The following is a 42825-nucleotide window of genomic DNA, read 5'->3' on the forward strand; positions in this document are numbered from 1 at the left end:
ATACAGACACAATTCAACTGACAAACTTGTTGAGCATAAATTTAACCGCTTGAGGGGCTTGATAAAGCAGCTTGCCGGGTTCCTCAACAAGGAATCCGGCTTCATCCTCCGCGATGACGAGTACTAACTCTCTGGGGATTCAGTATATGGCACTCGTCCTATTCCTGTACCCAATCCAGGACAAGCAATGGTGTTAATTTTTTGTCTAGCATGTTGGTTATGGTGTCGAACTGCTAACAGCATCGCCCACATCGCAATATAAGGAATATCTGTCCCAGCAATAATCATGGGAACTCGCATGGTAGGAGTATGAGCCAAAAAAGGATGTTTGTGATGGCCTGTTTCCACAATCATTGATGTTCCCACAGGCTGTTCGCCCAAATAATCTTCAAGAATGCGCTGCTGGACTCTTGCCATTAAGGAACGACCGAAAAAACGGATAATTGCCGCATCTATGCCACCATCCATCATTCCGAAAGAGTTAGCAGGGCTGACCATACAATCAAAATCAGGCAACTACTCGAAATAGTTATTCACTATTTCTACATTGGGTAAGTAATTAAAATGCTGTTGAAAGGCTGCACACAACAAAGAGTCAGGAGCTACCAATATCAATTTCAAGCTTTCATTTCCTCCGCTTGAATACCTATTTTAAACGTCAGCTAGGGCAAATATCAACTGTTTGTCTGCATCTGGAAAGACCCACGAAAAACCTAACCCCCAACCCGTGGCGGGTGTGCAGTCCCAGTCCATTACCGTGGATCGGCAAATGAAGCGCTACCGTGTGCCGCGTTTGGCGTTCATCAACAAAATGGATCGGACGGGAGCAGACCCATTTCGTGTAGTACAGGGAATACGCGATCGCTTGCAACTAAATGCAGTATTACTCCAGTACCCTATCGGCAGTGAAGACCAATTCCAGGGAGTGATTGACCTGGTAGAAATGACTGCTGACTACTTTGAGGGTGAAAATGGGGAAAACTGCATACTTCTTTACTAGGTATCTTTGCAATAAAGGGATTTTTGCAATTGTATAGAAATTTGTACTTCGTTAAGTCCTCAGTAATTTATCATAATCTAAATAAGTATATCCAAGGGAATAAATAATCTTAGTGCATATTTTTATTAATTGATTTTTATCATAAATACTGTTAGCCTTATGATTTACAACTTCTAACAATTTTGTGCAAAGTAATTAGAAAATAATATAATTGTGAGGCAAAATTTATTTTTTTATAAAAAAATCTATGGTATTAGCCTTAATTTTTTAGGAAAAAATAATTAAAATGGTAAAATCAGAAATAGTTGCTCGTATAGTAAAAGAAAGAATTGAATGGATTGATTGTTGGAAAGGTCTTGCCATAATTACAGTTGTTGTAGGACATATAGTCAACCCGGTATCGAAATATATTTACTGGTTTCATATGCCGCTTTTTTTCTTTATCAGTGGATATCTTTATAAAGAAAAAACTGACTACTCTACTTTTTTTAAGAAAAAAATACTTCATCTTCTAGTACCCTACTTTTCGTTTCTTTTTTTATTTACTCTACTCCAGTATTTACCATTGATAATTGACAGTTTGCAGCAAAAAAAGTTATTGCCGATAGATCAAATTATCATATATACATTGATGATAATTTGGAAACAATTATATGGTGGAGCAAATCTGGTGCTTTGGTTTGGTGTATTTTGGTTTGTAACTTGTTTATTTCTTACGCAGCAGTTATATAACCCGATCTATATAAAGTTTGGCTCTAATAATTGGCTGATGATAAAAATTATTCTTGGCTGTTATTGTTTAGCAATGATTAATTATTACTTATTTAAAAATATTATTTTTCCTTGGAATATTAATGTGGTTGCAATGGCACTTCCGTTTTACTGGTTAGGACACATGGCAGCTAAATCATTATTAATTAATTCGAGGATATTGATATTAGTAATAATAATATTTTTGGCTGCCTTTTTACTAGATACTGGGTCTTTGCTGTATTTCAATTTTAATATGAAAAATGCCACTTATGGTGTATTAATGTTTAATGTAATCATAGCTTTGTCTGGTATTATTATTACACAGCAATTAGCGGTACTACTTCATAATAAATCTTACATAGGAAATGCCCTACGCGAACTTGGTAGTGCTTCTATGCTCATTATGTATTTGCATCAACCAATACAAATAACTATTAAAAGTTACCCAATCTTCGCATCTCCAGGAATTAGGGTAATAGGTGCATTATTGATTTCATATATTATCTACAAACTTATCATCAATTATTCAATTATGCGTAAGCTTTTCTTGGGTGATTTTTCAACTTATGCAGTAGTGGAAACTATCAAGAACTCAAAAGTATAAATTTGCACCCAATACTTTTCGGTTGTGGACACCGCCAGCACTGCGGTGTAAAGGCTACGCCAAAAGTGTGGTAGCAGGTTCATTGTTATAGCTGGGGACTGGGGACTGGGGACTGAGGACTGGGGACTGGGGACTGGCGACTGGGGACTGGGGACGGCTATAAATGCGCGATCGCTCTTAGTAAAACGTGCCATCCTGTTTACAGGTGATAATAACCAAGCAGCTCAAGCAGTTTATCGAGGAATTGGCTTTTTGCCTACTGGCGAGAAATATGGGTTAGTCTTATTTGAAGTAATGAGTAATGAGTAATGAGTAATACCCATTACTTATTACTTATTACTCATTACTCATTTATTTTTTCTGGATTTGCTGGAATTGATTTTGTAGTCTCTACTGAATTGATTGTAATACTTGAACTATGAGCCAGTATCGTTTCAAACAGTCATTTTCTGCCGATCCCAGCTTAAGCGATAAGCTTTTTGACTTGATGGAAGTCACATTTCCCGGACTCAGCAGTTTAGCAGAATGTGCAAGAAAACTAGGTGCATCCTGGGAAACAGCTTCAACTCCCTTTATTCGCTTTCATGATGATATAGCTATTACCCATGTGGGAGTGTTAGAAATTCCCATGCAAATTATGGGACAAAGGCTCACTGTCGGAGGAGTTCATGGAGTAGCTACCCGTGCAGAATTTCGCCGGAGAGGGTATTACCGGGAAGTGATGCAAGAAGTACTAGGGTATTGCGATCGCGATCGCTTTTATGAAACCCTGGTACTGACGACACCACAACCGGAGTTTTACTTACCTTTTGGCTTTCGTGTTGTCGAAGAACACATCTTCAAAATTAAATGTAACTCCACAGGTGGCACTGATAGCTTCAGAATACTGGATTTTACCAATACTAAAGATTACACCTTGCTACACAGACTTTTAGAAACACGCATTCCTGTCTCTAATATAGTTGGCGTAGTCAACGAAAAACCTGTGTTCTGTGTCAATGAAGGAAGTCGTCCCTTATACTATGCAGAAGATTTAGATTTAATCGCCTGTATGGAGATAGAAGATAACCGACTTCATCTTTTCGATTTAGTGACAACGCAGATATGTACTTTGAAGAATATTCTTAGTAAGATACCTCAACCCATTGAAGAAGTAGTGATTTACTTTAGTCCAGAACTTCTGGATGTTAAAGATGTGCAAGCATTCACCCATACATTTGATGAAACCGTGCTGATGGTTCGTGGTAAATTTGCAGCAGAAGGCGAGAAATTTATGCTGCCGCGTTCTGCAAGGTGTTGAGTTACTCAAAAACAATTAAATCATAATAGAACTGAGAGTTTCATCATCAGGATTGCTTTATGATGTATCAAACCGACCCGCCGCGATCGCCAAAAGATGTATTGCCAACCATGTACGATCTTCCTAGTGAAGACCCAGAGGAGCCTGGTTTGCCCGATCAGTTTCATTTATTGCAACCTCGTCTGTTAGACGAAACCTTTCGTCCCCCAAATTATCCAAGCGACGAGATATTTGTTGCTAGCGATCTGAATCTTTATTACGATCCGCGCCGTCCACTGTGGTATAAGCGACCAGATTGGTTTGCTGTTTTAGGTGTTTCCCGCCTCTATGAACAACGAGATTTACGCTTAAGTTATGTCCTTTGGCAAGAGGGAGTTCAGCCTTTTATTGTGGTTGAATTGCTGTCTCCAGGTAGTGAAAAGGAAGACTTAGGGCAAACATTGCGGGATATCAAGCAACCATCAGCAAAGTGGGAAGTATATGAGCAGATTTTGCGTGTGCCTTATTATATAGTATTCGATCGCTACAAATATGAGTTAAGGGTATTTAAGTTAGACGGTGGTCGTTATGCTGAGATAACACTGTCAGAGTCACGCTTCTGGATACCAGAACTAGAATTAGGCTTGGGTGTCTGGCAGGGACGCTATCAAGATGTAGAACAGCCCTGGTTACGGTGGTATGATTGGACAGGCTGCTGGCTACTGACTTCTACAGAACAAGAAACTCAACGAGCCCAACAGGAAAGTCAACGAGCTGAACAAGAAAGACAACGGGCTGAACGGTTGATAGCACAATTGCGATCGCTAGGTGTTGAACCCGATTTAGATTAGCTTTTTGCCTGTTTTATAGCCCTGCAAACCACTCATAGCCTCGATCTTCCCAATAGCCTTTAGTGGGTAATAAATTGCTGACGAATGTAATTTGAGTTACCCACTTGCTTTGCTTATAGCCCAGTTTAATTGGGGATGCTAGGCGCATGGGTGCACCATTATCTACTGATAAAGGTTGTCCATTCTTTTGATAAGCCATGAGAGTTTGGGGATGTATGGCAGAAGCAAGATCCCAGCTTTCATAGTAGCCATCCGCAGATTTGAAGTAGACATAACGGACGTTTGACTTCGGCTGTACCAGCGCTACTAAATCTCGTAATCGCACACCTCCCCATTGAACGATCGCAGCCCAGCCTTCAACACAGACATGGCGAATTACCATTGAAGTCAAAGGAAGTTTTTGAATATCTGCCATGCTCAATTGCATCGCATTATTAACTTCACCATCAATTATTAAACGGAACTGTGCCGGATCGATTTGCGGGGTAAAATCAAAGGTATTAACCAGCAATTTATCTGCTTCTATGGCACTGACAGGAAATTCAGGTATAGGTTTTTGAGTTAGCAGAAGTGCTTCAAGACTTTGGTTTAGTGGCTCAGAGATTTGCCGCAAATTATCTGAGAACAAATCTGTTCCACAGCCACCAAGAAGAAAACCTACCCCTGAAAGTCCAGATACTTGCAGTAACCGACGACGGGATAGAGTACGTTTGGGAAGAATCAGACTCATAAAACCTCTACAGAAACATAGATTTCACTAATTTGACTAATTCAAGGGTTAAAGCAAAGGTAAAAGTCAATATTTCGCATTTATCTGCCTTGCGATCGCCAACCTAAAGATTGTAAGTTAGTTACACACATAAAAATCCCCACGCATTTATTTTCTACTGATAACGGATATTTAATTTGTCTTAAGCGCTATTTTAAAAACATAAAAACCTTAATTAGCTACAACTTTCAAATATGTCAGACAACAAAGAATTTTCATCCGAAAAAAGCTTTTCTGTTAAAAATGTCTTGATTATAGGTGCAGCCGGGTATATTGGCGGAGCGCTGTGTCAAAAGTTTTCTCAGACACAAGATTTTGCCGTATTGGCACTTGTACGTCCGAGTAGTGATATTGAGGGTATAAAGCCTTTCTGCAAAGAAATAATCCGCTCTCAAGAGCCAGAAATTTCCAGCAATGATGTTGCACAAGCAATTCGCAAGCATGATATTACAACAGTAATTAATGTAGCGTGGCACATGCCTCCAGAATCAAACAAAGAAGCTCAATTCGCTCGAGACCGTATAGCATTAGAAGCCGCTTTATACGGTACTAGTGCAGTTTCACCAGATATTCATGTAATTACAACCAGTGGAAATTTCTCTTTGATTACCGCCGATGGAGGACGAATAACAGAAATACCTCCGCCAAAAGGATATACACTGCCCGAATATTTAGTATGTATTGACTTACTAGTAGGTGTAAATGTTTTGAAAGATGTGCTAGTAGCAGAATATATCAGCAATGGAGGTAACGCCTCGATTGTCTATCCTTCATCAGTGTATGGTTCAGCACCAACTCGTGGCAGTTTCTGGGATTTTGCAATTCAGCAGTTCATTACAGGGAAACCATACCAAGGCTATCAGCCATTTCCACCAGATTTTATGACGGCGTGGATTCATGTTGAAGATTTAGCAGACTGCTACATTGCGGTAGCGCGATTTGGCTCCAAAGGAGGACACTACCTTGCTGCGCCTGAAAATTTTAGTATTAGCCAGGTGTCAAAAATGTTTGCTCAGGCTGCTCAGGTAGAATTTATTTCCCCAGTCTTTGAAAACAAAGACAAAGTTATATTTGATGATTCTCATACTAGAGAAGTACTTCAACTTCAATGGAAGTATAAAGTGGCTGATGAGATGAAAGGTTGGGTAGAGAGAATAAAAGAGTTAGGAACTTATTTTTTAGAGTAAATCAGGGGTAAATAACTAGTCAATTGTTCGATGAGCTTGATTAAAGCATCCGTCAACGTCACCGACGAATGGCTGCTCGCTCTATTGACATCTTGATACCTGAACTTGATACCAATGACGAGACGCCTACTCCACAATATTGATTGGATAATTTATTTCTTGGAGTTCTTGAGCTAAATAAATGAATAATTAAGAGTTTAACTATTGTATAATCTGGCTTGTGAGTCAACCTTACTTTGCTCCTGAATGTAAGAATTGAAGGCGGTTGAACCATGCTGGAAATTCCTAAATATAAAATTTGGACAAAAATCCATGAAAGTGCTAATTCACGGATCTATCGGGGAATTCGGGAACGGGATCGTTTGCCTTTAATCTTCAAGATTTTGAAGAAAGACTACCCTACACCAGAGGAAATCACACGCTATAAGCTGGAATACGAAATTACCCGCAGCTTATCATTGAAAGGTGTTATCCAGGCTTACGACTTGCAGCAATATCAAAGCACTTTTGCGATCGTTCTAGAGGACTTTGGAGGCGAATCCTTAACAAAAATTATCGCGACAAGAAAATTTTCCTTAATCGAGTTTCTGAAGTTAGCTGTTCGGATTGCTGAGATTTTAAGTGAAATTCATAGTGCAAATATTATTCATAAGGATATTAATCCATCAAATATTGTTTTAAATTTAGAAACACAACAAATTAAATTTATTGACTTTGGAATTTCAACTGCCCGATCGCGAGAGACATTAACTCTCAAAAATCCAACCGTATTAGAGGGAACATTAGCTTACATCTCTCCAGAGCAAACAGGCAGGATGAACCGTTCTCTCGACTACCGAACTGATTTTTATTCATTAGGTGCTACCTTCTATCAACTATTGACCCATCGGCTGCCCTTTGAATCTAGTGATGCCCTGGAGTTGATTCACTACCATCTGGCTTTGGAACCTGTTCCACCAGATACGCTCGATCCAGCAATTCCGGCGATCGTTTCCGAAATTATCCTGAAACTATTAGCTAAAACAGCAGAGGATCGATATCAAAGTGCCTGGGGAATTAAAACTGATTTAGAACAGTGTCTAATTCAGCTAGAAAATACGGGACGAATCGAGCCATTTTTGTTAGCGCAACAGGATATTTCTGATAAATTTTATATCTCAGAAAAACTTTATGGTAGAGAAAGGGAGATTGAGAAATTATTAGCCGCGATCGCTAGAGTAGCAGGTAAGAAGGACGAACTGTCTTCTTCTCAAGTTGAACTGATGCTGATAGCAGGATACTCCGGTATTGGCAAGTCAGCATTGGTGCAGGAAATTTATAAACCGATTACGCAACAACGGGGCTACTTTATTTCAGGCAAATTTGACCAGTATCAGCGCAATATTCCTTACTTTGCGATCGCTCAAGCCTTTGAGTCTCCGATCAAACAATTACTTACTGAAGAGGATGTACAACTGTGTCAGTGGCGAGACAACCTCTTAACTGCCCTCGGCTCAAACAGTCGCGTCATTACCCAAGTAATTCCCACAGTGGAATTAATTGTCGGCAATCAACCAGACGTACCAGTTCTACCGCCAACAGAAGCCCAAAATCGCTTTAACCAAGTCTTCCAAAATTTCATTCGCGTTTTTACCCAGCCAGAACATCCACTCGTCATTTTTTTAGACGATCTCCAGTGGGCAGATAATGCCTCGCTGAAGCTGATTCAACTGCTAGCTACCTCTATCGAGAAACAATCATTGTTGTTAATGGGGGCATACCGAGATAACGAGGTAAATGCAGCTCATCCCCTGATCCAGATGGTAGAGGAAATTCGCCAAGCTGGAGCAGTAGTGAACCAACTTTCTCTGGCAGCATTAAGTTTACCTGATATCAATCAGCTGATTGCCGATACATTACACTGCCAACCAGAGAATTCCCTGCCCTTAGCGTCACTGGTGCAACAAAAAACTGGTGGCAATCCCTTTTTCATCAATGAATTTTTGAAATCTCTCTACACTGAAGGGCTAGTAGAATTCGATCGCCAAACAAAGAAATGGCGATGGTCGATAGAACTAATTCAGAATCGGGGAATTACCGATAACATTGTAGAGTTGATGGCAGGTAAGATTCAGAAGCTCAACGGAAAGACGCAGCAAGTGTTGCAGCTATCTGCTTGCATTGGCAACTCTTTTGATTTGGAAACCCTGGCATTTGCGGCTGAACTATCTCAACAAGAAGCCGCGCAAGCTTTGGGAGTAGCGATCGCTCAAGGGTTGATTTTGCCCATGAGCAATGCCCACAGATCTGTTGTCTTGGATGTGCCCCTTCCCGATCGCCCCCCAATAGAATACAAATTTGCTCACGATCGCATTCAGCAAGCAGCTTATTCTCTCCTTCCGAAAGCCCAGCAAAGCAATACTCATTGGCAAGTGGGGCAATGTTTGTTGCAAATGACTCCCTCCGAAAACTTAGCAGACAAGATTTTTGAGATCGCCAACCAGTTGAACTTGGGCAGAAAACTGATAAAAACTCAATCCGAGCAGGATAATTTGTCCCGGTTAAACCTGATGGCAGGGGAAAAAGCCAAGGCATCAGCCGCTTATGAAGCTGCCTGGCAATATTTGCAAACTGGTTTGGAGCTGCTGACAACAAATAGCTGGCAAACAAACTATGAACTGACCCTTACCCTGTATAGCGCCACAGCAGAAGCAGCCTATCTTAGCGGTAATATCGAGCAAGTAGAGCCACTGTTCCAACAGGTACTAGATCGTGCCAGAACCCTATTAGATAGCTTAAAAGTCTACGATGTCAAGATCCAAACTTGTGTTGCTCAAAGTAAATTGCTAGAGGCAATTCAAATTGCTTTACAGCTACTTCAGCAATTAGGGGTTCACCTTCCCCTCCAGCCAACCTCTGAGAATGTTCAACAAGCGCTCTCGGAAACTGCCTCAAAATTAGCAAACAGACGCATTGAAGATTTAGCTAACTTGCCAATGATGTCTGAGCCAGAGATGCTGGCGGCAATGCAGCTTTTGACAAGTATGTGTGCATCAGCTTATTTGGCAGTACCTCCCCTATTTGTGCTGATTGTACTTAAAATGGTGGATTTGCTGATTGAGTACGGAAATATGATGTTGGCTCCTTTTGCCTATGCCGCCTATGGGATTATTCTCTGTGGAATTGTATTTGAGATTGAGGCAGGGTATCAATTTGGTCAACTGGCGTTAATTCTGCTCGATCGCCTAGATGCTAAACCCATTCAAGCCAGAACCCTATTTCCGGTTAACAACCAGATTAATGTTTGGAAAACACATCTAAGAGAAAGCCTCAAGCCACTCCAGGAATGCTATCACATTGGTATTAAGCAGGGCGATTTAGAGTTTGCTGGCTACGCTGCCATGCATTTCTGTGGTTATTCATTTGTGGTAGGTCAACCTTTGGCTGAACTACAACTTCACCTAACCAGTTATGCCCAGCTATTGAAACAAATCAAGCATTCATCTGGCATTCATTTTATAGAGATTTGCGGGCAAACTGTTTTGAACTTAATTCAAGAGGTTCCCGATCCTGGTATTTTATCGGGTCAAGTTTATGATGAAGCAACCCGGCTACCTCAAATGCAACAAACTAATTTTCACGGAGGTTTGTTCTATTTTTACCTGAATAAATTATTTCTGTGTTACCTGTTTGACAATGCAAATCAGGCGATGTTTGCGACGGGCTACGCCTACGCAAATGCTGTCCTCGCACAAGAGTATTTGCCAGCTATGACCGGATCCGCATTGGTTGCCATCTTTGTGTTCTATGATTCTCTGTCCCGACTTGCGGTATATTCAGACACAGATGCCTTGAAACAGTCAGAGTTGCTTCAGCGGGTAGTAGAAAATCAGGCAAAAATGCAAAATTGGGCATACCATGCCCCGATGAACTATCTACACAAGTGGTACTTAGTAGAAGCAGAACGGTATCGGGTGTTGGATCGAGCGGTGGAAGCAATGGATGCCTATGATCGCGCCATTACCCTGGCCAGAGAAAATGAATACCTCCAAGAAGAGGCGCTAGCTAACGAACTAGCAGCAAAGTTTTATCTGGCAAACAATCGAATGACAATCGCCAAAGCCTATCTGCAAGAGGCAAGGTACGGCTACCTGCGCTGGGGGGCAACCGCTAAAGTCCAAGATTTAGAAAGACGCTATCCCCAACTGCTAGAACTGCGATCGCAAAAAACCGGAACACGTCAACTTGACACTACACAATCGACTTCAAGTAAGTTAGAAATACTGGATTTAGAAACGGTGTTGAAAGCCTCCCAAGCGATCGCCAGTGAAATTCTGTTAGATAAACTCCTGGCAAAACTGATGACCATCCTGATTGAGAATGCCGGAGCGCAAACGGGTTATCTGATTTTACCAACACAAGATGAATGGCGGGTTGAGGCGATGGGGTCGATTGGCAATGAGACAGTAGCCGTTTTGCAATCCATTCCCCTGGAATTGATATCAGCAGATAGCACTCCTTACTTGCCGACTGGACTGATTAATTACGTAATTCGCACGCAAGAAAGTGTTATCCTCAAGAATGCTGCTCAATTGGGCAACTTTCAATCTGAACCCTGGATTGTTCAGCACCAATCGAAGTCAATTCTTTGTGCTACTCTTTTAAACCAGGGAAAACTAACTGGAATTGTCCTTTTAGAAAATAATCTCACCACCAGCGCCTTTACCCCAGAGCGAATTGAAATCTTCAGTTTACTTTCTACACAGGCAGCTATTTCCATTGACAATGCCCGTTTGTTGAAGCAGCAGGCAGAACTAAATGAATCCTTACGGGCTGAAATTGCCGAACGCCAACGAGCCGAGAAAGACCGCGATCGCCTAATTACCATCCTAGAAGCATCCACCGATCATATTGGCATGGCCACTCCCCAAGGCAATGTTTTTTGGAATAACACTCAAGCCAGAAAATTGGCAGGCATACCACTGGATGCAGATATAACTACCATGACCATCCCCAACTACCATCCCCAGTGGGCATTAGAGATTATCCAAAATCAAGGCATTCCGGCAGCGATCCAAAATGGGATCTGGGTTGGTGAAACCGCTTTGTTGGAGAGTGATGGTAGAGAAATTCCGGTTTCCCAAATGATCGTTGCTCACAAAGCCACAGATGGCAGTCTGGAATATTTTTCTACAATCATGCGCGATATCAGGGCCCTGAAAGCGGTAGAGGCAGAAGTCCGTCAACTCAATGCTGAATTGGAAGAACGAGTGATCCAGCGAACTGCCGAATTACAAGCTGCTAACAAAGCGTTGAAAGCTTTTTCTTACTCTGTTTCTCATGATTTACGGGCACCGCTACGGGCGATCGTTGGCTTTGCGAGAATGATCCAAGAAGACTACGGCGATCAACTCGATGCGGAAGGCAATCGTTATCTAAAAGTTGTGCGGGATAATGCCAAACGCATGGGTGAGTTGATTGACGATTTGTTGAATCTATCCCGCCTAGATCGTAAGGAAATGACTCGGCAGCCCGTCTTGCCAAATGAGATAATTCAACAAGTGCTGAGTGATTTAGCCTCAGATTTAAAGGATCGTCAGATTGAATTTGCGATCGCCGATTTACCTATATGTCAGGCTGACCCTTCACTGCTCAAACAAGTCTGGATAAATCTGTTATCGAATGCAATTAAATACACCCGCTACAAATCCCGTGCTTACATTCAAGTGGGCTATGAGGTTATGGATGGGGAAGAAGTATATTTCATTAGAGATAATGGAGCAGGATTTAATATGCAGTATGCCAATAATTTGTTTGGAGTATTCCAACGTCTGCACCGCGAACAAGAGTTTACAGGTACGGGGATTGGACTAGCGATCGTGCAGCGCATTATTCAACGCCACGGTGGGCGCATCTGGGCAGAAGCAGCGATCGATCGAGGCGCAACCTTTTATTTCACCCTTCAAGGGTAAATATAACCCATGAGTGACCAACCCATTGATCGGCCCAATGGCCCATCTTTAGAGCAACCAATTTCTATTGTGTTAGTTGAAGATAATTCTACTGATGCCGAGCTAACTATCAGAGCATTGCGTCGCGGTAGAATTGGCAATAATATTCAACTACTTGAAGATGGAGCCGAAGCTTTAGATTTTCTCTTTTGTCGGGGAGAGTACGCCCACCGTAGCATGACAAATCAACCCAAAGTCATTTTGCTAGATTTGAAACTGCCAAGGATAAGTGGATTAGAAGTTTTACGGCAACTCAAGTCCGATCCACGTACACAAATGATTCCAGTTGTGGTGCTGACCTCTTCTGCTGAAGATCGGGATATGATCGAGAGTTACCAGCTTGGGGTGAATAGCTACATCGTCAAACCTGTCGATTTTGAACAATTTAACCAAGCAGTCCAGCAGCTTGGTTTTTATTGGATTTTGTTTAATCAATTACCAGTTTTGTAAAAGGGATTGGAGATTGGGAACTCCGTTCATCCACCTTTGAACTCCGTTCATTAGACCTCTTGCAAAAGTCTCTAACACCCCACCCCCAACCCCTCCCCGCAAGCAGGGAGGGGAGACAAAGCGTAGCTTTGGCGGGGTGGGGTTCTTTCTTATTTTTGATTTATGCAAGAGGTCTATTATGCCCCATACCCTACTGTCGCCAGCTAATATCCTTTAGTACTGCTACCAATTTTTCAATATGTACTGCTTCATGAGTTGCCATCACGGATATTCTGATTCGACTTGTGGGCACTGTGGGAGGACGAATTGCTGGGGCAAAAATGCCAGCATCTCTTAGCTGTTTTCCAGCTTTGAGCGCATCTGTAGCATTAGGCAATTGAAAACATAATATGGGTGATTCAGAAGGCAGCAATTTCAGGTTAGGTAACTGTTGCAGCAAAGTTTTCAAGTAATGTATATTCCTCCACAATGGGGCGCGGCGTTGCGGTTCTTGTTGCACTATTTTGATTGCTGCTAAGGCTGCGGCTGTATCAGCAGGTGAAAGTCCAGTGGTATAAATCCAACTGGGTGCGCGGTTCCGTAAGAAATCAATTAAGGCGCTACTTCCTGCTACATACCCGCCTAAACTACCTAAAGCTTTACTCAAAGTGCCAACTTGAATTAATGGCTTTCCCGTACATCCAAAATGTTCAACGCACCCAGCGCCAGTTTTTCCTAGTACCCCAGTGGCATGAGCTTCATCGACTAACAGCATACAGCTAAATTCATCAGCGATCGCCAACAGTGCAGGCAACGGACATAAATCGCCATCCATGCTGAAAACGCTATCAGTAAGAATCAAACAGCGTCGGTAGTTTTGTCGCTGTTGACTCAACTGAGTTTTCAATACTGCCGTATCACAGTGTGGATATTCTACAACTGCTGCACCGCTAAGAATCGCTCCATTTTTCAGACTGGAATGATTGTACTGGTCAGAAAATATGAGATCGCGTTTGCCCACAAGGGCGGTAATTGCACCCAAATTTGCTAGATACCCGGAACTAAATACCAAAGCATCTTCTGTTTGTTTGGTAGATGCGATCGCCTCTTCTAACTCCCTGTGTAACTCCCGATGCCCACTGAGTAATCTCGAACCAGTACTACCAGTTCCAAATTCAGCGATCGCAGCAGTTGCAGCTGTTATCAACCGCTCATCTCCAGCCAATCCCAAATAATCATTGCTGGCAAAATTAATTACCTCTTGCCCAGCTAAAACCACCGTTGCACCCGAACGACCATCAATCGGTTGTACTGAGCGATACCAGTCCGCCCGATGAATTGTTGCTAAGGACTTTTCTAGCCAGGTATAAGGATCGGTGGGTACTGGGGACTGGGGACTGGGGATTGGGGACTGGGGACTGGGGATTGGGGATTGGGCATTGGGCATTGGGCATTGGGCAAGGGGAGGAGGGGGGAGAATAACTAATAACTAAGGACTAATGACAAATGACTAATGACTAAGGACAAATGACAAATAACAAATGACAATTAAACTTGTTCGCTACTGAGATGAGCGATTGCTTGTTTAATCCAGTCTTCGACATAAGCATCTTTGGGTAGTCCGATGTCTTCGCTGACCACATGCAGGGCGTGACTGACCTCATGAGCAGTATATCCCAAGGCGAAGAGGGTCATTTGCACTTCTTCGAGAATTCCTGGGGCTGGCCCGCCTGTGGCGACGAAGAACCCGGCTGATTTGCGCCACTCGACTAATTTGCTTTTCAGTTCCAAACAGATGCGTTCGGCGATTTTTTTACCAACACCGGGAGCCTGAATGAGGATTTGTGTATTGCCAGCGATAATTGCTTGGACTAAATCTGGTAGTTCCAGAGTGTCCAAAAGGGCGATCGCTAAGGCCGCACCAATACCTGTGACAGTCAGCAAGTGGCGAAATAAATCGCGTTCGGCTGGGGAAGCAAAGCCATAAAGAAAGGGCACTTCTTCACGAATTTGCAAATGAGTAAAAATTTGCGTTACTCCTCCCGATTCTGGTAACTGGTTTGCTAGGCGTTGGGGAACTTGCAAATCATACCCCAAGCCATTCACTTCCAGAGTCAGAATCACGCGATTAGCGCCAATTGTTTGGATACCAGCGACTATACCTTTTAAATAACTAATCATTACAAGAGACCAAAATAATTTAAGCCTTCGATAATTCCACCTGCACAAAATCCTCTTGCCAGGTAGTGATAGTCTGCGGGATGCTCATTGTGCCATTGGAGTAACTCTTTTCGGGCATTCCCCACAATGATTCCCCGTTCGTTGCCTACAGTAAATAAAGCAATATCATTACCCGAATCACCACAGACAACTGTTTGTTCTACTGCAAATTTCCACTTCTGGCGCAAAAACTGCATTGCTTGACCTTTATCGCTGGTCAGGGGTACAATGTCAAGGTCTATTCCGCTACTGTAGATTAACTTTACATTTAATTTAGCTTTTTGCAACTCAGCTTCAAGTTGTGGTAGAACATTCGCAGATACTTCTTGTTCTAAAAAACAACTCACTTTGAAGGGACGCTGTTCGGAATCTGGTTGCCGAACTAACTCAGGATATTTTTTTGTAATAGATAATACAGTTTCCCGTTCCCATCCTGGAGAGAGGATTTCTGACCAATCTGAGTCTTGAGTATCAGTACCATTAAGGTAAATTTCTGTACCCACAGATAGGACAAGGGCATCGGGTTGCAAAAGATTTTTTTGAGCTTGGAGTTCTTTGTAAAGTACAGGCGATCGCCCGGTAGAATAAACGATTTTAGTACCGTATTCTTGGCGATGTCTCTCCAGCAGTTGATTTAGTTCTGGTAAAGCGCTGTCATCGCCAACTGTGCGATATACGAGGGTGTCATCTAAATCGGTTACAAACAGAAATGGTTTCATGATTAATACCTCTTGCAAAATCTCGTTATTCTACCGCGTGAAGGGGCTTTTGCAAGAGATTTCTTTGTTGAAAACAAAATATTGTATCAGACAGTAAATTAGAGGATTAATGCTTAATTAAAGTGTATTCTATGTAAAGCTCAGGATATGTATAACAACACTACATCACCACACTTAGCTGCTTCTTGAAAGAACTCTACCACGTAGATATAGTAATCAGTTATGTACTCTAGTGCTTCCTTTCCTTCTTGCCATATATGTGGATAAACGTCTGCTGTCAAAAGTGCTGAAGGATCGAAGCGGGCTTCCAGATCGGTCTTGGAAATCTTGCTTAATTCTTTTGCTACTTCTTGTACTTCTTGAGGTGAGAGGAAGCGGGCTGGGCCAAAATCAAAATCTGGGTTTTCTGGATCGCCTAGTGGAGTACCGCCCATGACAACATTTGTTAAAGGCGGATCGTTTGGGAATGCCGATCCAGTAAGTAAAAAATGCAGACCATGCCATGTCTTGTCAATATTGAGATAGCGCCCATCTGATTCAGATGCCTCGTCATCGGAGAATAAATAGGTAACAATAGACTCTGGATTATTTTGTAATTCAGTAAGTCGACTGGGTGTGATACGTCTATAGTGTCCTATCATTCCCATATTATTTCTTACAAGATTAAGCTACTGTTTTTGATCTCCCAAAATATAGCCTTTTGATTTCCGATTTGTCTCGTTCCCATGCAGAGCATAGGAATGGCTTATTAGAGGCTCCGCCTCCAGTCAAGATATTGAGTCTCAGGCTTTAAACCGATTTTTTCAGTGACAAATAGATTTATAAGTCCATTACAATGATTGTTGCAAAGACTTAAGCCTTTCTTATACATGGAAGAACATTAGCTGCAAAGTATTAAACCTTTCCAAGAAATAATTATACATTAGCTGCAAATGCTTAAACCTTTCTTATACATGGAAGAACAATTGTTGCAAAGTATTAAGCCTTTGCAAAAAATAATTATACATTAGCTGCAAAGACTTAAACCTTTCTTATACATGGAAGAACATTAGCTGCAAACGCTCAATTTTTGACAACTAATGTTTAAATTTGAGCGATGTCAAATGAGACTTAGCACCAAAAAACAATGTAGAGACTTAGTACTACGTCTCTTTGGCTTAATGCACTACGATACAATCCATTTAACCACCTCTACTGCCTGCGCTCGTGGTCAACACTTCTTCACAACATTCGACTCCAACTGATTCTCCCTCCGACATTCCGCCTCTTGAGAGTGGCGATCGCCTCATTCGTCCAGTTTAGAGACGCGAAATTGCATCTCGTGCTATTCGTCTAAAGTCTCATTCCTCAAATGAAGAATAAATCCTCTCAAAACTAGGTGAGCAAATTCTTTGGCTGCGTTAATGTTAAGACTGGCGGTATATGTGCTTTTGTTACCTATGCTGCTATGCTAGTGAAATTGTTACATTAATGCTTGAACAGAATATTATCGTCGTTGGAACATCAGCAGGTGGAGTTGAGGCGCTGACTTATCTAGTCAAGCATTTGCCGCCCGATCTCAATGCTGCTGTAATTATAGTCCTTCATGTATCCAGTCACAGCAAGAGTTTTCTGCCAGAAATATTAAGTCGTGCTGGCAACTTGCCAGTGTCTCACGCTCAGGACGGCGAAGCTATTGTTCGTGGTTCGATTTATGTCGCTTTGCCTGACTACCATTTACTGGTAGAAAAAGGATATTTGCGTTTGACACGGGGAGCAAAAGAAAACCGTTGTCGTCCTGCTATCGATCCATTGTTTCGCAGTGCAGCGCGAACTTATGGGCAGCAGGTAATTGCTGTGCTACTAACAGGTCTGCTTGACGACGGCACGGCAGGACTAATGGCTGTAAAAATGCGGCGCGGTGTGGCAATTGTCCAAAATCCTGACGATGCTTTGTATCCTGATATGCCACGTAATGCGATCGAGAATGTAGAGGATATTGACCATATTCTGCCACTTTCAGATATTCCTTCTACTTTAGTAGCTCTAGTTAATACGCCAATGGAAGTACAACCAGAAAACCCAGTACCTAGCGAGATGGAGTTTGAATCTAAAATAGTCCAATTGGATTTGGAAGCAGTAGAAGACGAAGGCAATCGACCTGGTAAACCATCAACCTTTGGTTGTCCTGATTGCGGCGGTATCCTCTGGGAACTCAATGAGGGAAATTTGTTGCGCTTCCGCTGCCGCACGGGTCATGCTTATTCAGCAGAAACTTTGCTGGCTACGCAGTCTGAGAAGGTGGAGGATGCACTATGGATCGCTTTGAGGGCATTGGAAGAGAAAGCTTCTTTATCACATCGTATGGCTTCAAGGATGGAGGTTCGCAATCAAGCCTTGGCGGCACGATTCAAAGAGGAGGCACACTCTGCCAAGGAGTCCTCTGCCATTATTCGAGAAGTACTTTTGAAGGTCAATCCAAACACAGATGTTGATTGAAGGTTAAATAAACCTAATCATTTTCAGGAATGGGATGGTTTAGTTTACCGCGTGCAAGAGCCACTACAGCTTGAACTAACTCTTCTGGATCGAGGGGCTTGGTAACGTGCCGTTGATAGCCACTGCTTATGGCTCGCTGGGAATCCTCAACTCTAGCATAAGCAGTCAAAGCGATCGCCGGAATCTTTCCCCCTTTATCGGGAGTTAAAGCGCGGATCTGTTTAATTAAAGAATAGCCATCGACTTCGTGCATCCCAATGTCACTGACTAAAACATCGGGTTGAAAAGACTCCAAGTTTGCCAATACTTCCGTCGCAGAGGCAACAGTCAGCACTTTTGCTCCGTATTCAGCCAGCAATACTGTTAATAGCTCACGAGCATCGGGATCGTCATCAACTGTGAGAACTCGAATCCCCGTGAGTTCGAGTGCTGGTTGTGGCAACTCATCTGTCTGCTTGATTTCCGGTTCCACATTCAGCAGTGGCAACTGGACTGTAAAGGTGGCTCCCAAGCCAATACCTGGACTATCAGCCGTGATGGTGCCACCGTGCGCCTCAACCAACTGCCGGACGATCGCTAACCCCAATCCCAACCCGCCATACTTACGAGTAATTGAGACATCTTCTTGACGGAATGATTCAAAAATATACGGGAGAAAATCTGGGTTAATACCTTTACCAGTGTCACTAACGATAATCTGTACCCAATCGTCAACTCGCTCTAATCTGGTTTCTACCCGTCCGCCTTTGGGAGTAAACTTGATCGCGTTGGAAAGTAAATTCCAAACGATCTGTTGAAGGCGGTTGGAATCTCCAGAGACTTGCCCAATATTCGGCAGTACTGAATGCAACACAATTGATTTGGAAAGCGCTGCTGTATTTACGGTGTCGAGCGCAGATTCAATTACAAATGCCAAATTTACAGGAGCTGCATCGATGCTGAGTTTGCCCCGGAGAATTTTGGCTACATCAAGCAAGTCATCAATCAGTTGAGTTTGTAGTTTGGCGTTGCGTTCGATGCTAGCTAAAGCTTCAGCCGTTTTCCTTTCACTAAATTTGCGAGTTTGCAGCAGTTTTGTCCAGCCGAGAATCGGGTTGAGAGGCGATCGCAATTCATGGGAGAGAATCGCCAAAAACTCATCTTTGATCCGATTGGCGCGTTCGGCTTCGGCTCTGGCTGCTTGTTCTAGTTGAAATAGGCGATCGCGTTCGATTTCAGCTTGTTTGCGAGCGGTGATATCCCGGACGTTGCCTACCATCCGGATTGCATTGCCCGCAAGATCGTAGAAAACCTGACCTCTAGCCGCTAACCAGCGAATGCCATCAGGATGTATAATCCGAAAATCATCTTCATAGTGTTCTTGCTGTTGCTGGATGGTGTGAGTCACCGTTTCATTGGCTGAGGTGCGATCGTCTGGGTGCAAGCGACTTAACCACAGTTCATAGGTGATTTCCTTTGTGCTTGGGTCAAGCCCAAACAGATGAATGTACTCTTCAGATACATGAGCTTTGTTGCAGATAATGTCCCAGTCCCATAATCCAGATTGTGTAGCTTTGTACGCCAATTTCAACCGAGCTTCGCTCTCCTGCAACAGCAGTTCTATCTTTTTGCGATCGGTAATGTCTCGTGAAATCAACAAGATTCGTTCCAGCTGCCCAGAGGCATCCAAGATCGGGCTAACGACCACTTCCCACCATTTCGGAGTACCTTTTGCAGTTGGGCAGTATCCACGAAAAATGCTGACTTTGCCTGTTTTTGTGGCAGCGAGTGCCTCCTCTGCCTGTTGCCGAGAACTACCTTCCCAGAAACAGAGCCATTCAGTATTCAGATAGGAATTTAAGTTATCAATTTCCATCAAACACAGTCCACCTGTATTCATGTACAGAAGCAGCCCATCAAGACTTAATACCTTGATGCAGTCAGTACTGCTTTCTAAAATGCGGTTCTTAAATTCTTCACTCTGGCGCAAAGCAAGCTCTGCCTGTTTGCGATCTGTGACATCATGATGGATGCCTGCCATTCGCAGGGGATTGCCCTGTCGATCGCGCAAAACCACTTTTCCGTGGTTGGCAATCCATTTCCACTCCCCGGACTTGGTTAACATCCGATATTCAAATTTGTAAGACACCGAATCGTCCTGAAGATGGGCATTCAACCGTTCCATCACCCAAACTTTATCGTCAGGATGAATTAGTCGCTCCCAACTGCTAAAGTCATCCGGTAACTCTCCTTTTTCATATCCCAGCATTTCCAGCCACCTGGAACTTAAATAATCTTCATTAGTAATAATGTTCCAATCCCATAGACCGCCACCAGAACCTTCCAGTGCCATTTGCAGGCGTTCTTCACTGTTTCGCAAAGCTTGCTCTGCCTGTTTGCGTTCGCGTAGCGCAGCTTGCTGTTCGCTGATGTCTTCGGCAATCCCGGCAAACCGATAAATCTCTCCTGTTTCATCTCGCAGGGGAAAGCAGCGATCGTGAACCCAGCGAATACTACCATTGGGTAAAATAATCCGATATTCCTCATCAAATTTACCTGCGGCAGCTTTTTCATGAAACGCTCTGTCTGTAGATTCTCGATCCTCTGGATGGATGCGATCAATCCATGTTTGTTGTCCTTGATACAATTCTTGCGGCTTCAATCCCCACAGTCGTTTATATGCAGGACTAACATAGCTGACTCGATTTTCCGACACTTCTTTGATCCAGAACACCGCATCAATATTTTCTGCAAGCTGTCGAAAACGTTCCTCACTCTCGCGCAGAGTTTCGGCTGATCGTTTGCGTTCGGTGATATCTAAATCGATACCAGCCATCTGAATTGGTTGCCCCTGTTGGTCGTAGAGCACCTTACCCTGGCTTAATGCCCAGCGAATTTTACCGTTGGGATGCACTACCCGAAATTCAATGTCATAGTCTTCTCCGGTGGCGACAGCAAGCTCGACGGCTGTCAGCACGCGATCGCGATCTTGAGGGTGGACTCGCGCGGCAAACTTCTCGAATGAACCGTCAAATTCTCCTGGCTCCAGCCCAAATAAGCCTTCCAGGTTATCCGACCAGGAAATTTTTCCGGTTTGGATGTTCCAGTTCCACGTTCCCATTCGCGTAACTGACAGTGCCAATCGCAGGCGTTGTTCGCTCTGGCGTAGTTCTGCTTCTACTTGTTGGCGTTCTTTTAATTCACGCTGTGCCTGCTGATACAGTTCTGCCTGTCGCAAGGCGATACTCATCTGAGTTGCCAACTCTTTAAGCAAGTCAATTTCTAAGGGCTGCCAAAATCGAGGGGAAGCACAATGATGAGCAATTAGCAATCCCCAAAACTGGTTATCTTGCAGAATTGGTACAACCAGATGAGCTTTGATTTGAAACTGTGTCAACAATTCATCGTGGCATGGGTCAATACTGCTATCGTGAATATTTGATACTGCCGTTACTTGCCCCTGATTATAGCGTTCGATATAATTCTTGATAAAGGCGGAATCGTAGCTGACAGGTTGCAGTCGATTCGAGGTGATGTAGCTCTGGGCCAGACAAGGATCGTAGATAGTAGATGATAACAGCGATCGCCACTTTTCCCCAACCGATTCTGCTACGACTGTGCCATTCCCATCAGGTTTTAACTGAAAAACCAAGACGCGATCCGTGTGCAGAAATTCTCGCACTTCGGTTACAGTTGTCTGAAGAATTTCATCCAGATTTAGCGATTGGTGAATTTTTTGGGTAATAAGTGAGACTAGGCGCTCTCGTTCAATACGCTGTTGTAGTTGGGTGCGTAGCTGCACTGTTTCAATTGCCCCATTTACTGCTATTTGCAGCCCTTCTGGGGTAATTTGCTCTTTGACAAGATAATCTTGTGCGCCCGCTTTAATTGCCTTAACTGCGATCGCTTCATTGCCTTGACCAGTGACGACAATCACGGGTAGGCAAGGCTGTTGGGTCGAGGGTTGCAATTGTGCCAGAAATTCCAGTCCGTCCAGGTCGGGCAATCGATAATCAAGCAACACTACATCAGGCTGATGTTTCTGCCAAAGTTCTAGCCCCTGTTGTCCCAGCGTTGCTTCTAGGATAGTGTACGAATATTCGCGATCGCGCAGTAAATACCGCCGATAGAGTTCTCGATCTTCTGGGGAATCATCGACAATTAAGAGAGTGCGCTGTTGCTGAGACATTGTGAATTAATTAATCAAGTAGATGTTAACCCACATTCAGCAGGTTGGCATAGAAAATTGATTGACATTTTTCAAAAAATGCTAAAACCCTCATCATACCAGGATCTTAGCATAGTTGATAGATTTATTGGCTCGCTCTTTACATCTGCTTTGCGTCAAATTCTTTAATAAGATTAATGTATAATTTAATTCTTAACTTACTTATAAAATTTATATCACTTTTGCCAGAGAATCATCTATAAAAATTCATTCAATCATACAAATTTTCTATGAAGATCGTAATAGCAATCCTAAATCATTTGGGAGAAATAAATCGCTGTAAAGCTGATAATTAGGGAATTTGAATCTTCTAATATTCTCGTGTTTAAATTCGGTTATAAACTGAATGCGATCGCCATTATCACAATTGCAAATATACTCAATAAGTAATATATATAGGAATCCGGTTTGATTCTTGAATTTACTTGCTTGGGCAGGGAATAGAAAAGAAGGGATACCGTACTGAGTCTTGTTCAAAAATCAAATAGGAGTTTTATATAAGATACAGCAGATTGCAAGTAAGTGAGGTACAAAATTCAGGACTGATTTATCAGATATAAACAGTGTTTACCTCTTCCTCCTGCCTCCTGCCTCAAAACCCGTAACTTTGTACTTCATGCAAATGAAAATTGCTGTATAATCCACATTCTGCAAGTGCGATCGCATTGAGCAAGAAAATTGGAAAAAAAACTGAATTTGAGGCTGAAATTTCTTCAAACTCGATATCCAAATGCTGAAATTGAGGGTTGGAGCGTGGACGAACAGACGCTCGAGGAGCTTCGCTATCGTCTTGGACTTCATCCGATTCTGCGTCGAGTTTGGGTACCATTCGGCTCTCAACCAATCGCCTCATATCGTGTCCGGTAAAAGACTTATCATTAAGACGGTAGTTCTTGCTGGGGGGAGGGAGCAGGGGGAAAGAGACTTTTGGAATTTTTGCACAGATACGGTAATCATAAGTGATTATCCGAACTTGATATAAATTCAAGATTCAAAACTTTTAACTCATAACTATTCAAAGAGAATTGGTCTGAGCAGTTAGCTTTATTAAGTTATCTAACTCTTGCTGCATCTGACTAACAACTAATTCATAACATTCATTGACATAATAGCGATCGCTAGCTGCTTCACGACCGTAGCGTTCAAATACAATTGGCGGACAAATCCGCGTATATATGGGCACTGGTAATGGAATATTGGGTAATGGGCCAATTGCTAATCCCCAAGGCAGTCCGAGATAGATTGGAAAAACTTCTGGGTCGATACCTAATAGCCAAGGCATTCCCCATTCGTGGAGTTGCCGCGCAACTTTGTAGCAGTCAGCGATAACAATAAGTGTATCGTGAGCGCCCCAAGAAATCACAGGCACAATCGGCACATTTTCTCGTAACGCTAACTTGATAAATCCTTGTCGCCCAGCTAAGTAGATTTTATTACGTAAATAATTCGGTCGGAAGATATCTTCGGCTCCACCGGGATAAACTAGCAGACTCGCTCCAGAGCGTAAGGCAGCGTAAGCCATTTTTGGATGAGCAATGATTGCTCCAGTTTTGGCGACTAGTTGCGCTAGTGGTGGGCTAACCTGCCAAGCCTTGGGATGCATCAAACCATAAACTGGTTTTTCTACACCAAATCTTCGGAACCAGTCGTACATCATCATTACCATATCTGGGGCTGCGAGTCCACCATTGTGCGAACCAACAAACAAAACTTTTTGCTGGGATGGAATATTTTCCCAGCCACTAGTTTGAACTTGGAAATAGTACTGATAGAAAAAGCCAACTAGGGGCATCAGAGATTCTATGAACTTTGGATCTCGCTCATCCAAAGACCAACCGAGTTTTTTGTTTAATAGATGTTGCTTTTTTGACATTGAGGCATTCTAACAGCATTAGCAAAGTTCAAACAATCCCTTGTTTAGATATAACCATCGCGGCGATTAAGGGAACTCCAAAAAATAAATTATCCAATTTGTCTACTCAACTAGACTTCTTTCTTCCTTGTCCCCCTTGTCCCCCTTGTCCCTCTGCTATGGAATATTTTTTTACTTGGAAGTCCCTAATTTGGTGATATCTATGGAGTAGTTTTTGGTTTTGAACGCTGCTGCTGGTAAAAACCGACAACTTTTTGAAGATATGTAGCAGTAAATCCACTGTTGCAGCCTGTATAGCTGCCAGTCATCCACCAACAACCGACGCCACGCACAGCAGCAGTTTCATTATTACTGTTGGCGACAAATTGCTTGTTAAACTCACGGCGCGTAATGCAAGATACAACTTGGCGTGCTTTTGCGGGACTATTTTCAAACTGCGTTGGTGTTAGTTCTTGTTTAAGACAATATTTCGACCAGCCTTTTAAGGTTTCTGGTTTAACTTGCCATTCACTGTAAAGTCCATCATTTGTGGTGCCGGTCTGCGGTGCAGCTAGTCGTAGCGCCTCTACCATTGCCGCGACTTGGGCATCAGAAACCTTTTGTTGTGCTTGAGCTAACAATGATGACAGTCCAAAGCTGACAATCACTCCGCTAAGTAGTAATGCTATCCGGTTTCTCCTCATGATTTTGGACTTATTTTTAGATACCAATATGTAGGATACTACGTTTTTACACTTAGCAATTATCAAAGATTAGGTGAATTGGGCATTGGGCATTGGGCATTGGGCATTGGGCATTGGGCATTGGGCATTGGGTATTGAGCATTGGGTATTGGGTATGAAGAACAGACAAAGGTAGACAAGTCAGAGGGGGAAGACTTGGGAGAGACTTGTTCAATAATTCCTCCTTGTCCCCCTGCTCCAACTCATAACTCATAACTCCCCGACTCCCCTGCTTCATTCCCCAAATTGTTAAGCTGGCTTCCAAGTGCCGTGGAAGCTGTGGGGAATGACGCTAGGTAATCCTAGTTTGCAAACGGGTTCTGCATCCAGGCGATCGCTATCAAATACCCAAACTTCACTACTATGAGTATTAGCATCGTATACAACAGTTAGCACCCAGCCTTGCTCGGAGTTTTGGACATCTTGGGCATAGATGGGTTCTGAAGGATAGCGGTTTTCTCCTAAGTCTGCTTCGGTGAGGGTTTCAGTTTTGTAGTCGAAGCGGGCGATCGCACTGAACAATTCTTTGTCTATATCCCCTCTTTGGGGCATTAATGATATGTAAGTATAGCGCCAAGGTTGTCCAACTTGCGATCGCTGCACTACAGGAAATTCACACTTGCGATTGACAACTTCCTGCATTTCTATAACTTTACCAGTTTGAGGATTGAGGCGGACTTGCCACAATGTTCCTCTAGTAACTGTGTGCGTCTCACCACTTGCAAATTCTCTGAGATATTCATTAGTTTGGTGAAAATCTGCATATCGCACCATGTCCAAAACCACGGAACCGTCTTTATCTTCACAACCATTGCCAAAATGCCAATTGAACCAAGGATCGGTTTCGCCACGACTAACTAAGGATAAATTTTCGCGATCAAAGATTAACACCTGGGTTCCTAATTGAGGTTCCCACAACAGAGATTCACTAAAGGTAGTCAAACCTAACAAAAGTGACAGCATTTTCATCCGCAACGGTGGCATGAAAAACACCAGATACTTTTGAGTTAAAACAAAATCATGCATTATCGAGTAGCGATCTAACTTAAAAGCAGTTTTTTGGATAATTTTGCCAGTAGCATCGCTTTTGTAGAGATTCAGTTGTACAGAACTTCCGATACTGATTCCAAAGTTAAAAATCTCGCCTGTTTGGGAATCGCGTTTGTAATGAGCAGAATAAGGTAATCCGTCATCCAAAGCGCCTAAATCATCCAATCCCTTCGTTTCTAAAGTTTGCAAATCAAGGGCATAAGGATTGGTTGCTTCCCATAAAGCCAACAATTTATCAGGTAAAGCCAACACTGAGGTGTTCGCTGCATTCTTGATCTGTTGACCCCAGCGCTTCCAGATGGGGCCTGGCGGATGCATCCCATAGACACCATAAAGAAACCTATCTGCTTGAGTTTCAGCTTGATATTCTGCTGTTTGCACATAGCGATAGACTCCGCTAGCTCCTGCATCTGTGAAATGGATGCCGAGAATTGCCCCATCTCCATCAAACCAGTGTCCAACACGATCGCCACCGCGTTCTAGCCGTGCGGGGCCATTGCGGTAAAGTGTGCCACGCAAGCCATCTGGAATTTTACCAGAAATAATTGACAGTTGAGTAAGGGGAAATTCTTTTGCTGGTTCTGCGATCGCACCAGCCCAAGATTTATTTATTGACTTTTTAGCGATAGTCTGCATATTAAAATCTTGCCTGAATTGATGTAGATGGATGTATTCTGACATTGTTACAATTTTTGGCGTTGCAGAGAAAGCGGAATGATTTAGCAACTTACAAAATTCCTCCCCTGCCTTCTCTGCTGGTTATATACGAGGGTGGTGTCATCAACGAATTTTTCAAGGATTTCGCCTAACCTGTCCAAACAGATAAGGCGATAGTCTGAGCGAGCGCGCATAATGGAAAGCATTTTCAGTATTGCTTGGCTCTTGCTAGAACCAACCAGGGAACCCAAGAACATAAATGACAATGGTGCTAAGTCGTCTGGTAGTTGAATATCTACCTGCAAAAGGTGTGAGGAGCAATCCAATACGGTCATTGCCAGATCAATTTTTAATACCAGGTTTTTACTGGTTGTACCAGATTAATTTTATCCCTGCCGATGTCTGCGGTGGCAAGCTACGGAATATTGAACGCGGCCGATCAAATCTTTAACGTAACTTTCCCAATAACTGCTTATTTCACCCTCATTAGCAGGTCGTAAATTAGATAATTTCATAATAACCAGCTTGTTTGACATCTATTGTCGGGTTATTAAAATGTTAGGTAAATTTTTGAATAACTGCTTATTTCACACCTATTGTCAGGTTATTAAAATATTAGGAAGAAAGTTAAATAAACTGAGATTTAAAAAGTGGGATAAGTGGGATAAGTGGGATAATTGGGATAAGTGGGATAAGTAGGATCTTTTCTAAAAACTGTTGACAAACTTTTAGATAAATTGATATTTGTAAGTACATCCAAGGCACAAATGCCTACGCACTTTTTTTTTGGAGAAAATTATGACTAACGTTAATGAATTGACACAACCCAACAATCAAGAAATCATTTTGGAAGAAATTAATGAGGAAGAATTAGACGGAGTAGTGGGAGGAGGATTGATTGACGGGCTATTTGGACGAGTGGCCGGTTTAGTCGCAGACTTGGGCGCATCTCTCCAGAATTTTGTTGGATAGTAATTCGACGAAAGTAAAGTGTAAAAAATTTAGTTTCTAATACATGAGGTGAATTTGAGCGAATCAATATCATAAAACAACTCAAGGTGATTTTTGAGAAGTAAATAAAGTCAAGGAAGCAGCTAGTATAAAAATGTTAACCTGTAAAGGTTGTAATTTTTATAAAAGTTTGTTGACCAAAAAAATACTACAAATTCACCTTCCTTGTCGCTCAAATCATATTTAATATAACACCAATTGTACACTCCTCATTGTTTGTTACTGTAGCCAGAAGTCAGATTATTCTGACTTCTGAATTTTCTCATGTCACTTCTGTGTTTACAAAAAACCTATTTGTGTCAGAAGTTTGAATTGAGATTGAAGATTTGAGATTTCAGCGGTTCAATGCCGTAATAAAGATGCGTGATGCTGCCAACATTAGCAGTAGTTTGGCAAACATCGAACAAATGTTTTTACAGCTTTTATTGATAATTCACGTTTGTCGGATGGCAAAGACTAGACGGCAATCTTTTTTGATGAAAAATCGTAATATGAAGCTTGTATATTCTAGAAATATTAGTAATAAAGCTAGAAAAAATTAGAGAAGTGAAAATTAAAAAAGAGAAAAGTAAGTTAGTTAGGAAAAGTAAGATATTTTTTATAATCTGTTGACAAATTATTAAATAAGCTGCTATTTGTAAATACATCTCAGACACAACATGTCTGCATACTTCTGGAGAAATTTATGACTACTATCAATCAAGTGAGTTTTCAATCCACCTGTAATCGAAAAGTTATTGTCGAGGAACTGATAGATGGCGAATTAAAAGGAATAGTGGGAGGTATTAGTATTGTTTTAGATTTTTCATCACAGATAAATGCGACTTCAACTGATGGAAATGATGCTGTTGTTCAAGACTCCAATCAGGACATTGTGAATACGAAAACTAAGCAAAGAACACGCACAAGAAGAAGATTCACACTGATAAATGGAGTTGTACAAACAATAGATTCAACAGTGACTTCAGCCATTTAGCATTCACAGTAACTCAAATTAAATTCACGGTTTATGTACCCAATTGAAGGTACGTATCCCCAACTTATTTATAAGTTGGGGATATTATTTTATGAATAATTTAAGATGTTATTTGTTACTTATACAGCAAGGATTTGTGATATATATAGTTACTTTGAAAAACCTTATTTTTAGATACACCTTTGACTTATCTTACCTTTTTTTAATTTCAATTAATACCGATATTTGATATTTCTTAAAAGACCAATCTTTAAAAAACTTTCTACTAACTTCATCATTTCTTTATATAAAATATTTTGAAAAACCTGTATTGTTTAAACATAGTGAAATTCAAAACAAAACCAATAACAAATTGTCGTTAAGCACATTATATTAATGCATTTTAACAACATATTTGATTGTAAAAGTTGATAGATACTTATTATTTTAAGCATCTAAATATTTCTATTAATTGGTTAAGTAAAATCAAGATTTCACTATTCCAAAACCATTTTGTACAAGGAAGGAATTTTTGTGTCAATTGTAACAGTTGAACAAGAAACACTCGCAGTCATGACCGAGTTAACTGATGAAGAAATCAGTGAAATTGTCGGAGGACGCGGAGGTGTAGATATCGATACCAAGGCTAAAATTGACGTTAAAGCCAAAGGTGGAAACGTACAAGTATCCAATCAAGTTGGTGTTGCAATAGCAATTGGTGGAGGAGATGCTAAGGTTATTCAAACATCAAAGCAAGGGATTGATAATAGCAAAGACCGCGTGCGCTTCTAGTACTAATAGGTACTACGTTATCTCCATAGCACGCTCATGTTGAGTTATCACCTCAACAAAAGTCACCTTAACGGTTTGTATTGCCAAAAATTTCTATATGTATGATTTGTATCATCATTACAAATCAAAACAGCACTAAGCTAGCAAGTATGTAAGTTATGCATTATTTCGTTAGGACAGTTATTAAACAGTAATCCTTTGCCAATTGCTACGAACAACTGACAAAGGACTACAAACGACCCTTACGAATAAGCTACAGACATCTTATAACATAGTGGTCTGGCTATTATTGGCATCACAACCCTTTACAACGTTACACGAACATTGGCGGGTGTAAGCCGGATAATAACGAAAGGTCAAAAGGTAAGCGACCAATCACTATTATCCCTTACTTCTTACCCACCCGTCAATGTTTTCATATAAAGATTTCAAAATCGTTACTTTAACAAAAGTTACTCTTCGTCTACGCAAAATCGCAAAATTTAAAAATAAATGATTTTCTCAGCTTTCGACCTTTCATCAGATGGTAGGTTGATTTTTGCATCTGAATATTAGTATGCCAAAGCAAACAAAACATATTCGCCTTCCGCTGAAGACAGAAGGTAATTTTTTATTCAGTTGTCAGCCTAATACCCAATTCCTTCTGAATGCAATGCAAATTGGGATGATTTATAGTGATTAATCAAAAAAGCGACTTATTCCGCAAAGAAGCTTTAGAGCGTGCTTCTTCGCCGGAAGAACTAGATCAAATTATGCAGGTAGTCAGCCCGAAAAAGTGGCTACCTTTAGTTGCTGTTGGTTCCTTGGTGGCAACGGGGCTGACTTGGAGTTTTTTAGGTCGAATCCCAATTACAGTAACGGGTACTGGAATCATAGTCTATCCCAGTACAATTACCTCATTCCAGTCACCGATCGCAGGTAAATTGCGAACAATCAATGTTCGGGTTGGCGACTTTGTAAATAGAGGAGATGTGCTGGCGACGCTAGACCAAAGCGAACTGATGAAACAGCTACAACTAGTCCGCTCTAAATTAGGGCAACTACAAACAGAAGATCGCGCTGCTAGCTTAGTGCAAGTGCAACGGCAAAACGCAGACAAAGAAGCGATGAAGCAGCAACGCCAATCTTTGCAGCAAAACCTCCAGGCGGTACAAAAACTCACCCCGATTTTAAGAGAGAAAGGGCTAAATTCGATTCAACGCGATCGCGCCAATCAAACCCAAAGCTTACAAGCACTGCGGGATCTCTTACCTACCTTCAAACAGAGATTGACCAACCGCCAGCAGCTATTGCAAGAGGGAGCAATTTCTGGCGATACAGTTCTACAGTCACAGCAAGACTACTTAAATGCTGTCACCCAAATTAATGAAGCCGAATCGCAGCTCAAGCAACTAGATGTCAAAGAAGCAGATGCCCAACGACAATATTTAGAGAATTTGAACTCAATTAAAGATTTGCAAGCGCAATTAAAACAACTAGATAGCAAAGAAGCGACTGCGGCGCAACAAGATTTAGAAAGTGTAACCAACCGCAAAAAAGAAATTCAGGAAGTTCAGCGAAATATTGTGCAATTAGCACTGCAACTATCAAGCAACAGCTTAGTTAAGAGCAGTTACTCTGGACGAATTTTAGAAATCTCCGCAAGTCCCGGACAGGTTGTTTTACAGGGTACACCTATAGGTGCGATCGCTGCACAAAAGCGATCGGCTCAACCTGTGAGTGTGGCATTTTTTCCCGTTGGCGATGGCAAACAAATTCAACCAGGGATGAAGTTACAAGTCACACCTACTACAGTACAACGCGAACGCTTTGGTGGGATCATCGGTGCTGTCACAGAAGTCTCAGCCTTTCCTGTGACTAAAGAAGGTGCATTAAGTGTAGTCGGCAATTCCGAATTTGTGGAAGCTTTGATGTCACAAGGGCCACAGATGCTAATTACTGCGCGACTGCAACCAGACAATTCCACCTTCAGCGATTACAAATGGTCTTCTTCTCAAGGGCCACACATGAAAATCACTTCTGGAACTACCACCTCAGTCCAAGTCACTGTGGAAGAACGCGCCCCAATTACCTTTGTTCTACCGATTCTGAGATCCTGGAGTGGCATTTCCTGATATTAGCGATCGGGGGAATGAGGAAGTAATGATTAAAAAATATTTTTATGTTCTGGCGAAATCTGCAAAATATATTAGGGCGCTTGCCAAAAAACAAGCGGTGTCATACTCCGACTCTGCTGCAAATGGAGGTAGTAGAGTGCGGTGCTGCTGCTTTGGGAATTATTCTCGGTTATTACAATCGGATTGTCCCACTAACAGAACTGAGGCAAGCGTGCGGTGTCTCGCGGGATGGAGTTAGTGCCTTAAATATCTTGAAGGCTGCCAGAAATTATCGACTCAACGCTAAAAGCTTTAAAACCAACTTAGCTGGCTTGTCGCAGTTAAAATTTCCCTACATTGTATTTTGGAACTTTAACCATTTTTTAGTAGTAGAGGGAATCGGCAAACAGCGAGTTTATCTCAATGACCCTGCTACTGGACGACGCATCGTCTCCTTGGAAGAATTCAGCGGCGCTTACACAGGTGTGGTGCTAGTTCTAGAGCCTGGTTCGGAGTTTCAACGCGGAGGACGTAAACCTAGCACAATCTTAGCTTTGTGGTCGCGGTTGCAAGGCTCCATTGGCGCATTACTTTACTGCGTGCTGGCAGGATTTTTGTTAGTAATTCCGGGACTGGCGCTACCTGCTTTTTCCCAAGTATTTGTAGACAACATATTGATTGAGCATCGGTATGAGTGGTTGCGTCCCCTAATTTTAGGCATGATCTTCACAGCCGGACTCAGTGGATTTTTGACGCTGCTACAGTTGCAGTTTTTGCGTCAAATGAAAATTAAGTTGTCCGTGGGCATGGAGAGTCGGTATCTGTGGCACATTTTACGCCTACCCGTTAGTTTTTACGATCAGCGATATGCCGGAGAAATCAGTAGCCGCATACAACTCAACGACAGCATTGCTAATATGCTTTCTGGTGAATTAGCGACTACTGCGATCGCAACAGTATCAGTATTTATATATGTAGTAGTGATGCTGCAATATGATGTTGTACTAACTTTAATTGCGATCGCCTTTGTCGCGATCAACCTTGCCGCCTTACAGTGGGTGAGAAGGCGGCGCACAGATGCCAATATTAAACTCATCCAAGAAGAGGGAAAAGTTCGTGGCGTCGAAATTTCTGGTCTTCAGAGTATGGAGACGCTAAAAGCATCTGGATTAGAATCAGATTTCTTCTCTCGCTGGGCGGGTCATTATGCCAAAGCGATCAACACCCACCAGGAATTAGAAGAAACAAACCAGACAATAGGTGTTTTACCATCTTTTCTGTCAGCGATCGCTTCCATGCTGCTTTTAGCTGTAGGCGGTTTGCGAGTCATGGATGGAGCCTTGAGCATCGGTATGTTAATAGCCTTTCTTGGCATGATGCAAAGGTTTTTCGCCCCAGTCAGTAATCTCATCAGCCTGGGAAGCGAACTTCAAGAGATGGAAGGTAATCTGACTCGCCTTGATGATGTCTTACGTAACCCCATTGACCGACAGTTGCAGGAAATAGGCAGGGGGGCAGGGAGCAGGGAGCAGGGGAGCAGGGGAGCAGGGGAGGCAGGGGGAGCAGGGAGAGCAGGGGAAGAAATTACTTCCTTGTCTCCCTTGTCCTCCTTGTCTCTCTTATCTCCCTACCCTCTTCCCAAACTCCAGGGGTATGTTGAATTATGCAATGTGACATTTGGCTATAGTCAAATTGCCCCGCCGCTAATTGAAAATTTTAGTCTCTCACTCCAGCCAGGGCAGCGAGTTGCTTTGGTGGGTGGGAGTGGTTCTGGGAAGTCTACTGTTGCCAAACTTTTATGTGGGCTGTACGAACTGTGGCAGGGAGAAATTCGATTTGACGGCAAACCTAGAGAGCAAATTTCTCGCCAGATACTAGCCAATTCTATTTCTGTCGTCGAGCAAGAGATTTTGTTATTTGCTGGCAGCGTCAGAGACAACTTGACGCTTTGGGATACTACCATACCTGAAAGTCATCTTGTCCGAGCTTGTCAAGACGCAGCGCTTCACGATGTCATCCTTTCACTACCTGGAGGCTATCATGCTGACCTTTTAGAAGGTGCTACTAATTTGAGTGGTGGTCAAAGGCAACGGCTAGAAATTGCCCGTGCTTTGGTGAATAATCCCAGTATCCTGATCGTGGATGAAGCCACCAGCGCCCTGGATGCCGAAACAGAAAAGATCGTCAGTCGTAATCTGCGGTTGCGCGGTTGCACTTGTATCATCGTGGCGCATCGACTCTCGACTATCCGAGATTGTGATGAAATTATTGTCCTCGATCGCGGCAAGATAGTCCAACGGGGAAGCCATGCACAATTGCAGCAAGTTGAAGGGCCGTACTTACAATTAATTCGCAGTGAGGGAGCAGAAGAGGCAGGGGAGCAGGGGAGCAGAGGAGCAGGGGAGCAGGGAGCAGGGGAGCAGGGGAGCAGAGGAGCAGGGGGAGCAGGGGAGGCAGGGAAAGAAAATACTTCCTTGTCCCCCTTGTCTCCCTCATCCCTGTTATCCTTTGCAAACCTCAAAGGACAACACTATCGTTTTCAATGCAATGAATCGCTACTGCTAGATGACCCGGAAACAATTTGGCTAGTGAAATCTGGTTACTTGGCGCTATTTGCGATCGCAGTTAATGATGGCATTCCCGAAGGCACTCGTCGCTATTTATTTAGTAGCACAGCTGGACAAGCGATGTTTGCGATCGCACCAAGTTTAGAGGGCAAGCAGCAAGAGGTTTTAGCAGTGTCACTTGAGGAGACAGAAATTTTCAAAGTATCCAGAGCAGACTTTAACCAGTTGTTTGCTGACGCTAATAAAGAAGTAGTAACTCTGATAGAACGCTGGATTTATCAATTAGGTTCGGTACTTGCTGGAATCGCTACGCCAACGATACCAACATCGCTGCCAAAAACCCGCCAGTTCTACTTAGTCGAAGACCAAATCTTCCAGCCGCATCAAATATCGTGGGTGCAAATTCTCCAAGGGGATGCTAGATGGATGGGGTTTGAGGAACTGCCGTTAACTTCTGCCTCTGGAATGTTGCCTTTGGCTGAAAATATGTGGTTACAAGCAAATAACATTGTGGAGTTGAAAAGTGTTAACACCGTTCAAATCGCAGATATCAATTTTTTGTTAGGTGGTTTGTCCCAACTACAAACTTACTTTCTCCACTGCATTAACCTGCTGCAACGGCAGGAGATGGATGCAGAATTACTGAGATTTCAAGCTAGAGAACGTCTTGAGAGCCAAGTGATGCAAGAGACGTTAGCAGAATTAGCATCCGTATTGCCACAGCCAAAATCAGACGGGCTAGATAATAGTTTCGGATTCAGTAGTAATCTTGATGCAACTGACCCAAACCAAGCCTTACTAATTGCTGCTGGTGCTGTGGGACGAGCATTGGGAATTAAGATTCATCCGCCAGCTGCCTCAGAAGATTCTAATCGAATCCAAGATCCTGTAGAAGCGATCGCTCGTGCTTCGTGTATCCGCTTACGACGGATTCAGTTACGGGACAGTTGGTGGCAAAAGGATTGCGGGCCGATGTTAGCATTTACACTTGCAGATAAACGGCCAGTGGCACTATTACCAGTGTCCGACACACATTACAAACTCTACCTTCCTGGAGAACGAACGCCTATCTCTGTCGATGCTCACATAGCAGCAGTTTTAGCTAAGATTGCCTACGCATTTTATCGACCTTTACCTGATAAAAAGCTGAAAACTTTTGATTTACTTCAGTTTGCCCTCCAAGGACATTACAAAGAAGTAATTATAGTTGTAGTAATGGGAATAAGCGTTAGCCTATTAGGAATGCTGACACCTCAAGCTACAGCTATCCTGATCGACAAAGCTATCCCAGATGCTAATCGAGGCTTGTTGAGCCAAATTGCTGTTGCTTTGGTGGCTGCTGCCTTTGGCGGAACGCTGTTTCAACTAGCACTTGGGTTTGCCACCATTAGGCTGGAAACTTTTGCCGATTCCTCCACCCAAGCCGCAGTATGGGATCGATTGTTAAACTTGAAGGTTTCCTTTTTTCGCTCTTTCTCAGTTGGTGACTTGGATTCTAGAGTCACGGCTATTACTCAAATCCGCCAGCGACTCGGTAACACAGTCTTAAAAACAATCTTCTCCAGTTTGTTTTCCTTATTGAATCTGGGATTGTTATTTTACTACAATGTTTCCTTAGCTCTCATAGCTTGTGCAGTGGCACTGGTAAATATTGCCGTTACTATCATCTCTGGTAGTCTTATTGTCCGTAAAGTTCGCCCATTACTAGAGCTACAAGGACAAATTTTTGGCGTAATGGTGCAGTTAATTAATGGAGTTGCCAAACTCCGAATCGCCAAAGCTGAAACCCGCGCCTTCGCCTACTGGGGTAAACAGTATACGCATCAACTAAAATTAATGCTGAGTACCCAAGGCATTGAAGATAGCCTCGCAGTAATCAATCAAGTATTACCTGTGTTAACCACTGCTGCCCTGTTCTGGTTTGCTACTAGCTTAATTGGGCAATCCCAAACTCCTGGAGGAGGTGGTTTATCCACTGGCACTTTCTTAGCATTCAACGTTGCTTTTGGTACGTTTATTAACGGAGCCACTAGCTTAAGCAGCACAGTTGTGGAAGTTTTGCAAGTTTTACCCTTGTGGCAACGGGCCCAACCAATTTTGCAAGCTGAACCAGAAATTAGTTGCGCTCAGGCAGATCCGGGTAGGCTATCGGGCAAATTAGTTGTAGATCGGGTAACTTTTCGCTATCGCGACGATGGCCCCTTGACGTTAGATGATGTCAACATTCGTGCTGAACCAGGAGAATTTATTGCCATTGTTGGGCCTTCTGGCAGCGGGAAATCAACTTTATTGAGGTTACTGTTGGGGTTTGAATTACCCAAATCTGGCACAATTTACTACGACGGGCAAGACTTAACTTCTGTGGATGTCCATGCTGTACGCCGTCAATTGGGTGTGGTACTGCAAAATAGTCGGTTGATGTCAGCTTCTATTTTCGAGAATATTGCCAGTGGTGCCTTGGTGACGATGGACGAAGCTTGGTCAGCAGCCCAGATGGCAGGTTTAGCAGATGATGTTGCAGCAATGCCGATGCAGATGCATACAATCGTCAGTGAGGGAGGTAGTAATCTTTCTGGTGGACAACGACAACGGCTGTTGATTGCTAGGGCGTTAGTGTTGAAACCCCGGATTTTGCTATTCGATGAGGCGACTAGCGCTTTAGATAACAGAACCCAGGCAATTGTCAGTGAAAGTTTACAACAGCTGAAGGTAACTAGAGTTGCGATCGCTCATCGCCTCAGTACTATTCAAAATGCCGACCGAATTTACGTACTTGCAAATGGCAAAGTAGTGCAGCAGGGTAGTTTTGTTGAACTAGCAAATCAATCAGGGCTATTTGCACAACTGATGATGCAACAGTTGCTTTAATATCATGTCCGGCTGATTAGCTATGATTCTTGCACTTGTGCAAAAACCTGAAAACTCTTTCTCCCCCCAGCAAGAACTGCGCTCTCAATGATAAGTCTTTAACCGGACACGAATATAAGGAAGTCCCCTACTCTGGTAAAAAATGCTGAAACTATTAAGATTAGAAGCATCTGCCTACTGAATACTTACTAAATCTTCCCAGCCATGCCTCTGTCACGCCTAGTAACGCTGATTGTCGGTCTGATCGTCATTTTGGGGCTAGCCCTATGGCTAATTGATTCCCTGTCACGCCTCTATTGGCAATTATCTTATTCGCCGTTGCTAGGCAATTTACTGTTGTTGTTGCTGATTATCCTGATTGGAGCCTTGGTTGCCGCTTTTGTTTATTATGTATTGGTGATTCAATCTGGGGAAAAGCGATCGCGTCGCAACCCAAAGCGAGCGACTGCGGCCCAAATTCCGGCTGGCAAATCTGATGCAGCTTCTACAACTCTCCAGGCTGTGCGGCAACAGGTAGCGCAAATTCAAGATGAAGTCACACGTCAAGCTTTATTAAGTCGATCGCGAGAGATTGAAGCCAACCTCGCACGGGGTGAAATTCAAGTAGTGGTATTTGGTACGGGGAGTGCTGGTAAAACTTCTCTAGTTAATGCGATTATGGGACGCATGGTCGGTCAAGTAGATGCACCGATGGGTACAACTCAGGTTGGAGAAACCTATTGTCTGCGGTTGAAGGGATTAGAACGCAAGATTTTAATTACAGATACGCCGGGAATTTTAGAAGCAGGGGTGGCAGGAACGGAACGGGAACAGATGGCGCGAGAACTGGCGACAGAAGCAGATTTACTGTTGTTTGTGGTAGATAATGACTTACGACGCTCAGAATATGAGCCGTTGCGGGGGTTGGCAGAAATTGGCAAGCGATCGCTCCTAATTCTCAACAAAACTGATTTATATACAGATGAAGATAAAGAATCCATCCTTGCGAGATTGCGTCAACGGGTACGGGGATTTATTGCTACTAATGATGTGGTAGCGATCGCTGCCAATCCCCAACCTGCACAACTAGAAACTGGCGAAACCTTCCAACCGGAACCGGATATTGTGCCTTTGCTGCGGCGCACGGCTGCTGTTTTACGAGCTGAGGGTGAAGATTTGGTGGCGGATAATATTCTTTTGCAATCTCTGCGATTGGGAGATGAAGCGCGAAAACTCATTGATGGGCAGCGTCGCCGTCAAGCTGACAAAATCGTAGAACGGTTTCAATGGATTGGCGCTGGTGTGGTATCAGTCACGCCAATACCAGTTGTAGATTTATTAGCCACAGCCGCAGTTAATGCTCAAATGGTTGTGGAAATTGGCAGAGTGTATGGCTGTGAATTGAATATGGAACGGGGACGAGAATTAGCTCTTTCTTTAGCGAAAACCATCGCCAGTTTGGGCATTGTTAAAGGAGCAATTCAATTATTATCTACAGCCTTGCAACTCAATGTTGCTACCTTTCTGGTTGGTAGGGCAATTCAAGGCGTGACAGCAGCTTATTTAACGCGAATTGCTGGTAAAAGTTTTATTGAATATTTTCGTCACGATCAAGATTGGGGTGATGGGGGAATGACGGAAGTTGTGCAGAAACAGTTTCAAATTAATCGCCGAGATGAATTTATTAAAGCTTTTATTCAAGAAGCGATCGCACGGGTAGTGAAGCCATTACAAGATAAATCTGAGTTGGTTGAACATGATGAAGAAGTCAATAGTTAAATATTAATCTTAGCGATACCTGCGCTAGGCGTAGCGATCGCACCAAGGGCCAGTCGTAAATCCGTTCCAAAACGGTTCGTCATCGTGCAGGTTTCGACGCTTGCTTGGCGTATTCTTCTATCAAGAGAGCATAGTCTTCGTAATTGGGCAGAGTCTCGAAGCTATGAACCGCAGTGGTCATCGCCCATAGCAGCTTTTCCCTCGTCCAAGTTTCGATGAAAGGCGTGAACCATGATGCATCGTCCAGCATCGTTGCACGAAGGTTGACGAACTCATTTATTCTTTCCGGGCGAGTAAACATCCAACTCATGCAGTGCGGACAGAAGTAATGGCGGGTCGCGCCGTGTAAACCGCCAATGGTCGGCTGACCTTTCAGTACTGAGAACCCAACGCTTGGGATCGCGGCGCTTAAAGAAAAAGCGCTGGCGGTCATTCGCTGACAACCCGTGCAGTGGCAAGCCATCGTTAGCAGAGGTGGGGCACTCACCTGAAACCGTATCTGTCCGCAACGGCATCCACCTTCCCAGGGCAAATTCCAGTCATTCACGATCTGCCGCCTCCGTTATCTATTTATGTTCCATTCATAACTAACAATAATATTTTATCGATTATGTGCAAATACAAAAAAGGGAAGAGAAAGCAATATGCAATCGAATAGTGTTATCGCAAATCTTGACCAAAATTGGGGAGTATTTTGCAGCAAATAGACGGGGGATTTTTTGATACTCGTTAGGCAACCATAGGCAGAAAACAACTAATTCTTTAGATAGAAGCCTCCGGTAAATATCAGTTTTAGCATGAAATAATTATCTTAATTACTTTTCCAAAAAAATAGTGAGTAGCGCATTGGAGCTTAATTACTGGGCTTTTGAATCATAGCTAGGCTGTGTTTTAGTGATTTGTGCAAGCATGGCAATCTGTTTGTCATGAAACTCAGGAGATAATGAAAATGACAATTAATCATGGGATCTTATCGCAACTAGGTGATGGTGATAGTTATTCAGTAGCAGGCGATGTAGCCACCTTTAAAGCTACGAGCGAACAAACAGATGGCAAGTATGCACTGTTTGAAGTAGTACTTGCACCCCAACTAGGCCCGCCGCCACATATTCATAGTCGAGAAGACGAAGCATTCTACATTCTTGAAGGTTCGATTGAGTTTTATCTTGATGAACAAACAGTTCTAGCAACTCCCGGAACATTCTTGCATTCTCCTATAGGTCAACTCCATAGTTTTAAAAATATTGGTTCTGCACCAGCTAAAATGCTGATTTGGGCTACTCCAGGTGGAATAGAAAAGTTTTTTACACAAGTCGGAACTAAAGTAGAGAATTCATCAGTTCCACCGTTACCTATAACTCAAGAAGTAATTGACAGGATATTAGCAACTGCTCCCAAATATGGAATTACAATTGTCCTTCCTGAAACGGAGAATTCTCCATAAAATTGGAATTTTAATCCAAAAAACTTTTCAGTTTTAAGGATTATTTGCTTATAAATCACTGATATAAGTACTGAATGAACTCAGTATCTATGCAGGCTGACCCGATATAGGACTAGTATTTGATTTCTGAAAAGATACGTAGTAGTGTGTCAAGACTAAAATGTTGCAATAAATTTTCTTGTGGAGCGGGCATCTAGCCCGCCAATTAGGACGGGCTATAAGCCCATCTCACAAGAGTTTGCTAATGCACAAATTTAGCCTTGCCACGCCACTACGATACTTAATTTTGTTCAAAAATCATATATTATTCCTATATTACCAAAAAGCGATTGCGATATACTGAATATAAATTGTCAAAGGAAATAGACCTAATGACTTATCCTGATAATCAGAGTCTGCCAGACAATCAACCGTATAAAATTTACGAATTTAAAAAAACTAATCAAGAAAAAATACCTGGTTATTTAGTAGTTAGTACTGCGAAACTGAACGTTGAGACAGAAGAAGACAATTCTCATAGGTATTTCTCATCAATTGCTAATAAAAAGTTTTTTAATCTCAATGATGGAAAAGCTGAACCTTCAACCCAACAGATGATTGAGAAAATTTCTCAAAGTTTGCAATTAAGCCCCGATCCAGAAATAATTATCAATATTCATGGATATAGTTCTACACCATCGGATACAGAGACGGGGTGCAAAAAGATTTATGAATATGTTAATACGCATATTGAACAATCAAATAAGTATATTTTTATCGGATACAGATGGCCATCAGAAAATCCTCTAAAAACGGATGAGTCTGGTTCCTTTAAACAAAAACTAATCAACGCACTTTCTTCTCTACCAACTTTACTAGCTATTAATTTAGCTTTGGGACTAACAATTAGTATATTGTCTACCATAGCTTTATTATTTCTAAATATTTTGAGTAATAGTGCTGTCCACTTTTTCACAGCGTTGTTAATTTTATCTGGGATTGTATCTTCAATTATTTTTACACTAATTATTCTCAGAATATCTACTTATTTTCGTGATATTTACAGAGCAAGTAATTATGGAACTACAGATTTAGTGGAATTGATCAGACAGTTGGATTACACAGCAAAACTTCTCCCAAATAAGCGGATTAAATTATCTTTTATTAGTCATAGTATGGGGTGTTTTGTAGTTACAGATGTAATTCGGATTCTCTCTGATGTTTTTGATGTTAAATCTATTAATAAAAAACCGAATTCGGATATTGGTAATGTATTTCGATTAGGCAGACTTGTATTAGTTGCACCTGATATTCCTGTAGAAAGTATCTTGCCAGGACGTGCTAATTTTCTTCGTTCTTCTTTACGTCGTTGTGAAGAAGCTTATATATTTTGTAATGAAGGAGACCTAGCGTTACGATTTACCTCTACTGCCGCAAATTATTTTAGTTTCCCAGCGCGAACTCGTATTAGTGGGTACAGGCTTGGTAATATAACAGTTAAACATTTCAACAATAAAAATGATTCAGTGGGTCACACACCCAAATATGGAGTTGTTAATTTACACGAACAAGACTATGGCAAAGGTTACAGACTTGATAATCCTTATAAATATTTAGAAATTCGTTCTTCTAGTAGCGAACATAGAAAACTTGAAGAGATAACTGAAATGTTAGAAGAGTTGGTACAACCCGCAGATTTATTTACATATTTTGACTGTACAGATTATAAAGATGATCGGATGAAGCAGATCGGAATAGTCAGTTCTGCCATTCAAAAGCCAGCGATAAATTTTGGAAATTATATTTTCCTCACCTTAGCATTTATTCGGAAGTCTTTTAACAATAGAGATCCTCAAGGTGTTGATACTCACACGGGCTATTTTGAAGGTGTTTTTAGTCAGAAAGCTATTTATGAATTAGCTTTTTTAGGATTTCAAGGATTTTTGCGATCTTTATCAATTGAAGGAGGCGAGTCCGACCAAATTAGTATTTTTTCTCAAAAATGCCACGAAAAGCAAATTCAAGTGATTCTTGCGCCGCAAATATATCAACAAAAGACTCAAGATTAGACAAGAGATTCCTAAGTCAAGGGGAAAGGGTAAGTAGGTCGTGGGATAAGGCTGTTCTTGCTGGGAGTAGGGGGCAGGGAGCAGCTTTCAAGGGTAGGTATTTAAAAATTAGGCAGTAGAGAGGGTGATTTGAAAGACATTCATTTGTGGAGTCAAGGTTGGCCAAGGTTCAGGGAAAAAACTACCATTCGGTAATGAAAGATGTTTGAGAACAGCAGCCTACCAGAATTTATACCAATTTGAAAAAAGAATGCGACAAATAGACCACTTGTAGAGACGCGATGAATCGCGTCTCTACCCAAGGATGTGTTGCTACTGCCTTGATTGCCGTTTGCAATTGAGTTTAATACAGACCTTCTTATACCAATTTAATGTGAAGTTACACATATCTAGATCCCCCTAAATCCCCCGATAAATTGGGGGACTTTGATATGTTTTTCTGGTTCCCCCCTTTATAAGGAGGGCTAGGGGGGATCGAATTCTATGCAGCTTTATAAA

The 42825-nt window shown here is 42.3% G+C and carries 29 protein-coding genes and 2 pseudogenes; 18 read left to right on the forward strand and 13 right to left on the reverse strand.

All coding sequences use genetic code 11. From position 1 onward, the window contains the following. Positions 1-123: 123 nt before the first annotated feature. Positions 124-498, reverse strand: coding sequence for a macro domain-containing protein (locus tag RMY32_RS11740; RefSeq protein WP_322714742.1), 375 nt, complete (start codon positions 496-498; stop codon positions 124-126). Positions 499-727: 229 nt separating this feature from the next. Here RMY32_RS11740 and RMY32_RS11745 point away from each other — a divergent pair. Beyond that, positions 728-988 (forward strand): annotated as a pseudogene (locus tag RMY32_RS11745) (GTP-binding protein); the annotation flags it as partial. Between the two features lie 298 nt (positions 989-1286). After that, positions 1287-2357: an acyltransferase family protein gene (locus RMY32_RS11750; protein ID WP_322714743.1), complete on the forward strand. Its 1071-nt coding sequence runs from the start codon at positions 1287-1289 to the stop codon at positions 2355-2357. On the opposite strand, the gene RMY32_RS11755 is transcribed toward RMY32_RS11750, so the two are convergent. Next, on the reverse strand, positions 2318-2551 hold the full coding sequence (locus tag RMY32_RS11755; protein ID WP_322714744.1) for a hypothetical protein: 234 nt from the start codon (positions 2549-2551) through the stop codon (positions 2318-2320). The two genes, RMY32_RS11750 and RMY32_RS11755, sit on opposite strands and share 40 nt — an antisense overlap. 224 nt (positions 2552-2775) lie before the next feature. On the opposite strand from RMY32_RS11755, the gene RMY32_RS11760 reads away from it, so the two are divergent. After that, on the forward strand, positions 2776-3657 hold the full coding sequence (locus RMY32_RS11760) for a GNAT family N-acetyltransferase (RefSeq protein ID WP_322714745.1): 882 nt from the start codon (positions 2776-2778) through the stop codon (positions 3655-3657). 62 nt (positions 3658-3719) lie between these two features. Next, positions 3720-4487 carry a Uma2 family endonuclease gene (locus tag RMY32_RS11765; protein ID WP_322714767.1) on the forward strand — a complete coding sequence of 256 codons (768 nt, stop codon included), beginning with the start codon at positions 3720-3722 and terminating at the stop codon, positions 4485-4487. A 13-nt stretch (positions 4488-4500) separates the two neighbouring features. Here the strand turns inward: RMY32_RS11765 and RMY32_RS11770 are convergent, their stop codons facing one another. After that, the gene (locus tag RMY32_RS11770; RefSeq protein ID WP_322714746.1) at positions 4501-5217 is read right to left on the reverse strand and encodes a molybdopterin-dependent oxidoreductase; all 717 of its coding nucleotides are present in this window, start codon (positions 5215-5217) and stop codon (positions 4501-4503) included. A gap of 233 nt (positions 5218-5450) precedes the next feature. On the opposite strand from RMY32_RS11770, the gene RMY32_RS11775 reads away from it, so the two are divergent. The 3 genes from RMY32_RS11775 (at position 5451) to RMY32_RS11785 (ending at position 12883) form a co-directional block, all read left to right on the forward strand. After that, on the forward strand, positions 5451-6443 hold the full coding sequence (locus RMY32_RS11775) for an NAD-dependent epimerase/dehydratase family protein (protein WP_322714747.1): 993 nt from the start codon (positions 5451-5453) through the stop codon (positions 6441-6443). Positions 6444-6715: 272 nt separating this feature from the next. Then, positions 6716-12394 (forward strand): AAA family ATPase, encoded by a 5679-nt coding sequence (locus RMY32_RS11780; RefSeq protein WP_322714748.1) that lies wholly within the window; start codon positions 6716-6718, stop codon positions 12392-12394. Positions 12395-12403: 9 nt separating this feature from the next. Then, the gene (locus RMY32_RS11785) at positions 12404-12883 is read left to right on the forward strand and encodes a response regulator (protein ID WP_322692367.1); all 480 of its coding nucleotides are present in this window, start codon (positions 12404-12406) and stop codon (positions 12881-12883) included. Between the two features lie 190 nt (positions 12884-13073). Here the strand turns inward: RMY32_RS11785 and bioF are convergent, their stop codons facing one another. The 4 genes from bioF to RMY32_RS11805 all read right to left on the reverse strand — a co-directional run bounded on the left by bioF (position 13074) and on the right by RMY32_RS11805 (position 16442). Then, the gene (gene bioF / locus RMY32_RS11790) at positions 13074-14309 is read right to left on the reverse strand and encodes an 8-amino-7-oxononanoate synthase (RefSeq protein WP_322714749.1); all 1236 of its coding nucleotides are present in this window, start codon (positions 14307-14309) and stop codon (positions 13074-13076) included. 101 nt (positions 14310-14410) lie between these two features. After that, positions 14411-15043, reverse strand: a complete 633-nt coding sequence (ruvA, locus tag RMY32_RS11795; protein ID WP_099101282.1) for a Holliday junction branch migration protein RuvA — start codon at positions 15041-15043, stop codon at positions 14411-14413. Beyond that, on the reverse strand, positions 15043-15801 hold the full coding sequence (locus tag RMY32_RS11800) for a sucrose-phosphate phosphatase (protein WP_322714750.1): 759 nt from the start codon (positions 15799-15801) through the stop codon (positions 15043-15045). The genes ruvA and RMY32_RS11800 overlap by 1 nt, the downstream gene beginning before the upstream one ends. Before the next feature lie 140 nt (positions 15802-15941). Then, a complete protein-coding gene (locus RMY32_RS11805) occupies positions 15942-16442 on the reverse strand; it encodes a YfbM family protein (protein WP_322714751.1) in 501 nt (166 codons plus the stop codon). 829 nt (positions 16443-17271) lie between these two features. On the opposite strand from RMY32_RS11805, the gene RMY32_RS11810 reads away from it, so the two are divergent. Further along, positions 17272-18279: a chemotaxis protein CheB gene (locus RMY32_RS11810; RefSeq protein ID WP_322714752.1), complete on the forward strand. Its 1008-nt coding sequence runs from the start codon at positions 17272-17274 to the stop codon at positions 18277-18279. A 13-nt stretch (positions 18280-18292) separates the two neighbouring features. Here the strand turns inward: RMY32_RS11810 and RMY32_RS11815 are convergent, their stop codons facing one another. The 5 genes from RMY32_RS11815 to RMY32_RS11835 form a co-directional block, all read right to left on the reverse strand. Continuing rightward, a complete protein-coding gene (locus RMY32_RS11815; protein ID WP_322714753.1) occupies positions 18293-22447 on the reverse strand; it encodes a PAS domain-containing protein in 4155 nt (1384 codons plus the stop codon). Positions 22448-23078: 631 nt separating this feature from the next. Then, complete coding sequence (locus tag RMY32_RS11820) at positions 23079-23315, reverse strand: hypothetical protein (RefSeq protein ID WP_409882793.1); 237 nt, start codon at positions 23313-23315, stop codon at positions 23079-23081. 186 nt (positions 23316-23501) lie between these two features. Beyond that, positions 23502-24359, reverse strand: coding sequence for a lysophospholipid acyltransferase family protein (locus RMY32_RS11825; RefSeq protein WP_322714755.1), 858 nt, complete (start codon positions 24357-24359; stop codon positions 23502-23504). A 200-nt stretch (positions 24360-24559) separates the two neighbouring features. Next, complete coding sequence (locus tag RMY32_RS11830; protein ID WP_322714756.1) at positions 24560-25042, reverse strand: hypothetical protein; 483 nt, start codon at positions 25040-25042, stop codon at positions 24560-24562. Positions 25043-25330: 288 nt separating this feature from the next. Further along, positions 25331-26767, reverse strand: coding sequence for a carotenoid oxygenase family protein (locus RMY32_RS11835; protein WP_322714757.1), 1437 nt, complete (start codon positions 26765-26767; stop codon positions 25331-25333). Between the two features lie 280 nt (positions 26768-27047). Between RMY32_RS11835 and RMY32_RS11840 the strand changes: the two genes are divergently transcribed. The 8 genes and pseudogenes from RMY32_RS11840 (at position 27048) to RMY32_RS11875 (ending at position 38835) form a co-directional block, all read left to right on the forward strand. Then, positions 27048-27239 carry a hypothetical protein gene (locus RMY32_RS11840; protein WP_322714758.1) on the forward strand — a complete coding sequence of 64 codons (192 nt, stop codon included), beginning with the start codon at positions 27048-27050 and terminating at the stop codon, positions 27237-27239. A gap of 347 nt (positions 27240-27586) precedes the next feature. Further along, positions 27587-27760 (forward strand): hypothetical protein, encoded by a 174-nt coding sequence (locus tag RMY32_RS11845; RefSeq protein WP_322714759.1) that lies wholly within the window; start codon positions 27587-27589, stop codon positions 27758-27760. A gap of 724 nt (positions 27761-28484) precedes the next feature. Continuing rightward, positions 28485-28775: a hypothetical protein gene (locus tag RMY32_RS11850; protein ID WP_322714760.1), complete on the forward strand. Its 291-nt coding sequence runs from the start codon at positions 28485-28487 to the stop codon at positions 28773-28775. 513 nt (positions 28776-29288) lie between these two features. Next, positions 29289-29546: a hypothetical protein gene (locus RMY32_RS11855; RefSeq protein ID WP_322714761.1), complete on the forward strand. Its 258-nt coding sequence runs from the start codon at positions 29289-29291 to the stop codon at positions 29544-29546. 674 nt (positions 29547-30220) lie between these two features. Next, positions 30221-31660 carry an NHLP bacteriocin system secretion protein gene (locus RMY32_RS11860; RefSeq protein ID WP_322714762.1) on the forward strand — a complete coding sequence of 480 codons (1440 nt, stop codon included), beginning with the start codon at positions 30221-30223 and terminating at the stop codon, positions 31658-31660. A 47-nt stretch (positions 31661-31707) separates the two neighbouring features. Continuing rightward, positions 31708-34005 (forward strand): annotated as a pseudogene (locus tag RMY32_RS11865) (NHLP family bacteriocin export ABC transporter peptidase/permease/ATPase subunit); the annotation flags it as partial. Between the two features lie 135 nt (positions 34006-34140). Beyond that, positions 34141-37077, forward strand: a complete 2937-nt coding sequence (locus tag RMY32_RS11870; RefSeq protein WP_409882798.1) for an NHLP bacteriocin export ABC transporter permease/ATPase subunit — start codon at positions 34141-34143, stop codon at positions 37075-37077. Positions 37078-37281: 204 nt separating this feature from the next. After that, entirely contained in the window at positions 37282-38835 is a 1554-nt protein-coding gene (locus tag RMY32_RS11875; RefSeq protein WP_322714763.1) for a GTP-binding protein, read from the forward strand. A 79-nt stretch (positions 38836-38914) separates the two neighbouring features. Here RMY32_RS11875 and RMY32_RS11880 read toward each other — a convergent pair whose 3' ends face one another. Then, on the reverse strand, positions 38915-39298 hold the full coding sequence (locus RMY32_RS11880) for a GFA family protein (RefSeq protein ID WP_322714764.1): 384 nt from the start codon (positions 39296-39298) through the stop codon (positions 38915-38917). 486 nt (positions 39299-39784) lie between these two features. On the opposite strand from RMY32_RS11880, the gene RMY32_RS11885 reads away from it, so the two are divergent. Beyond that, complete coding sequence (locus RMY32_RS11885) at positions 39785-40279, forward strand: quercetin 2,3-dioxygenase (protein ID WP_322714765.1); 495 nt, start codon at positions 39785-39787, stop codon at positions 40277-40279. A gap of 371 nt (positions 40280-40650) precedes the next feature. Then, positions 40651-42327 (forward strand): alpha/beta hydrolase, encoded by a 1677-nt coding sequence (locus RMY32_RS11890; RefSeq protein WP_322714766.1) that lies wholly within the window; start codon positions 40651-40653, stop codon positions 42325-42327. The last annotated feature ends 498 nt before the right edge of the window (positions 42328-42825 follow it).

Source organism: Nostoc sp. ChiSLP03a, assembly GCF_034531215.2.
GTDB lineage: Bacteria > Cyanobacteriota > Cyanobacteriia > Cyanobacteriales > Nostocaceae > Nostoc.

Excerpts from the sequence above, each read along its gene's own strand:
- RMY32_RS11780 (WP_322714748.1), top strand. The coding sequence starts at position 6,716 with ATGCTGGAAATTCCTAAATATAAAATTTGGACAAAAATCCATGAAAGT.
- RMY32_RS11885 (WP_322714765.1), top strand. The coding sequence starts at position 39,785 with ATGACAATTAATCATGGGATCTTATCGCAACTAGGTGATGGTGATAGT.
- RMY32_RS11775 (WP_322714747.1), top strand. The coding sequence starts at position 5,451 with ATGTCAGACAACAAAGAATTTTCATCCGAAAAAAGCTTTTCTGTTAAA.
- RMY32_RS11890 (WP_322714766.1), top strand. The coding sequence starts at position 40,651 with ATGACTTATCCTGATAATCAGAGTCTGCCAGACAATCAACCGTATAAA.
- RMY32_RS11800 (WP_322714750.1), bottom strand. The coding sequence starts at position 15,801 with ATGAAACCATTTCTGTTTGTAACCGATTTAGATGACACCCTCGTATAT.
- ruvA (WP_099101282.1), bottom strand. The coding sequence starts at position 15,043 with ATGATTAGTTATTTAAAAGGTATAGTCGCTGGTATCCAAACAATTGGC.
- RMY32_RS11830 (WP_322714756.1), bottom strand. The coding sequence starts at position 25,042 with ATGAGGAGAAACCGGATAGCATTACTACTTAGCGGAGTGATTGTCAGC.
- bioF (WP_322714749.1), bottom strand. The coding sequence starts at position 14,309 with ATGCCCAATGCCCAATCCCCAATCCCCAGTCCCCAGTCCCCAATCCCC.
- RMY32_RS11770 (WP_322714746.1), bottom strand. The coding sequence starts at position 5,217 with ATGAGTCTGATTCTTCCCAAACGTACTCTATCCCGTCGTCGGTTACTG.
- RMY32_RS11825 (WP_322714755.1), bottom strand. The coding sequence starts at position 24,359 with ATGTCAAAAAAGCAACATCTATTAAACAAAAAACTCGGTTGGTCTTTG.
- RMY32_RS11820 (WP_409882793.1), bottom strand. The coding sequence starts at position 23,315 with ATGGTACCCAAACTCGACGCAGAATCGGATGAAGTCCAAGACGATAGC.
- RMY32_RS11810 (WP_322714752.1), top strand. The coding sequence starts at position 17,272 with ATGCTTGAACAGAATATTATCGTCGTTGGAACATCAGCAGGTGGAGTT.
- RMY32_RS11815 (WP_322714753.1), bottom strand. The coding sequence starts at position 22,447 with ATGTCTCAGCAACAGCGCACTCTCTTAATTGTCGATGATTCCCCAGAA.
- RMY32_RS11750 (WP_322714743.1), top strand. The coding sequence starts at position 1,287 with ATGGTAAAATCAGAAATAGTTGCTCGTATAGTAAAAGAAAGAATTGAA.
- RMY32_RS11880 (WP_322714764.1), bottom strand. The coding sequence starts at position 39,298 with ATGGCTTGCCACTGCACGGGTTGTCAGCGAATGACCGCCAGCGCTTTT.
- RMY32_RS11785 (WP_322692367.1), top strand. The coding sequence starts at position 12,404 with ATGAGTGACCAACCCATTGATCGGCCCAATGGCCCATCTTTAGAGCAA.
- RMY32_RS11765 (WP_322714767.1), top strand. The coding sequence starts at position 3,720 with ATGTATCAAACCGACCCGCCGCGATCGCCAAAAGATGTATTGCCAACC.
- RMY32_RS11740 (WP_322714742.1), bottom strand. The coding sequence starts at position 498 with ATGGTCAGCCCTGCTAACTCTTTCGGAATGATGGATGGTGGCATAGAT.
- RMY32_RS11805 (WP_322714751.1), bottom strand. The coding sequence starts at position 16,442 with ATGATAGGACACTATAGACGTATCACACCCAGTCGACTTACTGAATTA.
- RMY32_RS11755 (WP_322714744.1), bottom strand. The coding sequence starts at position 2,551 with ATGGCACGTTTTACTAAGAGCGATCGCGCATTTATAGCCGTCCCCAGT.
- RMY32_RS11850 (WP_322714760.1), top strand. The coding sequence starts at position 28,485 with ATGACTACTATCAATCAAGTGAGTTTTCAATCCACCTGTAATCGAAAA.
- RMY32_RS11835 (WP_322714757.1), bottom strand. The coding sequence starts at position 26,767 with ATGCAGACTATCGCTAAAAAGTCAATAAATAAATCTTGGGCTGGTGCG.
- RMY32_RS11845 (WP_322714759.1), top strand. The coding sequence starts at position 27,587 with ATGACTAACGTTAATGAATTGACACAACCCAACAATCAAGAAATCATT.
- RMY32_RS11840 (WP_322714758.1), top strand. The coding sequence starts at position 27,048 with ATGACAATGGTGCTAAGTCGTCTGGTAGTTGAATATCTACCTGCAAAA.
- RMY32_RS11760 (WP_322714745.1), top strand. The coding sequence starts at position 2,776 with ATGAGCCAGTATCGTTTCAAACAGTCATTTTCTGCCGATCCCAGCTTA.
- RMY32_RS11875 (WP_322714763.1), top strand. The coding sequence starts at position 37,282 with ATGCCTCTGTCACGCCTAGTAACGCTGATTGTCGGTCTGATCGTCATT.